Source organism: Coleofasciculus sp. G2-EDA-02 (assembly GCF_040226375.1).
GTDB lineage: Bacteria > Cyanobacteriota > Cyanobacteriia > Cyanobacteriales > Coleofasciculaceae > Coleofasciculus.
Genome location: NZ_JAVKEW010000128.1, coordinates 1 through 48411 on the forward strand (window position 1 = coordinate 1; position 48411 = coordinate 48411).

Sequence of the window (48411 nt, forward strand, 5' to 3'; positions counted from 1 at the left end):
CCTCTGGAGTTATCTAAATTAGGCTCAATACTTGGTAGTTTTCTACGGGTGTTTGGTTTAAGTATTGCCGCAAGGATAGATAATTGTAAGGTGTGTCGCGGAACTAAGAATCCCCGCACTTATAGGGCGGGGAGTGTCAACTCACCCAAGCTGATCCGGGATATCGGGGTCAGGGATACAGTCGTTGTTTTATCGCCACCTGTCAGTCACAAAGGGATGGGGAGATAGGCAGATGGGGAGAAAAGGATAAATTAAAAAATCAGACTGAATCGAATCATTACAGTCAGTTGGCGTCCATTCTATTATTAGGACTCGATTCCAAAAACCATCCCCCTAGCTGGGTGACGAACTATACCCTAACCGACTTAATTAATCAATTATCCCCTCCCCTGATTTTTGCTAACGCCGGGAAACCGATTCTGTTAATCCGTAATCGTAAAACCGATCTAGAATCTTTACCCGCTTTACCCCCCAGCGCACCTGAACGGTTTTGTCCCTATAAAGGTTTAGCCTATTTTGATTACAAAAACGAAGATACCCAGTATTTTTATGGACGAGAGACGTTAACAGATGAACTCCTCGAACATATACGCATAAACAATTTCCTGGCGGTAATTGGAACCTGTGGGAGTGGGAAATCTTCGCTGATTCGCGCCGGACTTTTGCATCAGCTTAAACGGGGACAACGGTTATCAGGGACTCAGGAATGGCTGACCTTGATTTTTCAACCCGGTGAACATCCCCTTGAGAATTTAGCCCGATCATTTGTCAATCCCCATAACCCCGAACGTGACTATCAGTTTACACAAACCATGAAACTGATCCAAATGGGGGGAGTAGGATTAGGGATTGTGCTGCGTACAGTGGCTGGAGAACGGCGGTTATTGTTGGTGGTGGATCAATTTGAGGAGGTATTTACCTGCTGTCGGGATGAAACAGAAAGACAACAGTTTTTTGATTGTTTGTTGGGTGGATTAGAAAGCACCGAGAATCAACTTTGTCTGGTTATAGGGATGCGAACAGATTTTTTAAGCCATTGTGCGAATTATCCCCAACTGGTGCAAAAAATTCAGGCGCTTATGGTAACTGTAACCCCAATGACCAAGGAAGGATTAGAAACCGCTATTATTAAACCAGCCCAGCAAGTGGGTGTGGATATTGAGTCAGATTTAGTCACTCAACTCCTCTGGGATTTAGAGGATACTGCCAGTTTACCGTTACTCCAGTTTATGTTAACTCAACTGTGGCAACGGCGTCCAGTGAATCGGTTAATGGTAGCAGAATATTATCGGTGGGGTAGGCTGCAAGGGGCAATCGAAAAACACGCCAACCGCGTTTATCAATCGTTTTCGACGCAGGAACAAAAAATTGCCAAAGACATTTTTTTAGCGTTAATCCAGTTGAGTGAAAACAGTCAAGTTACGGCGCGACAAGTAGACCCATCTGAGTTAATTCTGAGTTTCCAAGAAAAATCTGGAAACCAATTAGTAGAAACCTCTTCATCAACAAATGCGGTCAAAGATAGTGGCGATCGCCATTCAACAAAAGCAGTTACATCAGTGATGCAACAATTAATCGATGGGGGTTTAATCGTCACTCACTCCGGGAAATGGAATCAAACCGTCGTAACAATTGCCCACGAAGCCCTAATTCAGCATTGGTCAAAACTCCAGCAATGGGTCGAAGAAAAACGCCACAGGATGAGACTGCAGGAACAAATTGAAGCCGCAGCGATTGAGTGGCAAACTCAAGGAAAACCCTACCGAATCTTATCGGAATTAACCATAACTGAGGCAGAGTATTATCGAGATTATCTTAATTTATCCCCTTTAGGACAAGACCTGATTCAGCAGAGTATCCAGCACAAAGGAAGGCGACGGGGTTTTGCTAGGGGAGGATTAGTCATCGCGATCGCGCTATTGAGTCTAACCACGGGGATGGCGATGAGCCGATGGTATAAAACAGCACAAATCGCTGAACGGGAACAGTTATATAAAAATGCGGCTACCGTGCAAAACTTGCTCCCGGTGGAACCGATTAAGGGGTTGTTACTGGCAATTGAAACAACGGCTCAAAGTTATGCTAAATTGCAGCAAGTAGATAAACGAATTGCGTCAAGTCTTTGGCAAGCCATTGAAGTAGCCAGAGAACGCGATCGCTTAGACCATGAATCAGCGGTTAAGGCTGTGGATTTTCATCCCGATAATCAAATCATAGTCAGTGGAACCGAGGATGGTTTAGTTCATCTGTGGACGCGACAAAACCATTTAATTCGTCAATCCTTACCCGGACATAAAGATGAGGTGACAGGGGTGGCTTTTACTCCTCAAGGACAGGTGATTGCTAGTAGTAGCCAGGATGGTACAATTCGCTTGTGGACGATTCAAGGTCAACCCCAGGGTCAAGCATTTTTAGGACAGGATTGGATCACCTCAATAGCTTGGAGTCCAGACGGTCAATTCCTAGTTAGTGGTGGCAAAGATGGTACAGTTCAGGTGTGGAATCGCCAAGGTAATCCCATCGGTCAACCGTTTCTGGGACATCAGGGAGTCGTTTTTACGGTGGCGTTTAGTCCCGATGGAGAAACCATCGCCAGTGGTAGTGGGGATGGGACAATCCGCTTGTGGAATCGTCAGGGTCAACCCTTGGGTAAACCGTTCCGGGGACATGAGGGTGTGGTGTTTGACCTAGGGTTTAGTCCCAATGGTGAGAGGATTGTCAGTGGGGGACGAGATGGGACAGTACGCTTATGGAATCGTCAAGGTGAGTTAATGGGTGAACCTTGGCGAGGACATCAGGGAGTGGTTTTTGCGGTGGCGTTTAGTCCAGATGGGGAAACCATCGCCAGTGGTAGTGGCAATGGTACAATTCGCTTATGGAATGCTCAGGGTCAGTTACGGGGTGAACCGTTACGGGGACATCAAGGTGCTGTGCGATCGCTGAGGTTTAGTCCAGATGGTGAAAGACTTGCCAGTGGTAGTGAGGATAAAACGGTACGCTTGTGGGATGTGAGGATATTGCTAGAACCCCAGGATTGGCAAACGGGGTTGCAAGTGGCGTGCGATCGCCTAAAAAATCATCCCGTTTTTGAACGTTCCCAGCCAGAAATTACGGCTATTACTCTATCTCGTGATATTTGTCAAGCTAAAATGTCAAGAACGCGCCATTAAACATTTGTGAGACGTGGTTTGTATAGGGCGTCTGGTAATCAGTAGGGGCTCTCGCATTTGCGCTCTATAGTTATGCAACAAACCGCTCTAAACTCCGCCCGTACATTTGATTCCCCGGTTCTGACAACCGGACAATAAGGATGGATAATTGAGACGGATTAACCACCCGTGCGATCGCTTTCTCATCGAGGAGATCTCTCAAACGTCAGTAATGAGGTAACCGTGCAGCTAAAACAAGTGATTATCGTCCACAAAGCCAGAGACTCCCAAGGTCAAGCTTGGGCGGAAAAATGCGCTCGGCAATTAGAAAAACGCGGTTGTCATGTCCTAATTGGACCGAGTAGCGCCAAGGATAATCCCTATCCTGTGTTTTTGGCATCCGTGATGCAGAACATCGATCTGGCGGTGGTGCTGGGAGGGGATGGCGCCGCCTTAGCCGCCGCACGACACCTAGCCCCCGCAGGTATCCCGATTTTGGCGATCAATATTGGCGGACATCTGGGATTTCTGACAGAACCCTTTGAGGCGTTCAAGGAGAGCGAACAGATATGGGATCGGATTATCGAAGATCGCTATGCTGTGCAGCGACGCATGATGATCGAAGCCCTTCTGTTTGAAGGGGATTCCCGCCAGGATAGCTTTGCCACAGGTACCAATCTTGAACCCGTGAGCGATCGCTACTTAGCGCTGAATGAAATGTGCGTCAAACCCGCCTCAGCCGATCGCATGATTACCTCGATTCTAGAAATGGAAATTGACGGAGAAGTGGTTGATCAGTATCAAGGGGATGGATTGATTGTCGCCACACCAACCGGTTCGACTTGTTATACCTTATCCGCCAACGGTCCGATTCTCCATGATGGCATGGAAGCGATCGCGGTAACGCCAATTTGCCCCTTAAGTCTATCCAGTCGTCCCTTAGTCCTACCTGCGGGTTCTATTGTCAGCATTTGGCCCCTCGGCGATTATGAACTCAACACCAAGCTGTGGATGGATGGGGTAATGGCAACACCGATTTGGCCCGGACAACGGGTGGATGTGCGTAAGGCAGATTGCTATGCCAAGTTTATCATTCTACGCGAAAATAATTCCTACTACAAAACCTTACGGGAAAAACTACAGTGGGCTGGGGCGAGATTTCATTATAGTAATAATCACCGACATTAATTGATTTGAATGTGTAGGGGCGGGTTTTACTCCTATCGTTTCTCACCTAACGCAGATGTGACTAAACCCGCCCCGATCGAATTCAAGGAAATAGGGTAAAACCCTTTCATAACTAGAATGCCCCTAAAATGGTCGTCAAATTCCTGCGGTTCTCTGGTGCATTGCCGGAATTGACTAGAGTAAGGATAATAAAACTCTAACCATAAATATCAGTTCTGGGGTTAATTGTCTACCCAAAAGCTAGCAAAGCGTAATGATGATTTCACAAACCGAGTATCGCCAACGCCGCGAACAGTTGATGAGTCAGATTGGTAAGGGGACGGCTATCTTCCGCAGCGCCCCGGTTGCGGTGATGCATAATGATGTGGAATATAATTTTCGTCAGGATAGTGATTTCTTTTATCTGACGGGGTTTAATGAAGCGGAAGCTGTGGCGGTGTTAGCGCCGCACCATGCTGAACACCGCTTTGTTCTGTTTGTCCAACCCAAAGATCCAGAAAAGGAAGTTTGGACAGGGTATCGGACGGGGGTTGAGGGGGCGAAAGAACGCTATGGCGCAGATGAGGCGTATCCGATTACGGAACTGGATGAGAAGTTACCTCAGTATTTAGAGAAGGCAGATCGGATTTATTATCAGTTAGGGCGCGATCGCGAGTTTAATCAAACCGTTCTCAATCATTGGCAAACCTTGATGCGGACCTATCCCAAGCGGGGAACGGGTCCGATGGCGATTGAGTCCACTAATCCGCTTCTCCAGAAGATGCGCTTGGTGAAGAGTCCCACTGAGTTGGAGATGATGCGTCAAGCTGTGGCGATTTCTGTAGATGCTCATAATTATGCCCGAAAATTTGCCCAACCGGGATGTTATGAGTACCAAATTCAGGCGGAAATCGAACATATTTTTCGTCAACGGGGGGCGTTGGGTCCAGCCTATCCGTCGATTGTGGCGTCGGGGGTGAATAGCTGTATTCTGCATTACGTGGAAAATACCCGCCAGATGGAAGCTGGGGATTTGCTGTTGATTGATGCGGGCTGTGCATATCAGTATTACAATGCCGATATTACCCGCACGTTTCCGATTGGGGGTAAATTTAGCGAAGAACAGCGGATTATTTATGAGTTGGTATTGAAGGCGCAGCAAGACGCGATCGCACAGGTGCAACCGGGAAAGCCTTATAATCTATTTCACGATACCGCCGTGCGGGTGTTGGTGGAAGGATTAATGGATTTGGGTTTACTGGCGGGAGATATCGAGGAAATTATTAAGGAGGAGAAATATAAACCCTTCTATATGCATCGTACTGGACATTGGTTAGGGTTAGATGTTCATGATTCTGGGGTATATAAGAATGGGGAAGAAACCTGGCAAACCTTTGAACCGGGTCAAGTGGTGACGGTGGAACCGGGATTGTATATTGGCTTAGATATTAAACCGGTAGAAGGTCAACCTGAGATTCCTGAACGTTGGCGCGGGATTGGCGTCAGGATTGAGGATGATGTTTTGGTTACCGAGTCGGGGAATGAGGTGTTAACGGCTGGAGTGCCCAAGTTGGTGGATGAGATGGAAAGTTAGAAAGGTAATCATTTTCCCCCAAATCCGAAGGTGTAGGGGCGGGTTAACGACATCGTAGATACGATGAAGTAGAGACGTTCCGGTGGAACGTCTCCGCCCTTTCCGACAATCGAGGATAATTTAGTCAAATCAAACCTGTCATGAAAATAGAACTGGTTAACTTAGGCGTGATTCAAAAAGCCGAGATTGAATTAAAGCCACTGACTGTGTTTATTGGTGAAAATAATACGGGTAAAACTTGGACATCCTATACATTAGCATCTATCTTAGGAGGCTATGGATTGTCGCAGTATTTAAAAGCCTATATTAAAGGAGAAACAACCCAAGCTTATCCGCCAATCGATAACGCGATCGCCCAAATTTTGGCAGAAGGGAATGCTCAGGTTGATATAGTTCAGTTTGCCCGTGACTATGCTGAACTCTATATCAATGATGTTGCTCGTTTAGCACCCAATTGGATGCCAGAATTTATGGCGACGGAACGAGTCAATTTCCAGGACTTACAAATAAAAATTAGTCTAGCTGCAACCAAACATGAGGTTTTGCATAAACTGCAACACACCTTTATTGAAAAATATATTGCTCCCAATCCTCAAAGCGGAGCTGCCCTCCTCAACGCTTTAAAAGAAGAGGATGACTCTATCTTATATTTTTATACTCTATCTGAATCTAAAGGTAATATTTTACAAAAAATTCCTGAACGAGTTATTAAAGAGTTTGTAATTACAATAATTCTTGTGGAAGTCCATAGCGCTTTATACTCAGCAGGCATTTATTTATTTCCAACTGAAAGAACAACGTTTGTAGCGGTTCCTTTTTCGCACTCTGAATTCAATGAATTAAAAAAGAGCCGAGAAGAAGCCAGTGAAGAACTTGAGCAGACGAAAATCCAGAAAAAAAGTTCACCGATAATGGGAGGTGAATCATTAAAAAGTTTTATCCAAATGATTTTTTGGTCTTATTTCAGAGATTGGACTGATAGAGAGAAAGAAATTAAAGAAAATCCAGAGATTTCTACTTATATTGAACTTGCTAAATTATTAGAAAGGGATATCATACAAGGAAATGTAGATTTTGAAGATTCCGGCTTAGGGAAAGAACTGCTCTTTCAGGCTTCAGACTCTGTGAAATTGCAAATGCCAGTGGTTTCTTCGATGGTCAAAGAATTGACACCGTTAGTCCTTTGCTTGCGCTATTGGGTTGAACCTGATCACTGGTTGATTATCGATGAACCGGAAATGAATTTACATCCAGCAGCGCAAGTCGAAATGATTGAATTTTTAGCGATGTTGGTAGAGGCTAACCTGAATGTATTAATTACAACTCATAGTCCTTACATTGTCGATCATTTGGTCAATCTCATGCAAGCTGCAAAGCATGAAGATAAAGAGAGTATCAAGGATAAATTTTACTTAGAGCGGACAGAGGCATTTATTCCTCAAGAGAAAGTTTCTGTCTATTTATTTGAAGAGGGAACCGCTAAAAATATTTTGGATGAAGCAGGGCGAATTAATTGGCAGACTTTTGCTAATGTGTCTGATGACATTGCCCATATTTTTTGAGAATGTCTATCAATTCCAATTTCAGTAGCTCGATAAATAATGCCTTTTAATACCTTGCTCTTAACTGAGTGTTTTCTTCCCGGTCAAACGCATTATAAGGAAAGTGGCGTTGAGATCAGCTTGCAACCTGAAAGTGGCGAAACTGTTTTATTTTTCTCGATAGACAACCAATCTAATCCGAATTGTAAGTTTCGTCAGCTATTAGGGATTGATAAAGACAATCAAAATATTTGTGACTTGATTGTATTGTATGCTAAAGACAATCAAAGGGTGATTTGTTTTGTGGAATTGAAAGGGAGCGATTTAGGGAGAGCCGTTAAGCAAGTTTGTAATACCGATAAATTTTTAAGGCAATCTTTAAAGAAATCAACGTCTTTTTCCAATTTAACCGCCAAAGCATTTATTAAATTAAAAGGTTCGATCCCCCAAGAACATCGTAGATATCAAGAAGAATTAAGTAAGCATTTTGGCGATCAAAATTTTGATATTGGTAGGACTACAGATTTTGGTCAGTTTTTGCGAGGGATTGTCCGCCAATCTAAAGGTAAACGGAAAGGTAAACGGAACAAAACGAATCTGAAATAAGATAGGTTCGTAGTTGAAGACAACCCTGGTTATCAAGGTTTCAGTCCCCTTGCGGGGATTTAGTTGGTGGAAACTCCACCATCTGAAACATCGGCTGGATGAGGATTCTATCGAGGATTTTCGTAAATCCCATTGCGGTTACTCGCTCACGTTTTCTGGACGCACGTCGGTCATTGGTGTCAACTTAAGCTTAAAGTCTTTCCCCGATTGACTTTCGTTATGTATTTTAGCAGTACTTCACAGTTTAGATCCCCCTAAATCCCCCTTCAAAAGGGGAACTTTGATTCGTTTATTATTCCCCCCGTGCAACAAAAAGCGAAGCAACTTCTGGCTTCCCCCTTTTTAAGGGGGACGGGAGGGGGATCAAAAAGGGGGGCTAGGGGGGATCTCTTATTGAGTAACGGTTTAACCTTAAGTTGACACTAATGCACGTCGGTGCACCCCTACAATTTTAATCCCTTGAATAACCATTACTCATCCCCAAGGACTTTTGTAGTTCGACAACGGTTAGACAAAGTAAAGCGAATTGGGCGCTCGTTTCGTTTTTTGCCCGCCGTTCAGGTGTCATCCGTTGTCGCAATTCCCTAAAAGACTTGGTTTTCATTGTGGTTGGTGTGCATTTTGAGCCGATCTCGACATTGATCAATTCACGCCTTTAACCCTGAGCTTACCGTCTATCTTAAAATTAGACCAATTTCACTGATTATCAACCGGATTATTTCAACCGACGCATTTAACCTTTTTGAGACTTCCATCCTCCTTGAGAGCCACAACCTCAACCTTAACCGTTTGCCCTTCAAAGAGTGATTTCGCCTTTTTTGGCTCTTTTTCCGTTAATTTAATCGTTTCCAGAATCGTATATGTTACCTTATTCCCCTTAATAGCTGTAACCGTCGCGTCTAGGATTTGACCCACCCGAAAGTCATGAGTGCTAACCACCTCAGCAATTTCGGCTTGACGCGCTGACTCGCCAACGGGTTCAGCGTTTTGGTAATAGCGCATTAGCCGATAAGACCAGCCTAAAATATGTAACACCACCGAGGGATGATCTTGATAGGCTCTTAGGTATTGGTTACAGGTATTTTCAATCGCTTGGTAATAGTCAGACGTTCGCTTACTATGTCCAATTTGTCTGCCATTTCTGACCAAGGTTTTGAGATAATCAAACAATTTTGTTCCGTCTTGGTGGGCGTAATTGCGAAGATAGGCGATCGCTTTTCCTAGTTCATTGGCGTCTGTATCTGCTTGAACCAGGGTTTGCGCGATCGCGCGGGCAATTTTCCACTCATTTTCGGTTAAGTCTTCTGTTATTACCATAGAGATTTTATCCTTGGTTCTTCCAGGTTATTAGAGATGTTGCATGCAATGTAGAGACGTTGCATGCAACGTCTCTACAATGGTGCTAATACATTCCTTCCGGCGGTTCTCTATCAGTAGGATATCCCAACACCGTGACTAATTCCTGCAATAACTGAGATTGCACTAATTCTCGATGCGCCGCCTGAATCGCCTGTTGTATCAACTGTTGCAATGGTTTTCCGGTGAGGGGTTGGGATTGGTTTTGGTAGGATAAGTAGCGATCGCGTGGATTATCGACAGGTTCTAAACTCCTTACCTCAACCGTCATTGTCCCCATTCCAATCGGTTTACCGCCACCCACTTTAAGTGCGATCGCATTCGGTTTATCTTGTCCGAGTACAATAAGTAGGGTTCCCAGTTCCCCTTGGGTTAAGTTTCGATAGGGTAACGATGTGCTAAATACAAAAGTTTTCGCCGCTTGTTGTACTGATATTCCCTGCTGTTGCCCTTTATCTACAGCCCGAATTGTGTGATAATAAAACTTGCGCCCAGCGACCTTTCCCTGGTTAAAATAACCTGGGTATTCATCAGGATGAGGACGATAAAGAGACGGCATAAATCCGGGACGAAATTCGGTTGATTCGCATTCAGCATCATTAAACTGAATTAACCCTTGCCAATTAAGCGCCCCAAATACCCGACAAGCGGGACAGAGTTGGGTTTTGTTGCGACATTCCTGATAGCCTTCGGGAATTTGATTCGGTTTTGCCTTCGTTTTACACAAGCAGCTACGGGTAATCGCTTCATAGGTGGAACGTACCACACCTTTGAGAGAACTACCGGGAATCATTAACTGTCCCTCCCTTCCCTGAATCATGGTTTTAATCAAGGAAATCGACTTTTGTCCCACATCCGTTCCCAGGGCGATAACTCCCGTAGAAACATGTAATCCTGTCTGAACGGTTAATTTTAAATGTAACCTTCCATGGACGCGATCGCGATAATATTGATCTTGCCCTTTAGGATGTTGTAATTGCGGCTTTTCTTTGGGTAAAGGGATGAGGTGATAGGGTTTCGGGGCAATTATTTGGGATTGTTGAGGGCGGGGATGGGGTTTATTATAACTCATTTTGGCATATCCACAGTTAAGGCAACAAAATGCACCGTTGCGGTAGGTTTAGCGATAAAATAACGCTGGGCTAGTTTGGGCTGATTAGAGGAACTATTTCTCACATCCAGACTTTCAGGGTAAATTCGCGATCGCGGGAATCGGGTTTCATTTGGAGGATACCCATAAGCAGGGCGTTGTTCGGTTTTCCAATAGGATTTATTCTCAGAGTTTTCCTGATTTTCTGTGTCTTTTACAATTGATGTAAAGCCCGGAACTTCACCCGTATTCGATAATACAAGTACGCTATAACGGTTATTTTGGCGCTTCCAACGTAACTCGCGATCGCAATTAAACATCTGTCCTTCGGGAGAGGGAAAATTATCGGGTAATTGTTCCACAATTCCACTCACTTGATGACTCCAACGCAGAAAATAATAACTCGGCGAAATTGCTTGCTGTTGCAATAATTCTCTTAACTGGGTTTCGGTGAGCAAATCTTGACAAACACCAACAAAAGGATTCATGCTGCAACTCCTTCTACTGTGACTCTTCACGGGAAGTCTAAAAACTATTGTAGAGACGCGATGCAAGAAGCGTCTGGGCGGGTTTAGTTACATCTGGTTGCAACCGAAAAGATAGTGGTGAAAGTGAGCCCCTACACAATTCACACTCACGTTACGCCACATACCCTGAAAAGTCGGCTTCCACTCTCTCACACCAAGCCCGAACCGCCCGCATAAATAAATCCTCAACTTGTTCCTTTCCTTGCCATTTTAACTGTACTCCAAACCCCAGCGCCATTGATTCCGCCCGCACAGGAGTATCTTGCATATCATTAGCCGGAAAACCATAACGATTCCGTTCCTCTTCCTCCAAAAACATACCAGCCCCCAAAAGTTGATTATCTTGCCATTCACCGCCACCTCCTAAACGACGAATCCGTTGATTTTTAACAACACAACCCGGATATTGGACAACCGCCTCGTTTAATTTTACCTCGACAATTCCCAAACCGCGAGACTTAGCAAACCCCAAACCAAACCATCCCTCATCTAAATCCCGCAACACCAAGCCAATTAATCCTAATTGTGCTAACGAGAAGTTTTTCAAATGGACTTTAGTGCGAAACTCCCCAGCCGTACAAACTTGATAATTAAACGGTCCCACCGCCACCGAACCAAACACGCGGTCAATCGCCACGCCGTTGCGTTCTTCCAGTTTCACAGGTTGAGACTCAACCGGATAAGCATCCTCAATTCTCACCCGACTAGCAATTGACTTATTGCCAAACATTTGATCGGTAAAAGAGGATAATTTATAGATATCAGAAGCTGACTTATTTTTCAGATAGTGATATGTATCATTTAACGGATCATTTGCCCAAAGCATATTCGGATTATCAGAATTCCGATTATCGCGTCCCACCGTTCTCACAATTCGTTCAGCATGGGCGCGGATTGCCCCTTTTAGGGAACTTCCGGGTAAATAAACCGAACGCCCTCCCCCATGATAGGTTTCCACAAATTCCATATCCGGCTTAGTGGGATCAGCACCTTCCCGCCCTGATTTAATCAGAATCGGTCCACAGGGGATTAAACTAAAATCAATCGTGCATTGATTAACCAATCGTTTGTGCATAATCTAACTTTGTCTGGGAATATCGGTAGTTTAAGCCGCGACTAAGGTATCGAGTTGGGCTTCACAGTGTTGAAAAATAGAGTTAACGGCTGCAAATAGGGAATCGAGTTCTTGAATAATGTAAAACGTAATATTTTTAGTAAATACATTGCCTTCTAGTTTACCAAACTGCCAGAGTTCACCATTAGAAACAATCCCAAAGACAGTAATCTGAGGATGTTGATTCAGGTGTTGAGCCGCCACCATTTCGGCTGCACACTGACCCCACCCTTCTTTAAATTTATCTTGTTTTGCCTCAACCAGTAAGAAATAGGGTTGGTCAAAAACAACTTTTCCCAGTGGGGAGCGTTTGGCTAAAATATATTCCGGAAATCCAGAAAGCGTCTCATCGTAATTAAGCGATTCATGACTCCATAAAATAAACTTACTCGAATAACATTTCCAGACTTGTTTAAGCACCGGATAAATGAGATTCTCACAAATAGCAAACTCTGAATTATTCACCACCCCTTCCCGCATCACCATCTGGAGATCTTCCCGTAAATAGTCCGGAATATCAAAAGGAGATTCAACAATAAAATTCACTTCTGTATAAGTAATCTGAAACTCTTGGATAACATCCGCAATACTGGTGTACTTATTAAATGACATCATCACCTCACAACATTTCGTTCGTAGTTGCGCTTTAGCGCCATAATCCTAGGAGCATGTCACCTTTGTAGGTTGGGTTGATGATTCCCCTTCTTTTACCCCCCTTTATCCCCCCTTTATTCCCCCCTTTCAAAGGGGGGCTAGGGGGGATAGAGAAGAGGTTAGGGGATGAGGGTGAAAACCTTGCGCCCGATTCAATGGTAAGATGACTGATAAATCATTTACATCGCATTCACCTCAGCGTTTTGATTTTCCCGATTTTCCAGATGACCAATCAATGATTGTACCCACTGATCTTTATAGGTTTTGCCATCTTCATAAGCTGAACCATAATTATCAACCATTTTTTTGAGATAATCCAGCAACTTATCAGCATCAATCTTATCCGGGTCATTTTTATCTCTGGCGTCAAACCAGTGCATTTTATCAACCTCTAATTTAACCACACCCAAACCCCGTGAACGCCCTCCCCCCAGTGGAATTTGTTCCGTCTCAAACTGATGTAACCCAATCATTAACAACCCCAACTCCCAATCCTCAGCATTTTCCACCACCGCCTTAAACTCAAACGGAGTCCCTGCTGGAACCACTTGGAAATCATAAAGTTTTCCATCAGCAGCGGTTTCTGTATCCCTATCAATCGCCACCCCATCCCGTTCTTGATATTGACCAAACCAATAATTTGACATTACCATCAAGTCTCGAACTTGGAACTTACTCGCCAGCCAAGGCGAACCAAATAGGTGAGAAATTAAGTCAGTCTGGTTTAAAATAGCCTCAGTCAGCGCCGTATCCGTGGGATATTGCTCTTTGAGTTGCTTCATTTCCTGAGCCGTAATCGCCCACTCCTCCTTCACCGCCGGATTAGCCACCAAAGTCCGCTCCCCGCCCAGGATACCACGGAGGAAGCTTTCTAAGCGCGATCGCAACGCCCCCTTAAAACTAGCTCCCGGTATCAACGGTTTACCCAACGCATCTTTAATCACCGGTAAATCCGAACCAATCGGTTCCGTGGAACGCCCTGCACTAATTCGTAGTGCAGTTACTGTAGTTAAGGTTCCGCTAATCTCCAAACGATTTTTAAAACGATCAAACATAATAATACCTCCAAGAGCGCCATAAACACCCGCATCACCCACCATAAACCATTAAGTTACTAACATTCACTAAAATATTATAAGATTGGTGAGTGGATTGAGTAAAAGACATAAAATAAATAATTATTCGTCTACTATTTTGTAAATTCTTTTGCTAGATGTAGAGCAATAGTGTTTGTTTCAACAAGATTACGCCCAGTTGTTTCAATACATAAACCTAATCCTTGATCTGTCCAAGTTAAAACAAATTCAACAATACCATTAGGTTGAGTTTGCCGTATTGGGTTAGTACGTCCTGGATTCCAAGGCAAAGAATTGACAATTTTTTTCACATAAGGTGAACGACAAATTTTTTGAGCAAATACTTGAAGAACATCTTTCCCATGATCATCTCTGATGCTAATAGATTTCTTCTCAGGTTCAGTATCATCCATAGGAATTAGCGAGAGCAGTGTACTTTCTTGTTTAGCAAATTGTAAACGAGAACGCTCGTGAAATAGAACTCCCATTGCTGAAAGAGAAATATAGGAGGTACTATCTATCCACTCTTCATCAATAATTGATTCTATATAACCACCTTCTAGCCTTTCTCCAAATTCTGATTTTGCAATTGTTTGTCCAGATTCAAGCTGTTCAAAAAATGGATAGTTATTCAACCAAAAAACTAGGTCAAGGGCAACAGGTTGTGGGGGTAGCTCAATTACCTCGGAAAATTTTTCAAACAAGTAGTAAACTGGGATTTCCAAAGCTTGCCCAATCATACCAGCAAAAGAAATTTGTGCTTTATAACCCCCAGTAGCATTAATCGCTATAACTTCTGGTGAAAACTTCCTGACTTCTGTGCTAATTTCACGGACTAGGTTTTTAAGACCTTGTTGCTTAAATGCCTTGACATCATCATCTCTGAGTCCTTCGAGAACTCGGACTTCGACCTTCTCAAACTGCAATGGATTACTATCGTTATTGTAATACAGTTTCAGAATCTCTCCAATTACTTGACCATCTGCTGTATCAGAGACAAGGAAAATTAAACGTATTCTTTGGTTGAGAAATTCTTTATCACAAATGCTTGTGATTGAGTTAATTTCTGCTCCACATATACGTTCATTATTTTTTCGCTGTAGCAGGAATCGTGATAACTTATTCCAGTTCTTTCCTTCAAGGGCTTGTTTGATTGATTCTTCTTGTGAAAACTTTAGATTATTCAAAAGACTGGTGCCTACTGTGCAAATGAGTGTATTTCGCATGACTGTTAACTCCAACTATTTTTTTAGATTTTTATTTGGTTTGATTTTTAAGCTTTTTTGTTCCAACTCCTGAGCATTTGAAAATTTTATCTCACCAACTCTGGCAGTATGTTCTCGTGCAAGATATCCCAGGTAAAGTCGAGTTAACTTTAAATGAATATCCTGTTCGAGCAGAGTCTCTCTAGCCCCTAAATATTCTTTCAGTGCATCTTCCTCTCTAAGGCTATTTTTAACTCGGCTTAAAATATCCTTTGCATCCTTAATTAGTTCTTCTAGTTGATTGACTACTACTGAAGCAAAAATACCTCTGGGTTTTTGAATTTTCCAAACTCGGCTTGATTCGCTTCGCCCTATTTGATAGCGAATTTGTGTTTTAATTGCTTCTAACGAGAATGTTTCAGTAGAAAAAGATAAAATATTTCTGAAAGGCGACTTTTTATCTGCCTTCTCTATTTCAAATTCCTGAGCTATATCTTGCATACGTGGGATTATTGTATTTAGTTGAAATTCTATTTCTTTATCCAGTCTCAAGATTAACCTGGTTCCTAAATCTAATCCAGTACTAGCTATCATAACTATTTCGCATCCTCCCGAAATACTAGATGAAATTTATTACAAACTTGTACTTGACCAAACCCTTCGTAGGTGCGATCGCCTACTCCTTTCAACTCTAACCTTTCTAACGCCTCAATCCAATCTTTCTCCTTATCTTTGATTGTACTAAATAAATAAACCGCACCTTTATTCGTGATTAACTCCACATCCTTCATTAACCCCCAAGCTGAATTCCAGCCAGAAATATAGTCATAGCTACTATAAGCAACATGTAGTTCAACTGGGTAATCCGTTAACTGAGAAAACTGTCGCAGCATATCTGAAGAAATTACCATAGTGCGTTGCCAGTTCTCAGTTAAAATAGCATCCGATTGCAAATCTAATGTAAAATAAACCCGATTCTCTAGCGGACGATTGCCAAAAAGATTTCCCCACTCACGCCAACGCTGCTGGAGTGCAGCGTTAAACTTCTTGATCCGTGAAGCAACATCTGTATTCGGTTCAACCCGATTCGCTTCTATTTTAACCTTCCCTAATCCCCGCGAAGCCGCACCACCGAAACGAAATGTATGAGCGTTGATGAAATCAGTCATTAATTGAGCAAGATTGTCATCGTTTACCAAAATTGAACTACGATAGATAACAGGTAACCAGTCCTTAGATTTATGTTTAGATTCTACGGGAAATGATTCATTCAAAACCTCAAGGCTATAAAGTATCTCTGATTCCGATGTAGCCCTGCATCGATTAATCCCGACGCGAGTGAGTAGTCGTTTAGTGACTGAATGCTTTAAATACCCATATTGACTATGTGAATAAAAGCCACTATAGGGTTCTACTCGCTCCCCTTTCTCGGTTGGGCAACTTGGGTCATAAAGACTATCGTAACCTTCAGCACAAAATCGGTCAATCAAGGTGTCAAAAACACCATTTCCTTCACATTTTCCATTCCGTTCCCGCTTAAAACCGGGCTTGGTTTTAGAACTAACCGCCGTGGCAGGTAGAACCTGAACCTCATCGGCGACAATTGGCAACTCTCCATCCCCTTCATTTTTTACCTTGGCTGATGCTGGATAACCATTGTGAAAAATGGCAGCATTCTCACTCAGAAATAGGGCTTGGAAATCACCACCCACTTCACTCAAATCAGCATTCTGCCGACCGGATTGTTGTAACATTACAGCAGCCATCGCTCCCCGAATTACTGAACCCGGAATATAGTCTGCTGCTTCACTGACTGAACCCCCTGGTTTTTTTCGTCCAATTGCTAAAGGAGATAACACCTTAATTTCCAGTTGAATGCGCTTCATTTACTCCTCCTTTGGCTAAATAATTCCACACTGACTCATCCACCTGAATTGGGGGAAGTTCCCACTTCAACCATCCCAATCCTGTGGATTTAGAACCGCCCAAAGCATTAATATGGTGTAACCCAGCTAAAATTAAGGCTTTGGCATAGAAAGGAAAATTGGGCTGAAGATGAATGTCTCCAGTAAACTTAAGCTGAATATTAGCGGGTGAGGTTTCTAGGAAGTAGAGTTTTTTCTCTTCAGCAGTATGACGACGACGATTAATAGTCACACCAGGGCGGAGAACTTCTGGCGGGAGATTGTCTGGTTCTTCTTGGCAAATTAAGTCATCAAAAATGACTCGTGACGGTAAGGCGGGATTGCCAAAAATCTGACAAATTAGGCAATGATATCGGTGATCTCCAGATACTCGATAATCCTCAGATACTCGATAATCCTCGTCTCGTTGAAAACGCCTCACCTCCTCTGCGGGAAAATCTGCACGTTGGGGACACATAGTTTGAGGATTGGGTGCTTGACAAATTGCCCAGCCTAACCCCCGTGCTAATTTCTCACATTCATGGCGCAAACGCCCTTTAAGTTGAGATGCAGGAATTAGGAGTTTGTTGTCCGCAGTACGCACAATTGGCTTATCGGCAAGAGAACCGGAAGAACCTCCTGCACCCACACATAAAGCGGTATGAATGACAGCCGTTAGGGACATTCTTTCGACTGGATTGGATAATAATTCTTGTAGATAAATCATGGTAATCGCGCCTCCGTCTGGTTCGGTTGTTCAGTGGTTTCGACAATAAAAGGATAAAGTTCGACCAATTCCTGCCATATAGTTTCATAGGTAGTCGTACCATCCTTTTCCGGTAACGACATCCACGGTGCTAAATTACCATTATTAGTCTTGGCATTACACCAGGCTTTTTCAAAATAATCCGCCAATAGTTTTTGGTTTTCTGGTTTCAATCGAACGCGGAAATAGCGATAATTTAGCATAGCTGTCTGTTTGCCTTGTTCGAGTAAACGGCGGATTTGATAAAGTTGCGATCGCGGAAATTCTGACTGCTTTAATTTCTCCCCGGTTTCAATCAATCCGCCGAGTTCGTGTAAGGTATAAGGTGCGCCATAGAGTTTCAGGGTTGGTTTACTTTTTTCTTGTTCCTGCATAGTTAAACCCTCTTGGCGAAACTTTGCAATATCTGAGGAAATCATGGTTACCGATTTCAGGGTGAGAAAGTCAACTGTACCGCCGTGATAGTTATAATATTTTTTTAAGTCCTTTGCCTTCTTCTTTGCTGATTTGAGTAATTGCTCATAGAATCTTTTGGCATAGTAGATGGGGGTATTATAAGCCGTAATTAAAACACCGATAGACGTACTCAGTTCACAATGGCTTTGGGGTGGGACTTTACCTTTATATCGATGGGCTTCCTGTTGACTCGGCAATGACTTGTAACTCATTTCTAAAAGTATAGATTCAAACTCATCGCCAATGGTTTGAGCTATTTTCAGGGCTTTGTTAGCAGGGACAACGATTAACACATCATCTCCACCCAGCAGCAAAATCTCAAAAGGGTGAATCCACTCCCCATTTTTATGGGTTGATTCATCATCCGGGTCTAAGTTTTGCAATTGATGAGGTTCTAGGTGTTTGGCTAATGCAATATAAACGGATTTTTTCGTTGCCTCAAAAATATCTGCACTAAATTTTCTATATTGCTCAGGACTTTGAATTGATTTTTGGATGTACCCTCCCATATTATTGCCATCAGCATAAATGTAACCCACAAAGCCATCACTAGCATCCCCAATTTCTGTCAAGGTTTGGGCTGCTTCAACTGTTATAGACGATTTATTTCGGTAGTACTTTTCTCTATAGTGGTGATTTATTTCTAAGAATTCATCATTGAACTTCGTTACCCAGTCTTCAATAGATTCCGGTTTCCAGGTAAAGTGTTCGGTGTACCATTTGGGTAACTTGTCTGGCTTAACGGCACGCTTTGCTAATAATCCCACAATCCGCTTCCGGGCTAAAGGTTCAGATAACCAAGGTTGACTCGGAATCGTATTGGCTTGTACCGCAGCTAAAGCGCCAGTATTATCATCCCGGAGTAAATAAGGATGGGTTTCAAACATAGGCGGATAGCGACGGCTGGGACGTTGGACATCTGGTAAGTTATTACCGTTGCGTCGCTTCTGAAATAAAGCCGCCAGTTTCCCAGTTATTTCGTTAAAGTTCTTGCGATTTTCAAATAAGTATTTCCAGATTTGACCGTTTTTAAGTTGACCAAAGTAGGCGCTTGTGATCGGATTTGTTTGCCGTTTCTTATCCTGTAAATACCAGTCTAACCATTTGGTTTGTTCAATCGGATTGTCAAGTAATCCAAATCGCAGTTCCAGCAATCTGAAACTTTCTCCTACAGCACAAGAATTAGCGGTCAAGGTTTCTTCTGTATAGCGTTTTTCAATTAAATTGACCAAATCCGGGACAAACGCTGTAGGGCAAAAGGCTAAAATGTTACCCCCTGTTGAGTAAATAACTAACTCAGGAACAAGTGCTTCCCATAACTGTTGCAGTTTTTGATCTTGGTGTTGTAATTCTCGCCTAACCTTTTGGCAATATTTTCTCGCTCGGTAACATTCCGGAAAATCCTCTGGTAACTGTTCACACTTGAAAAAAGCGGGTAAATCGATTAAATTAATTCGGTCAAGCAAGGCTGACGCGCCCCGAATTTCTGGAAGTTTAGCGGATTCAAATACATAGCCTTTAATCTTTGTTGCACCGCCGTAGACTAAACCGATTCGGGTAGTTTGCTCCCACAAATTGGGATAATTATCCTTAAGATCAGTGATTTTATCTGGAAAATAGTCTTTGGAAATTCCTTGCAGTTGCTGGACAGCTTCAACCTGCGATCGCACTTCCTCTGGAACCTCTTTTCCTTGATACAACGCCTCTCGCATTTGCTGCAAGATACTTAGATTATCATGTTTCCGTCCCTCGCCCCAAGCGAGACACCAGGCGATTCCAATAGTTAGAGGGTGTAGAGAATGGGTCATAATTGAGCGTGCTTTTAAGTTATTGTATCCAAATACTAGAGAGAATAGATAGGGGAATATCTAGCTTGTGCGCTCCTTCCTTTCTCTGTGACTCCCAATCCAAACAGCATCTAGGTTTAGGGTTCCTCAGTCGGGTGATTTAGTAACTATTGTTACTGACAAAAAGGGGGACAAGGATAAGAATTGTCTTCGCTAATCATTGCCGAAAGCTATATCAACTGGAACCGGATTATCCCCCTAGCTGGATGTTGGATTACCGAGAAAGTGCGGCGGGTAATTCCACGGGAAATACTTCACCCACGGAGACATCGTGAGTGTGAGTCGCCACGACGACAACGCCTAAACGGGGGTCATAACATCCCACCCAGGCGGCGGGATGACATTCGTGAACCAGGTAACTGTACAGCCAAATCGGACCTTTTCCTTCGATGACGATACCTTGGTTGAAGGGTATTCCTTCTGGTAGTTTTAGTCCTTTAATATCTGGGGGGGAAATAATGCCGTCTTCTGTGGCAATCTGGAAATGCAGGTGTTGATAGGGTAAACCAGTTTGGGTTTGATGGGGAAGCAGTTGAAGTTGAATCGCGTTCATGGTTTTTGCTGTTCTGTGAGTACGAGGCTAATGTAGCACCCCCTGGGAAAGACCCTTTTCCAGCACAAGTAAGGGACTATAGAGACAAGGGGGTTGGCGTCGGGGAGGAGGGGATGAAAACTCTGGTATCAGTAAGGTGGGCAATGCCCACCCTACAACTTGAAAAATTTACCCGGTATGCTGGATAAGCGGAGGAATAGAGGAAGGCGATCGCACGGATTCGGTAAAAAGATGATAACCTTTTTATTTTCGGGGATTACGGGGAGAATAGGGGTGTAACCTTGTCAAATAGAGAGGGATTACTACCAGGAGAAGGTGCGGTTGGACGCTATGCTGACTTACTTAAAACTGGACGTAGAGGGGATAATCTAACACCTCACCACATTCCTTCTAATGCTTTTATGGCAGCAAAGGTTCCTGGCTACACTAGAGGAATGGGCATTGCTATGATGATGGAACATCCTTTGCCCGGTCAAGGAGGTCGTCATCGTCAAACTATCTCTTATGGACAATCTCCTGATTTAAGTCTTTCGCCTAGGCAGGCTCTGGCTAGAGAGATTAGAGATGCGCGATCAATTTATTGGCGTCAGGGACTTTATACGCCAGAAATTAGACGCAGCTTACAGGATATTATCCAGTTCAATAAGTTAGCTTGGCAGGGTATTTTTGAGCAGGGAGAAAATAGCTGATGTCACAAACCAATTGGATTCGTGTCTTAGAGGCTAATAAATTGATGCGATCGCGCCAAGAGGTGATCGCCTTTGAAACGGCGTTAGCTGAACTAGCAAAGCATCCTCAAACCGAGGATTTACCCACCTTACATCTCATTTTCGATGATCGCTGTGAACAGCCAGAGGTCATGTTTAGCCTGCTTCATTTTCTAGAATCCTTTGATTTACAGCAACAGCTTCAAGCATTTATTACTGTGGCGCCTCAATTAATCGGGTTGGCTCAAGATTGGGCGAGAATCATCCATACTCGGATTTTGAATGATGATTCGGCTTGTCAGTTGTATCGAGAGTTGTTACATTCGGTTAACTCACAACACCCAAATTTTATCCGTCAATTGCTTGAAGACAGCGCTACTCGTCATTTAACCGATCTGAATTCGCCAGGGGAGTTAATGAAACAGGTTTGAGACAACTCAGTCTACCCTAGATATAGGAGCAACCCCTTAAAAATCCGGCATTCACCCCATCATGGCACCCCGCAAACGCAGCCAAACCCAACCCCCTCCATCCCGCCATCCCTGGACACCGGATACAGAATTAGTCGGACTTGTCTTAGAATTAACTCCCAACGCCCCAGACTCCCTCTATACTCAATACACCGTCGGACTCCACGCCTGGTTCTTAGATCAAGTTCGCCAAACTAACCCCGAACTCTCCGCCTATCTCCATGATGGTCAATCCGAGAAACCTTTCACCCTCTCCCGCTTAGACGGAGACTTCCTCACCTCTGGAAAAACCCTCAAACTCAAACCCGATACAACCTACCGTTGGTACATCACCGCCCTTTACCCACCCCTAACCCAATGGCTCGCCGAATGGGTTCATCACCTGCCAGATATGATTAAGTTACGCGGTGCTGTCCTCAAGATTAGCCGTTGGCACATTGCTTTAGCACCAACCACTTATCATAACTTATTCACCCCAACCCCCACGCCATCCCAATCTCTAAGCCTCAGCTTCCTAACCCCCACCAGCTTTCGCCGCAAGGGGCACCATTTCCCTTTACCGGTTCCCAGGAATCTATTCCACAGCTATTTGCGGCGCTGGAATGATTTTTCTCTTCAACCCTTTGATCAAACCGCATTTTTAGACTGGGTAGACGAAAATGTGGTGATTCAGCGTCACCGTTTAGAATCGATGAAAGTCGCAGCCGGAAAGAAAGGAGTCGTCACCGGATTCACAGGTGCGATCGCGTTAGGACTCGACTCAGGTGCCACCCAACACCCAGAATTTAGCCAATTATTCCATACCTTAACCCAATTTGCCCCCTACTGCGGCACCGGACACAAAACCCCCTTTGGCTTAGGACAAACCCGCCTAGGCTGGTTATCCCCCGAAACCCCCGCCCTCCCCTCAATAGAAACCCTCTTAGCCGAACGCATCAGCGAATTAACCCAACAATTTCTCGCCCAACGCCAGCGCCAGGGGGGAAATCGGGCGCAAGACATCGCCGAAACCTGGGCAACCATCTTAGCACGACGAGAAATGGGGGAATCCTTAAACGCGATCGCAGATGATCTAGAGATGCGTTATCAAACCGTCAAAACTTACGCCAAGTTAGCCCGCCGTGCCATCTTGAACCCTGACAGATAACTCTACTTAATTAACAGTATTACAGTTGTTCCCTGTAACCGCTACTATTGCTATGTATAACATTGAGGCGGTTCAGGGGCAATGCATGAATTGAATTCATCCTCCTCCACACAAGCAGAACGGTTTCGGCGGCTTCAGAGCCAGTTGCGCGATCGCTGGTCTAGTATTGATCTATTTGACCAAGATGATCGCGACATATTGGTAGTGCCCTCTGTCTCCGTTGATCAGCGAGAACTAGCCAAGATTCCGGGTTTTCTGCACTATGAGGAACGGCTGTTATTTTCCCTGATTCGCTTACGCAATCCCCGCACCCGCCTGATTTACGTAACGGCGGTACCGCTATCGCCGATTGTGATTGATTATTATTTGCAACTTTTACCCGGAATTCCCTTTTCTCACGCTCGTGAGCGTTTGATGCTCCTCTCAACCTATGATGCCTCACTCAAACCCCTGAGCCAAAAAATATTAGAACGTCCCCGGCTAATGGCGCGAATTCGTCAGGCGCTGCGTCCGCACAAATCCTATATGGTTTGTTACAATTCCACCCAGCTTGAGCGAGAATTATCAGTAAAACTCGGTCTACCCCTTCTCGCACCTGACCCCGATTTACTCTACTGGGGAACCAAAAGTGGGAGTCGGGAAATTTTTAAACTCAGTGGTGTCTCCCATCCCGATGGCTGTGAAACAATGTGGACAGTGGACGAGTTGGTGGAAGCGGCGGCTGTATTGTGGGAACGTCATCCCGACTTAAAGCGGATGGTGATTAAACTCAATGAAGGCTTTTCTGGGGAAGGGAATGCCATCCTGGATTTGAGAAAAATCCCCAACGCGGCACCAGCAAAAGCGTCTCATGATCAACGGGTTGCAGCTATCCACGAAGACTTAGAACATTTAGGCTTTCAGGCACAGAATGAAACCTGGACTCAATTTTCCAGTCGCATCCCAGAGTTAGGCGCGATTGTCGAAATATTTATCGAAGGAGAGAAAAAGCGATCGCCCAGTGTGCAAGGGTATATTACCCCGCGTGGTGAGGTAAAGATACTATCCACCCATGATCAAATTTTAGGCGGTCCAGATGGTCAGATTTATCTGGGCTGTCGATTTCCCGCTGATGCAGCCTACCGCTTACCCCTGCAACAGATGGGAATTAAGGTGGGACAAGTTCTGGCACAAAAAGGTGCAATCGAGCGTTATGGCGTGGATTTTGTCGCCGTTCACCAGCCGGAGAAGGGGGAAAATGCCTGGGATTTACAGGCGATAGAAATTAACTTACGCAAAGGGGGAACCACCCATCCGTTTATGTCTCTGAGGTATTTAACCAATGGTCATTACGACGCCTCAACGGGTTTATTTTACAGCCAGCAAGGTCGCCAGAAATATTACATCGCTACTGATAATTTACAACGGGATCATTACCGAGGGTTAATGCCCAATGATCTCATGGATATTATCACCCATTATCGTCTACATTTTGATAGCAGTACCCGTACTGGCAATGTGTTTCATTTGATGGGCGCCCTTTCAGAGTTCGGCAAACTGGGATTAACCTGTATTGGCGACTCCCCTCCAGAAGCGGAGGCATTTTATAACCAGGTGATGCAAGTATTGGATCACGAAACCACCGGGACTGAGAATGACCAGTTTTCTTATCCCTGTGAGCCGATTTCCTGGTTCTCTAAGTGATATCGAATCCGCTTGATTGCATACAGATGCGGCTTTCCCGTAGTTAGGGCTTGCTGCACAACGGCAAAACCCTTATCTATCAAGGCTTTGAATAGCATAGACATTGGATCATCTTCAAGGAAATAGGGTAAAACCCTTTCATACCCTTGCACCGCTATCAGGGAAAATGTATCATTGCTCCCCCTGCTCCCCCTGCTCCCCCTGCTCCCCCTGCTCCCCCTGCTCCCTTCACCCACAACTTATGCAGCAAGCCCTAGTTAGGATGGTAATAAAAATGAGCTATCTCCTAGGGTTTGATTAATGACGACTACATCAGTTTCCAGATATGTCACTCGTAATCCAGACATTTTAAGCGGTGAACCGATTATCATCGGGACGCGCATATCGGTGCGAGTCATTGTCGGCTTATGGCGATTGGGTACTCCTCCTGAAGAAATTCCGGCTCAGTATCCCCAGCTTACCCTGGCTCAAGTCTTTGATGCCCTGAGCTTCTATTTAGATAACCAGACTGAAATCAATGAGTATATTGAGCGAAATCGAATCCCAGACGATCTGATTCATCCCGCAGTTCGCAAAGCCTTAGAAGCGGAATGAAAATCTTTGCGTCACTCTACACAGATGAGGATATTGCTAATTTGGTTGCCACTCTTCTCAGAGCTAGAGGTTTGGATGTCCTAACAACTCTTGATGCTGGGATTGCGGGTTGCTCTGATCAGCAACAATTGGCTTATGCTGCGGCACAAGAGCGATGTCTATTGACTCACAATCGAGTGGATTATGAAAGATTGCACCTGAGCTACATCGAAATCGGACAACAGCATTCAGGCATCATTGTCACACCTCAAAATAATGCTTATGAGATTGCTAAACGAGTCGGTATCATTCTGAATACTCTGACAGCCGATGAGGTTTTTAACCAGCTTTTGTATGTGTAACAATTACCAGAAATTTTGCACAGATGAAGCTGGATAGCCAATAGGATTGGATGCTGACCTTGATTAGGGTTAGTTTTGCGTGCCAATACAGCACGGTAGAGATCCCCCCAAACCCCCCTTTTTAAGGGGGGCTTACTTTGGGTTCATGTCAACGAGAGTAGGTTGGGTTGATGTCCTGTCCCCAACAAGCACGGGTTAGCTTTTGGATATTATCTGCTATCCCTAAAAACAGCAAAGGCTCAATCAGGATAAAACCAACCCCTCAACCAAAGGTTGTACCGTTCCACCCCCACATACTACCCTTGGCATCAGCGAACTCAATATAAATTCGCTTAATCGGGACACCCAGCTTTTCACTAATCACCTGGCAAAAGTCTTGACTCATTGCCTGGGTTTGGGCTGGACTCATCGTGCCAATACTTTTGACTTCTATGTAGCAGGTTGGTTCAACAGTACCGCCAAAGGTCATGGATACACCCTCTTCAAATGCCGTCATCACATAAGATTCAGGCTTGCCTACATGCTGGGCTAGCTTAGCGGAAAGGATTTTTAGCAACCCTTCCACTAGGGTAGGTTCTAGATTCGTGACAGATGATTGAACTTTAATCAGAGGCATTATGTTTAGTCTTGCAACTTCATCAAAACCATTTGGGATAGGGGGTCAGTCTCTAGCCACCATATTGCCAACCGGTGCTTTCGAGTGAAAGCGGCTCTCCTTCCCGGTGGACACCTGCGGCAATCACTTCACCCACATAAACACTGTGATCCCCCTTTTCCACCGCATCGATTACTTTACATTCGATGTAACCGAGGGAGTCAGAAATAATCGGACAGCCGGTGGCTTCTCCTTCATAAAATTCCACATCCTCGAACTTATTCCCAACCCGGCTTTGGGGTTTAAAGAATTTCGCCGCCATGTTTTTTTGTCCACTGTCTAGGAAGCTGATGCTGAACACCCCACTTTTTTTCAGCATTTCGTGAGATCCCGTCTCTTTCTTAATACAATTGACCACCAGTGGCGGTTCAAAGGAAGACTGCATCAGCCAACTTACGGTGAAACCGTTTAAGTTATCACCCTCTTTGACGCCGCAGATATATAAACCATGGGGAATCTTACGCAGCATCGTTTTTTTCGCTTGTTCGTCTAGCAAGGCATCCTCTCCCTAAATTGCACAGATCTGGCATTCAGTGTACCAAGAGGTCAGGGATTTTGGGTGCAGGGGAGAGTTTTGACCCTTCACTTTGTTCGACGGAACATGGTTTGTAGGGGCGGGTTTTACTACTATCGTTTCTTTTTGACCCCGATGTGACTAAACCCGCCCTGACCCCCCTCTTTCCAGACGTTCCGAGGACGCCAGGTTTTGCGAACTCGACCTAGAATCCCTTTGTGTGAGAAATTCTGCTTAAACTTCTTAAATTCACCCGCATCTAACCAGACGCCGTGACAGTGGGGGCATTTTTCATACCAGATACTATACCTGTCAATATCAATCATGCGAAACATCGTCGCGCCACAGCGAGGACAGTCCACATCGTCATCCACTTGATCAAATTGATGTCCCATTTCTGGATTTCCAATGTCCAAACTCTCGGAGTCTTTAATCCGCTTGAGTTTTTCAGCTTCCAGAGAATCAAACCAAATCCCTTTGCAGTTACAGCAGCGATCGACTTCTATGCCACCATGGGTGATAGACTCTAAGCTTTCACCACATTTAGGACAGACGGTTGGCTTCATAGTTGACTGGGGAACAGAGAAAAGGCAATACAATCACTATACTCGCAGGGAATTCTAATGGGAGCAGGTCAATCTAATCTCCTCTTCTCCTGCAAGGGCGGGTTTAGTCAAGTTAGGGTGTCTCCAGAACGTTATCGGTAAAACCCGCCCCTACAACCCTGCTCCCTGAATCCCCTGTGCAGCCTATCTCCCCTCACGGCGAAAGAGGTGGGAGTGCTCCGGGTGATAGAGACGGGAACGTGTCCCTGTCTTAGTATCTTGGCTAGATATTGCCTCTGGTAAAGACCAAGGTGTTCTCAAGGCGGGACTGATAATATAAAGTGTTGTCCGAATTAGATTTTCCTGGTGAGTCAGTGCTGCCATTTGTTCTAGAGGGACAAGCCAGATTTTTTCATCCGACCAACCAATGCGGAAACAGATAGCAACCGGGGTATTGGCTGGATAATGCTGGAGGAGTTTGGCTTGGGCGGCTTCTACATGACGAGCGCTTAGATAAAGACAGAGGCTGGCTTGATGCGCGGCTAGGGATGCTAATTCTTCCGGCTCGGGTACGGCTGATGCTCGACCACTAATGCGTGTCAGGATAATGGTTTGTACCACGTCCGGTACTGTGAGTTCAACCCCTAGTTTAGCCGCAGCCGCTTGGTAAGCACTAATCCCAGGAATCACTTCAAAGGGAATTTCCGCTTCGGTAAGGGCTTGCATTTGCTCGTGAATGGCGCTGTATAGACTCAGATCACCCGAATGCAGACGAACGACTGATTTTTGCGATCGCACTCGTTCGATCATCAGGGGTAAGATGTCTTCTAGGATTTTATTCCCAGTTCGGATAATTTCTGCATCAGGACGGGTTTCCTGCAAAATTTGTGATGGCACTAAGGAGTCGGCAAATAAAATAACATCTGCTTTTTGCAGAATTTTCACCGCTTTAACGGTTAATAACTCCGGATCTCCAGGACCGGCACCAATGATGTAGACGGTTGGGGCTAGGGAAGGGAGAGGGTTTTGAAGTTGAGTAGAGTCAGAGGTTTGATACATATAAATTTCCGGAGCAAGTTCATGGAGATAGGAAATAAGAAATGGTAGATGCACCCTGGTTTAGTCCTAGAGATTTTTTCTCTGGGACTTTTATTTTTAGGCAACCTTTCCGGAGCAAGTTCATGGGGATAGGAAATAAGAAGTGGTAGATGCACCCTGATTCAGTCCTAGAGATTTTTTCTCTGGGACTTTTATTTTTTTAGGCAATTAGTCCGGATTGGGTTCATGGGGATAGGAAGAAAGAAATGGTAGATGCACCCTGGTTCAGTCCTAGAGATTTTTTCTCTGGGGCTTTTGTTTTTTTAAGGGATTAGTCCGGATTGGGTTCATTAGGATAGGAAGAAAGAAATGGTAGATGCACCCTGGTTCAGTCCTAGAGATTTTTTTCTCTGGGGCTTTTTTTTAGGCAATTAGTCCGGATTGGGTTCATTAGAATAGGAAGAAAGAAATGGTAGATGCACCCTGGTTCAGTCCTAGAGATTTTTTCTCTGGGGCTTTTATTATGTGTCATTGGTCATTTGTCAAATTATAAAGTTTAAACTCAAATCTTACACCATCCTCTAAAAAATTTTTTAATAGATTTTGCATTTTTTCCGGGCGTAAGCATTCATCCGTGTCAACTTAAGCCACAACCCTTGCCAATTATTATTTCGAGCAGTTCGACACAAACTGGGGCGCGAAGCTTGCTCCCTCTGCTCCCCCTGCTTCCCCTGCTTCCCCTGCTCCCTCTGCTCCCTCTGCTTCCCCTGCTCCCTCTACTCCCCCTGCTCCCCCTGCTTTTAGCGTTAAGTTGACACCAATGACCCCTGTGTTAGTCAGAAACTGTATCCCACTGCTGATTTTCCGGTGGTACAACATCGGGTAGAGGACGACGGAACCAATAGAGCCATGCTAAACCTGCCAATCCTAAGAGAATTGACACTAAACTTACTATTTGGGCAATGCGTAAAGGTCCCACCATGAGGCTATCCGTTCGCAATCCTTCAATCCAAATGCGACCTGCACTATAACCCACCAGATAGATGAGCGCCAATGTTCCCACTTTCAGGTGCGGTTTCCGTTTCAAATCCCGAAAGAATAAGGTGATCATTATCACAAAAATCAATACATTCCACAACGACTCATAAAGAAACGTGGGATGGAAATACTCATAATTCATGTACCCTGGAGGGCGCTGTTGGGGAGGAATATAAAGTTTCCACGGCAAATTTGTGGGACTACCAAAGGCTTCTGAATTAAAGAAATTTCCCCAACGTCCAATAGATTGCCCCAAAATCAGCGAAGGAACAACCACATCGGCTAATAACCAAACCGATAGTTTCTGAACACGGGCAAAAATGATCGTGGCGACAAGTCCCCCCAAAATGGCACCGTGAATCGCGATACCGCCTTTCCAAATTGCAATAATATCTTCCGGGCGTTGGGCGTATTGTTCCCACTCAAACAAGACATAGTAAAGTCTGGCACAGGGAATTGCCGCAATCACTAGCCAGATTGCCAAATCAGCGATCGCGTTTGGGTCAATATTACGACGTTTGGCTAAATATTGGGACAAACTGACTCCAATTAATACGGCTGAAGCAATTAATAAACCGTACCACCTGATAGTCAGTGGTCCTAGCTTCACCAGAATCGGTCCTGGAGAGGCAAGTTGAAACCCCAGGATCACAGAAGGTATGGCTTGCAGCATTTGGGTATAGCGGAGAGTGAATTAAAAATAGTCAATGTATTCGCGTGAGTTCCCAGGCTCAACTCTACCATCCCATTGTTCCGGCTCCACCTTTGAATGGTCCGACAATATCCTTGGTGATCCATCCCCCGTAGAAGTCCCCGGGTTGGGATTGAACTAACTCATCATCGACATAGCAGGCGTCCATTTTACTGGCATAAAAGCTAAAATGGTCTTTGATTGAGGAAAACTCTGGGGTTGGTTCAGGATAATACCAGCCAGCATTAGCAGCCCGCTTGTCACCCACCACAACGTCGGCGTATCCAGCCATTCCCTTCCATTCGCAAAAACTTTTACGCTCTGTCTTAGGAAGGTGTTCTAGCTTGATGTCTTCCGGTGGGATGTAATAGCTAGGAGGATGGCTCGTTTCCAATACCCGTTTTGCCCGTCGGGTGTCTGCGATCGCAATCCCGTTAAAGATTACCCGAATATGCTTTGTTGTCTCCTCTAGGCGTGGAGGACGTGGGTAATCCCAGACAGATTCTTGACCAGGTTCTGGAGTAATACGATTGGGTTTCACGGTTTAGCTGTGTTCTCTAATCAGACGGTAGATTCGATTCTGTTGGCTTATGTGTTGCTAATGTTACCAGTTTTTCGGAAAATTTTCTAATCAATACTCAATCTTATCCATTTTGGGCAGTTTCATACTCTGGCAAGTAATCGACACAATGGCGTTGACCAATATTTCCATCACTCAAAGACTTAAACAAATCCTAACTTTTTCGATGTCTGTCATATCTCCAATTAATCGCTGTAAAGGAGGAGGCAGTTCTTTAATCAGAGTTGGCACAGCAAAAATCTGCTCTTTCTCTAAACGTTCTGGATTTTCATAGATGTCAATCACTTCCAGTTCATAACGTCCTTTCAAGTATTTTTCACAGATAATTTTTATGTTTTTAACAGCTTGGATGGACTTGAAATTATTCTGAGCAATATACAAACGTAAAACATAAGTTTCTACCTCCAGATTTTCCAGCGCCTCGAAACTTGATTGAGAGTTGTCAATGAACTCCAGCGGATTCTCGTTTTTTTCAAAATTATTCATTACGCTCTGTTTTACCTCCCGATAATACCAATCTAGTCATTGTACCGTGACTTCCTCAAAAGCTCGCTACAATACGCTCCATTTTTTTATTCCGGATTACGCATTACGTATATTCATTCATTCCTATTCTCAAGTCTCTCTAGAATCAGAATGACGTAGCTGTGCCCGTCTTTGGCGATCCTTTATCAGTGTATTCTCCCGCAACTTCTCTTGCTGAATCATTTGTTCGATTTCTTCTTTTTGAGTTTCAAATTCAGCTTGCAAGGCTTGAATCTGAACCTCCATAATCTGGCGTTTGCGTTCGATTTCATGCTGCTTACGTTCAATGGCTTGTCGGCGAATCAATGCTTCTGCCTTTTCTTGCGCTTCTTGTATGGTTCGTGCGGTTCCCGCCATGACACCACCGACTCCTAAATACACATCAACCAATTGCACTCCCGTATCTGTCAAACGGAATTCACGGACTTGATGAGAATGTTTCATCCCACGAGATTTCAGGACATAAAGTAAGCGATTGCGTTCGCCGCCACTTTCTTCATCCCGCAACAACAACCACGTATCCATTAACGAGGAAATGCCCAGATCTGTCTGTTCCTGGGGATTGCCGCCTAAATTAAGATGGGTCAAAACTGTGGTAATTTGGTGCGTTTTAAAGAAATCAATCAGACGCATCATAAATGATTTCACTTGCATAGAGTTGCCGATATCCGTCAGATTTGATATGGGATCGATGATGACAACAGTGGGTTTAAAATCATTGACAAAATGATGAATTTTGACTAAATGCGTCTCTAACCCATAAAAGGTGGGACGCATCGCTTTAATTTTCAATAAACCCTTATATACAGATGGCTCCAAATCAATGCCAATTGATCGCATATTGCGGATAATCTGACTAGCCGATTCCTCGAAGGCAAAGTAGAGACATTGTTCTCCTCGCAAGCAAGTTGCCTGAGCGAAATGGGCGCAAAGCGAACTCTTTCCTGTTCCCGCTGTACCGGAAATCAAAATACTGCTCCCACGAAAATATCCTGCACCTCCCAGCATGGTATCTAAGCGATCAACACCGGTGGATATCCGCTCATTGGATACCTGATAATCTAGCCCCACAGAGGTAAGGGGTAATACCGAAATGCCGTCTTCTTCAATTAAGAAGGGATATTCATTTGTCCCGTGTCTGGAACCGCGATATTTGACAACATGTAACCGTCGTGTTGCCAGTTCATTGATAATCCGTTGATTGAGGAAGATGACACAATCAGAAACGTATTCTTCTAAACTTTGACGGGTAAGGGTATTTTGACCACTTTCACCCGTAATAATCGCCGTCACTCCTTTTTCCTTAAGCCAAAGAAACAGTCGCCGCAATTCAGAACGCACGATCGCATTATTTTGCAATCCGGCAAACAAAGCCTCTAAGCTGTCTAAGGCAACTCGCTTGGCGTTAATTGAGTCTATGGCATAGCCGAGACGAATAAATAAGGCTTCGAGATCATATTCACCTGTTTCCTGAATCTGAGTGCGATCAATATGCACATAATGAATCGCTAGCTTCTTTTGATCGGCTAATGCTGGTAAATCCCAACCGAGGGAGGCGACATTCTGCGTCAGTTCCTCTGGCGACTCTTCAAAGGACATGAAAACACCCGGTTCCTCGTACTCCATGGCGCCGCGTACCAGAAATTCCATTGCCATGAGTGTCTTACCACAGCCTGCTTGACCGCAAACTAATGTGGGACGCCCTTGAGGTAATCCGCCATTGGTAATTTCATCAAGTCCTTGGATACCAGTTGGACATTTGATCAGTTTGGCTTTTTTTGTCATTCGTCTTCTGTCATTCGTCTTATGTCATAATCAAGGGAGTGAGAAGCAAGTTACGTCATTGGGAAGGGTTTAAGCAAGATTTACATCAATTAATATAGTAGGATTTATTTTCACCAACCTAACTTAGAGAGAATTTGGCTATCTTTTGATTAGAGCAATAATTGAGTCAATTTATGCTTTAGATTTATTCTTTATTGATTGTATCTCGACGGTTCCCCACTCCAACTCCTACTGAGGCGGTAGAATCAGATCTAAACCCGACTGCTTCACTCTCATTTCTATTCCCGCTAATGTTCTTGACAAAATAAACAATCTGTGGAATCAAAGAATCATCAGACTTATGATTTATCCCGTCACCCCGTCCCCCCATTCTCCCGTCTCCCCAGAAAATCTTCAGCAAGATGTAACCAATACACCCCTATTAGGGGCAAGTTTCGCTGAGTTAACCCAGTGGGTACAACAGCAAGGACAACCCGCCTATCGGGGGCGTCAGCTTCATAACTGGATTTATCAAAAAGGGGCGCGATCGCTAAGTGAGATTTCGGTCTTTTCCAAGTCATGGCGAGAGGCTTTAGTTGATGTCCCCATTGGTCGCTCTACTTTACATTATCGCTCTCAGGCTCCCGATCGCACGGTTAAATATTTGCTGAGGTTGGCAGATGGTAATATTATCGAAACAGTGGGGATTCCCACCGCTAATCGGTTAACGGTTTGTGTCTCCTCCCAAGTCGGTTGTCCCATGGCGTGTGACTTTTGTGCGACGGGGAAAGGCGGATTTACCCGGAATCTCCAACGTCATGAGATTGTTGATCAAGTTTTGACGGTTCAGGAAGATTTTGGGCAACGGGTGAGTAATGTTGTATTTATGGGTATGGGAGAACCCTTACTCAATTTAGAGGCGGTTCTCGCTGCGGTGCAATCCCTCAATCAGGATATTGGCATCGGCATGCGATCGCTAACTATCTCCACCGTAGGCATTCGCGATCGCATCCGTCAACTGGCAGAGCATAAACTGCAACTGACATTTGCCGTCAGTCTCCACGCTTCTAATCAGCAACTGCGCGAACAACTGATTCCCAGTGCTAAACACTATCCTTTAGCCGATTTACTACAGGAATGTCGGGATTATGTCAAGATAACCGGACGCCGAGTCACCTTTGAATATATCCTATTGGCAGGACTCAATGACCAGCCCGAACATGGAATAGAATTAGCTCAACACCTACGTGGGTTTCAGAGTCACGTTAATTTGATTCCCTACAATCCCATCAGCGAAGTGGATTATCAGCGTCCTAGTCCCCGCCGGATTCAAGCCCTCCTTGATACCTTAGAACAGCATAACATTGCCGTCAGCGTGCGTCGTCCTCGCGGTTTAGAAAAAGACGCCGCCTGTGGACAATTAAGGGCTTCGACGGTTTAACTCTCCCCTCTGGGTGAGTGTAAGTACCTGGACATAAATTAATTTTTTTAACTAGGATTCGTTGCCAATTTAAATCCCAGGGCTTTTTTCCTCATCGTCTGGAAAATATTGTAGAAGCCATTAGCACGAGAGGGGGTTAAGCTGACATTTAACCCCGTTTCTTGGATAAACTCTGGGGAAACGTTGATAATTTCATCTGGGGGAAGTCCATTCAACCCTTCAATCAACAGCGCGACTAGCCCTTTGACTAACTGGGCATCTGAATCCCCTTGATACCATACCTTTCCATCTTCTAGGTTGGCACTGATGTAAACCTGAGAGACGCAGCCTTGTACTTTATTTTCCGGCGTTTTGTCCGCTTCTGACATATCCTGAAGCTTCTTGGCATACAACAGAAGCTGTTCATACCGTTGTTTAGGATTCGTTCGTCGCTTAAATCGCTGCACAATTTTGGCGAGGGAATCGGGTAAAGGGGTTGAGGTTGATGACATACCCAGCATTCGGTGACCTACTGTTCACATTTATCCTAACAAGACTTATGTGATTATACTCAGGCAACACATACAACAGACACGCCATGGCACCTCTGTAACACTCACAACTCCGTCAGGGCGGGTTTAGTCCAGTTTCCGTTATTCTAGATGACTTAACCGCGAGTGGTATTCCAAAGCAAATTGTGGACAATCTCTACTGGCTGGATCAGATTCAACCATCACAACGTTCCCTTGTGGGAGAGAAAGCCTTCGGCTTGAGTCAACTGTGGCAACAAGGTTATCCGGTTATTCCTGGTTTTGTCATTCCAGCGATCGCGTTTTGGCAAGTAATCGCTTCTTTAAGTCAATCTGAACCGTTGTTAGCCGATTTACCTCAATCCTCGTTATACGTGAATGTTGATAATCCCCGTCAGTTGCAACAGGTTGCCCAACATATTCACCAAGTGATTACCTCTGCCACAGTACCAGAAGGTTGGCGATCGCAGATTCTCGATGGGGTTGAAACTCTAGACGCCCCAGCCCTGATTTTACAGCCATCTGTGTCATTTGCCGATGTGCGATCGCACCTTCAGATGTCCACCCATCAGGTTAACCGCGAGGATTGGGTAGAGTCTGCGCCAATTCCAGAACTTTTGGCATCTCATTATTGCCGCAAACACCCGGATGCTCTGCTCCATACCTTAAAGCAGGTGTGGGCAGAACTGTTTCGAGCCAAAAGCCTATTTTACTGCCAACGTGTTGGGATTGGACTCGATCAGATTAATTTAGCGGTTCTGGTACAACCGATCTATGAAACCGTTGCTTCTGGTGTCCTCCAAGCGCAATCCGATATCTGGCAAATCCAAGCCACCTGGGGACTGGGTATGGCGATTACTCAGGGCAAAGTATTACCAGATACCTATCAAATCGCAACTCCTACCCATCACGTTCTGCTCGCGTTACGGGGAAATAAAACCCTAGCTTATTATATTAACCCCAAACCGACAGGACATGCCGTGCAAGCTTATCCCCTCACTCAAGGAGAACAGCAGCAGTTTGTTTTGGACGATAACGCTTGGCAACAGATTATGGCGTTATCCGGAAAACTGCAAACGCAATTCAATCCCCCCTTTTCTTTTGACTGGACTCTTTGTAAAATTCCCAACACTCCAGAATCTCAACTGTACGTGACTCAATTTCGCCCTCAGTCTGTTTCTTCCTCTCAACCCTTCCTATCCCAACCTCAGCCACTGCGAGGATTACCGGCGGCGTCTGGACAAGTAACAGCCGTGGCACAAGTGATGGTTGGGGAGGAGCCAGATTGGCAGGCTATCCCCCCGGATCGGATTTTAGTGACTCAAACGATTGCTCCTGATTGGTTACCGATGTTAAAACAAGCCGCCGGTGTGGTAACGGAACAGGGGGGAATGACGAGTCATGGGGCAATTGTGGCTAGGGAATTGGGGATTCCGGCGGTGGTTAGTGTTCCTGGGATTACCCAATTGGTAAAAACTGGGGAGGTACTGTTGGTGGATGGCGATCGCGGCGAAATTCAACGTTTAGCCAGGGATGCCGCAGAACAGGTAGAAGCAGCCGATGTCACGTCTCAGCAGCGGAAAAATCTTGCTGATGCTCCATCACAGAGGGAGTATAACCGATTTCCCATTGCCACTCAATTGTTGGTGAATCTTAGCCAAACTCAATCTCTGGAAAGAATTCGGGATTTACCGATTGATGGGATTGGCTTATTGCGATCGGAATTGATGATTTTGGAGGTGTTGGATAATCAACCCCCTCAGGAATGGTTGCGACAAGGGCGGAAACAGGAGTTAGTTACCCGCCTTGCCCAATTGATCAGGGAGTTTGCGGCGGCGTTGATGCCACGATCTGTATTTTACCGCTCTCTGGATTGGGGTGAAGCGGAATTGATCCATGGGGATAAGTCGGATATGACGGGTTCGACGTTACCCGTGGTGAATGGGATGTTGGGGCGACGGGGGACTTATCGTTATTTACATGATCCGACGAGTTTTGATTTGGAACTGGCGGCGTTACATCAACTTTATGCTCAAGGGTATAGTAATGTTCAGTTAATGTTGCCTTTTGTGCGAACCGTTGAAGAGTTTACCTTTTGTCGCCGTCGGGTTGAACAAGCGGGATTAATGGATAATCCTCAGTTTCAACTTTGGATTATGGCAGAAGTGCCATCGGTACTGTTTTTACTTCCGGATTATGTTAAGGCGGGTGTGCAGGGAATCTCGATTGGTACGAATGATCTGACACAATTGTTATTAGCCGCCGATCGCAATTTGGGGGAGTTGGGTTCGAGTTTAGATGGACGTCATCCCGCTGTCATGGGAGCGATTAAGCAATTGATTGATATGGCAAAGGTGGCGGGTATTCCTTGTGCAATATGTGGTCAAGCCCCAGCCCAGTATCCGGAATTAGTTACATCTTTGGTGGAATGGGGAATTCAGTCTATTTCTGTGGATGTGAATGATGTCGAAGCGACTTATCACGCGATCGCTCGCGCAGAACAACGGTTACTTTTAGCCGCTGCACGGCGCTCTTTAAATGGGTAATGCGACCTTTCAAATAACTACAGGTCTGATAGACGAATTCTATAACTTCATACATTATATCCGAAAAAAATATATTCATCCCTTGACTTTTGTTGACTTTTCAGGTATTTTTATATCATGGGAAAATGTGCGCTCCTATAAACCCCTTAACGACGTTCAAGGTCAAGAAAAAACGCTCCTTAATCAGGCAGTATTCAAGACAGTGCCAATGCCCTTCTTAAAGCCAAACTCAAAGGTGGGTGTGAAAAAGCGATTGCCATTGCCTGGTATAGCAGTAGACACATCGATTAGGACTTTCCTTTCCTGTTGTAGAGACGTTGCATGCAACGTCTCTACTAAATGATGCGTCCTAACCGCTATGGCGATTGCTATAATTGATATTTAAGAATATGGTTATTAGTTATTCAATATCGATTTTACGAGGGGGTGTCACGGTTTCATCTTTGAGGGTTTTTTGACCCGTTTTGGCATAAAATTTATATTGTTCAAGAATAATTCTTGCCAGTTCAGATAGAGGAATTTCGTGTCCCGCCAGCTTACGTTTCAGGTAATATTTAAGAGACTCGATATAAGCTAAACCCAGTGCCAACGTTAGCGCGGCGGCGGTGGAGGCGGAGATTGCACCCCCCACAATTGTCCCAGCACCGGGTATCATTTTAAGTAAGTTCGCCGCGATCGCTCTGCCAACGGTTGCCACGCCGCCAACCCCGACAATCGTCGAGAGTACGGTGCTGGTAAAGGCGCGATCAAAGGGTAAGCCAAAGATAGCCGTGATATTCGCCAGCATCACAGTTTGCATGGCAACTAATATCGGTGCATCAGAAAAGGGAATCGGAGATGCACCGATTAATGCAGAACCCGCTACATATCCACTCACATATTTAAACGCCTCACTGGATTTTAAGGTAATATTGCGCGTCTGTTCTCTGAGGAAAGCCTTGCGGGCTTCGGTAGACAGAAGGTTAGCCGTTACCTCAACCAGATGATCTAAACCATGGACTTTAATCGTATAATCATCATCGATGGGTTTAGGCTCAGCGAGAACCGCAACAACCTGACAAACAGGTAAATTTTTACTATCCAAGAAGACTTGAAACTCACTGCGCTTTCGGGTTAAAGTTTGGGTTAAGACTAAAATAATTGGTACATCTTGTAGATTTAGCCTATTCAGCCATTCTTCCTCAACTTGATCAAACCGTCCCGCCTCATGTTCTAAACAGTACCAAATTACATGAATATGTTCTTTAGCAGCTTGTAGTCTTTGGGTTTCAATGAGTTCTGCTACATCTAAGCGCACCTGTTGAATCTGTTCAGGATTGAGTTCGAGTCCGGGTGTATCATAAACCGTAATCGGACAGCCTTTTTTCCGGTAGCGTCGGATGGTTTGGGTAACCGGGTAGCCAACCCCGGTTTCTGCTAAACGAGATTGGAAAATAGCATTAATCAGTGTACTTTTGCCCACACCCGTTTTGCCAATTACCAATACATTACACTCTCCCGTGTCCTTTCCGGCATCTTCGTAGGCTTCGCTCATTTTATCCAAAAGCTGATCAACTGAAAAATCCTCTGCCATTCCCAGTTATTCCTTGGTCGTTGTCTGGGATAGAACGACGCTATCCACTGCTTTATTAGTGTATCAAGTCCTGCGATCGCGCTTTATCTTTATCTACAATAGGGCTTACGGATAGGGAGAGGATACCTGATGACAACGGTAACAGCCAAAACTAAAATTACCTGGGAGAAGCTACCCGATGATTTCCCCTTACCGGATGAACCAGTGGATAATATTGATCAGCCTGCATTAGCCGCCGCGTTGAGCGACAGTTTAGAAGTGACGGGGCGATTGCGAGAAACTATGCTTGTCGCCACTAATTACGGTGTCTGCGCTCGGTTAGATGGCAAGATTGTGGTTAAAGCTCCCGATTGGATGTATATCCCTCGGATTGAAGTGTCGCAAGAATTTGTGCGTCGTAGTTATACGCCTCACCTGCAAGGGGATATTCCAGGGATTGTGATCGAGTTTCTCTCAGATACAGAAGGCGGTGAATATTCCATCAAACCTACCTATCCTCCAGGAAAATGGTATTTTTATGAGCAAGTGTTGCGAGTCCCCCAGTATGGGATTTTTGAACCCCAACAAGGGGTGCTAGAAGTTTATCAGCTCAACGATTCTGGGCGTTATATCTTGCAACAACCCCAAGAGAATCGCTACTGGATAGATACACTCGGTTTATTTTTAGGTGTGTGGGAAGGAACCAAGGGAAACCGCCAAGGGTATTGGTTGCGGTGGTGGGATGAATCTGGGCAACTTTTACCCTGGGGAGTAGAATTAGTGGAGCAGGAACGACAACGTGCACAACAGGAACGACAACGTGCTGAACAAGAACGACAACGTGCTGAACAAGAACGACAACGCGCACAACAGGAACAGCAACGAGTTCAATCTTTGATAGCCCAGTTAAGAGCGGCTGGAATTGAACCAGAGGCGTGAGCAGTTATAGCAATCGCCATAGCGGTTAGGACGCATCATTTGGTAGAGACGTTGCATGCAACGTCTCTACAACGGTTCGGAAAGTCCTAATCGATGTGTCTACTGTTATATTTAACCCTTTCCATCTCCTTCACCGCAGGTCCGTGGAGAATTTGTCCATCACAGCTAAAACGGGAACCGTGACAGGGACAATCCCAACTCTTCTCAGCGCTATTCCAGTTAACAATACAGCCTAAGTGAGGGCAAACGGCAGAAACTGCATGAATGGAACCCTTTTCATCCCGGTAAGCGGCGACTTTGTTCCCATCAAGGGTGAGCAGTTTCCCTTCCCCTTTAGTCACATCAGCGAAAGAGGAGTCATCTAATCCCTTAAAGCGATCGGCAATCCAATGCTTACCCACATCGAGGTTCTCTTTGATCGAGGTTTCCGAGATAAAGGGAGTGGCGCGAGTGGCGTCATAAAGATTTGCCCAGGGATTGGATTGTCCTAAAATCAGATCAGACAGGATCATCCCCGATAGGGTACTCTTAGTCATACCCCAGAGACTAAATCCCGTGGCGACGTAAATATGATTGTTTACCGGGGTCAATTTGCCAATGTAGGGTAATTTATCAAAAGATACCATATCCTGGGTTGACCAGCGATACTCGAAGGTATCAATACCAAAATAGGTGCGACCATAGTCTTCTAAACGCAAATATCGTTCCTCTGTCTGGCTGACTGTACCCGTTTTATGACTCTCACCACCAATCAGTAAGAGTACACCATTATTGTAGGGCGTCGTCCGCAGCGATCGATAATGCTCACCGACACCAATAAACATCCCATCGGGTGCTTTGGCTGGATCAATTGGCGCGGCGACAATATAAGAACGTTTCGGATAAGCTTTAGCAAAAAACAGTCCCTGATCCAGAATGGGTAAATTTGTCGTGACAATAACATCTTTGGCTTTAAGTACCCCCCGAGTCGTTTTAACTTGACAAGGGCTATCTTCATCAACGCCTTCAACTCGCGTATCATCAAATAAATAGCTACCATTACCCGGAATCGTTCTAGCCAGATGGAGCAAATATTTCCGGGCGTGAAACTGAGCTTGATTTTCAAATTTAACCGCTCCCGCAATCGGAAAGGGGAGTGAGGTATCTTTCACAAAAGAAGCAGGAAGTCCCAATTTTACCGCCGCTTCCACTTCGGCTTCAATTTTACTCAAATTTTCTGGAGAATCGGCAAAAGTGTAGGCACTTTGACGGCTAAAATCACAATCAATCTGTTCCTCTTGAACCAGTTGAGCCACCTGCTCAATCGCCGCCTGGTTAGACTCTCCATAAAGGCGAGCTTTGTCTTCCCCGAATTGCTGAATTAGATCGGCATAGATTAACTGGTGCAGCGATGTTATCTTTGCCGTTGTATGACCACTCACCCCCATTGCCACTCGTTGAGATTCAATCACGGCAACGGTTTTACCCGCGCGTTTTAAGAGTGTTGCAGCGGTTAATCCAGCCATTCCCCCACCAACAATCGCCACATCGACGACTAGATTATTGATAAAGGGAGAAAATGTAGAGGTTGGGGTTGAATCAATCCAAAATGAAGTGGGTTTTCCAGCAATTAAAGTCATGGGTTTATAAAATTATGCGGTATTGTCCTACTGTAATTGAGGACTAGGATTAGCCTTCATCTATCTGCGGGTGGAAGAAAAGACAATTGATGTTTTTCTCCTGTAATAGCTTAGAGAGCAAGCAACACGCGCCAGTTTGTGTCGAACTGCTCAAAACAATAATTAGCAATGGTTGTGGCATAATAATTCATGGCTTATCGACCATTCAACTGACCAACCTACTCCACTAAATCATGGAAATTTTGAGCATTCTCCTATCAGGGTTACTCACGCTGGTTTCCCCTCCGGGTTTAATTATCGATCGCGTGGTGGAAAATGTCCTGAGTTCTCAATTTGAGAAAGTCGAACAGCTCGATGTTCGGATTGACAATACACCGAATTACCGAGCTTTGCAAGGGAAACTCGAACAAGTCCGTATCGCCGGTCGAGGGTTATGGTTGACGCCAGAAATTCGGATTGATGCTCTGGAGGTAGAAACTGATCCGATTAATCTGGATATAAAACGTTTAAGACAGGAGGGTCAATCCTCTCCCTTAGCATCATTGCGTCAACCGTTACAAGCAGGGGTGCGTTTGGTTTTCACCGAATCAGATCTCAACCAGATGCTTCAGTCTGCGCCAGTGGCGGCAAAATTGCAACAACTGGGTAGTCGTCTATCGGGAGATACCGCACAGCGTTACCAGTTTCTCAATCCTCAATTAGAGTTGCTGGGAAATAATCGCCTGCGTTTCCAAGTGGATGCGGTGGAAGGGAATCGTCAATCCCTAGCCATCGTTGTGGAATCCGGATTGGGGATTGAAGCCGGAAATCGTTTGCAACTGATTGAACCAAAGGTTAGTGTAGATGGTCAAGCGCTTCCGTCTCGTTTGGTTGAAGGGTTCGCCAGGAGATTAAGCGAAAGCGTCAATCTCCGTAGCTTGGAAGATGCTGGTATTACCGTCAGACTCTTACAATTAGAAATAGATAATCAGGATCTACAGGTAGCAGCATTTGTGCGAGCTGATGTACCACCAGGGGACTAGTGCAGCGCGGCGGAAGTCCTTGAGCAGCTTTGTCTATGCTGTTAAAGCAGGGGGAGCAATGTAGAGACGTAGCATGCTACGTCTGGGAGCAGGGGGAGCAGTTAACTGTTCAGTTATTTCTGCCTTCTTGCACTAGACCTTCACCTCAGATATTTCCCACACGTTCTGTAGGGGCGGGTTTTAGGGATAACGTTTTGGAGATAAGCCCTAACTGAACTAAACCCGCCCTTGTTAAGGAAACAGAGGGAACATTGTCAGTGAAACAATATCAGATGTTTTCTTAATCCTACACAATGTTACACGATTAGAAAGGTAATAAGTATGCAAAATCCACAAGACACAGGTCGTATTCCCACAAGTTTGGTTGCTGGTGTTTCCGTCGTCATGTTAGCCGCCGCTGCTGGAGGCGCTTGGTGGGCGCGGAACACGATTACCGGCTCACCCCCCCAATCCGAAGTTCCTACCCTCTCCCAATCGCCCCAAGACACACCGCCAGCGACAGAACAAAAGGTTCAAGTGTATTGGGTTGATGATGTCAATAATCAAATTGAACTGGTTCCCAGTTCCATCACTGTCGAAAATGTGGATAACCCCTCTGAAGCGTTAGAGATGGCATTCGAGCAATTATTGGCAGGACCTGAGGAGGAAGCGATCGCATCAGCAATTCCCGAAGAAACTCAGCTACGGAATCTGTCTGTCAAATCTGACGGAGTGCATCTGGATCTATCTGTTGACTTTACCACAGGGGGTGGCAGTGCTTCCATGCAAAGCCGCCTCGGACAAATTATCTACACAGCCACCAGTTTAGATCCGGATGCTCAGGTCTGGATTGATGTGGGAGGAAAACCGCTAGAAGTCTTAGGAGGTGAAGGGTTGATCGTCGATCAACCGATGACTCGCCAAGACTTTGAGACAAACTTTCCACTCTAAATAGTCGGAGAGAATTGAAGTTGACGGCGGGGTTCGTCATTTATTGGTTAAGCTGAAGTTCCGAAAATGCTATACCAGGGAGAAGTCAACCTTTATTGGTTAAGCTGAAGTTCCGAAAATGGCGAGCTTGCTGTTCGATGCGGGTAGCGAGGCGATCGCATACTAAATTACATAGCTCAAAAATCAGCTCATCTTCCACCTTATAGTAGGCAGATGTGCCTTCAGTGCGGCGGCTGAGTATTCCCGCCTGAAGCATCACTTTTAGGTGCTTAGAGACATTTGCCTGACTCGTTTCTGTAGCTTCTACCAATTCTTGGACACATTTTTCACCTTCGCGGAGTAAATTCAGCAGGCGCAGGCGCATGGGCTCGCTTAAAATACTAAAATACTCAGAAACTTGTTGGACGACCTCTTGGGGGACAGTTTTTAGTCTTGGCATCGGTCTAACCCGAAATTAGGTGATCATCAAATTTTAGCCTATTTTTTGTCAATTTATAACAATATAGTAATCATCACTCCTCCTCATTTACCCTGGATTAATCCTCATTAACGGTTGACCATATTCAATCGGATCGCCATTTTCGACCAAAATTTCCATCACTTGTCCTGATATCTCGGCTTCGAGTTCATTCATCAGCTTCATCGCTTCAATTATACAGATCGTTTGACCGACGCGAACCCGATCGCCAACTTCGACATAAGGAGCATCATCTGGCGATGGTGCCCGATAAAATGTGCCAACCATGGGCGACTTCACCTCTTCCCATTGTGACTCTACTTTTGGAGACGGTGTAGCTGAAGCTGTTGCTGGGAACCCAGACGGTGCTGCCTCGGGTATAGGAGCGGGGGGCGTTGGGGGAGCGACTCCAGCCACAGCCGTTCCCAAGCTGGAAGCCACGGCGGGATCTGTTCGACTCACCGTCGAGTCGATAGGAGGGCTGACGGACGAGCCTTTGCGTACCGTCAGTTCAAAATCAGCACTTTTTAACGTTACTTCCGCAATATCAGTTTGAGCGATCGCGGTTAGCAGTTCACGGATTTGGTTGAAGTCTAGTGGCACAACTAAATTTAGAGAGTAGGAATTCTAAAAAAGATTCACGCTTGTTTGTTTTACATGATCAAAAAAGCAGGATTGACAGGATTTGAGCGGGGCTTTCATGGGTGTTTGGTATCCGCCTTATATTGCGGTTCAACCAGCCAAAACCCCACCCATTGAAACCCAACACCCGATAATACTGTTGATTGATTGGTTGCGATCCATTTACTCACGACCGAGATACGAATCGTTACGAGTATCGATTTTAATCCGCTCGCCTACGGAAATAAATAGCGGTACCATCACTTGCGCTCCTGTAGAAACCGTAGCCGGTTTAGTGCCACCTGTCGCGGTATCACCTTTGACACCCGGATCAGTCTCCACAACTTCGAGCACCACGGAGTTTGGCAACTCCACTTCTAGCACTTGGTCATTCCAAGTCACCACATTGACTTCCATCCCTTCGGTGAGATACTTGACGCGATCGCCAATTTGGTCTTCATTGAGACGATTTTCCTCAAAGGTTTCCATATCCATGAAGACAAATTGGTCAGCCTCTTTGTAGGTATACTGCATGGTGCGTTTTTCCAGGGTAGCCTGGGGCACTGTTTCCGCCGCCCTAAAAGTTTTTTCCATCACATTCCCGGTTTGGACATTTTTCAGCTTGGTGCGGACAAACGCCGAACCTTTTCCGGGCTTAACGTGGAGAAACTCCACCACCCGCCACACCGCTCCTTCCAACTCAATCGTGACACCCGTGCGAAAGTCATTACTTGAAATCATTAGTCCTCTTTCCCGCTCGATACTCCTGCTTACGCCTTTGATGGTTTCGCCGGAGAGGAAAGCGGGGCGGGGTATGCCGCTTTCCTATCAATAAACTAATCTACAGCTTCTAATTTCCCGAAAAAATACGGAAATTAGTTAGTCAGTGTAACGCAAGACCTCAGTGAACTACTACACCCATAACAATCGGCACTTCATTTTACCCTAGGCGTGTACAGGAGATATCGCAGTCGTGCAGTTTTGGCACGGACACCGCTTATGGCAATATGAAGAATGTCTGTTTCCATACTGTAAGTTAGCCTCAACCCTAATGGTATTCAGCCTTAGGCAATATGTTTATGCGACCTTTAAAAATTCTCAAGCTCGATTGGTGCCAACGCCTGATCAAAACCAGTTTTGTGGCGCTGCTACTGGTGACACTCTCCGTAGGTTTAAGCGGCGCCTGGTGGAGTTTTGGCAATGATCAACCTGTCCGAGAAAGTCGCTTGGCGCAAGGGAATGCGATTACAGATGGCAAAGCCCTGTTGCGGTATGCTCTGCCCATTGATAACCAAACGGTGCGGGATGTGCAAGCGAGTCTAGAAGATATTGCCACTCAGTTACGCGGAAAACGCTGGAGTCCGATTAATCGGGATATTACTCAAGCGGATGTCATTTTGAGCAATCGCCCAGAAAAAGTGCTGGCTGACATCCCAGAGGAGCAAAAACCGCAAGCTGAAGCGATCATTACTGCCATGAGAGATGATATCGTTTCACTCCGAGAAGCGGTTGAAGCCAAGGATAAAGAAGCCATCTGGATTGAGCGAGGCAAAATCCTTGACAAAGTGGGCGAACTCGAACAAATGATGGTCAAGGGATTTCCCTTTGAGGTTCCCTCAGAGTATAGTAATTTGCCTCAACTCAAAGGTCGCGCCACGGTAGAGATAGCGACGAATAAAGGTGATATAACCCTCGTCGTCGATGGTTATAGCGCCCCGGTTACGGCGGGTAACTTTGTTGATTTGGTGCAACGGGGTTTCTATGATGGTCTGGCAATTACTCGCACAGACGAGCTCTACGTCCAAACCGGTGATCCACCCGGACCTGAAGCTGGGTTTATTGAACCCAAAACAGGGGAATATCGGGCTATTCCCTTGGAGGTGTTAGTTAGGGGAGATGAGGAACCTATCTATGGTATGACCTTAGAACAGGCGGGGATCTACTTAGATGAACCCGTGCTTCCTTTCTCCGCTTACGGTGCTGTCGCCATGGCGCGTCCAGGAGATGACCCCAATGGCGGTTCTTCTCAGTTCTTTTTCTTTAAGTTTGATACTGAGTTAACCCCTCCCGGCTTTAATCTCATGGATGGGCGTTATGCTGTCTTTGGTTATGTTGTCGAGGGGAAAGATGTATTAGATAAGCTGGAACTTGGCGATATCATTGAGTCAGCTAAAGTCGTTCAGGGTGCTGATAATTTAGCTTAAATAGCAATTGATCCCACGCTCACCTTTCGAGTTGAGACGTGGGATTAATTGCAGGTTATCGGAGGTACTCCAGTTGTTCTGTGTTCCCCATTCCCTGTTCCTTGAATATGCCAATTATTGATTTGCTATTGGTCATCACTTTAGGTGTCTTAGGTATCTTGTTCCTGCAAAGAGCCACCCGCAGCCAACAAAATCAGCTAGAGGAAAGCTTTTATCAGTTATTAGAAGCTGAAAATAGCTGTATTTCTCTGATTCAGTTAGCTGCGGCGGCTAGAGTTGAACCCGAAATCGCACAGCAGTATTTGGAACACCAAGTTCAGGTGTTTAATGCTGTCCCAGAAGTTGATGCGGATGGAGATACCTACTATCGCTTTCCTAAATTGCATCGGCGCAATGAATGAATGATGAAACCAATAAATTGACAAATGACTAATGATGTGATTAGAGATATTGGAGAACAGGGTGTTTTAAAACGATTACAGCGCTTTTGTCCCTCAGATATTGTGGGTGATGATGCGGCGGTTATGCCAAGTCCAGAACCTGGGCAGTTATTAGTGGTGACAACGGATGTGTTGGTGGATGGAGTACATTTTAGCGATCGCACGACTTCGGCGGAAGATGTAGGTTGGCGTGGGGCGGCGGCGAATTTATCGGATTTAGCCGCAATGGGTTCATCGCCTCTGGGGATTACTGTTGGTTTGAGTCTTCCGGGTGATGTGGCGGTGAGTTGGGTTGAACGACTCTACCAAGGCATGTCTGAGTGTTTACAGTTGTATAATACGCCCATTGTCGGGGGTGATGTTTGTCATTCCCCGGTGATTACGGTGTCAATTACCGCATTCGGTCAAGTCTTACAAGAGCGCGTCATGCGTCGTTCTCAGGCTCAAGTCGGAGATGCAATCGTGGTGACGGGAGTGCATGGTGCAGCACGAGTCGGGTTGGAATTATTACTGAATCCAGAATTCGGTAAAGACTTGAGTGAAAAAGAGCGATCGCGTCTCATCCAAGCCCACCAACGCCCTCAGCCGAGGTTCGATATCTTACCCCAACTCTGGGAAATTTTAGCCTCCCAATCCCAAATCCCCCTAACAGCAATGGATAGCAGCGATGGACTTGCCGATGCGATCGCCCAAATCTGTCGCGCGAGTGGAGTGGGGGCTCTGGTGGAACGGGATGCTATTCCCATCCCCTCAGTATTGCCTGAGCTGGCTTCTCCTGAACAAGTCTGGGATTGGGTTTTGTATGGGGGTGAAGACTTTGAACTGGTTTTATGTCTACCTCAACCCTTGGCGCAGGAATTGGTCAAGAAATTGCCAGCCGGATCAGCAATTATTGGTTACATTACATCCGGTACGGAGGTTTGTCTCACAGATAGCACGGGAATTTATGCGGATGAATTATTAACCCTGAGTCGGGGATTTCAGCATTTTTGAAAGAAATCTAGACAATTCACTTAGTTTTTGATAGTATTATTTTATAATGGGAAACTGTGCGCTCATATAGACTCTTTGAGAAGGTTTTTGTAGAGAAAGTATTCACAAATTGACAATGGATAATGAACAATGGATAATGACCTCTCCTTAAAAGAAGAGGATTGAAATTAAGGAAAATCTTTTTTAATTTCTTCGTAAACGAAGAGGTCTTAGACCCAATTAATCAATTGTCAATTATCAA

The 48411-nt window shown here is 45.1% G+C and carries 49 protein-coding genes; 20 read left to right on the forward strand and 29 right to left on the reverse strand.

Annotation, left to right across the window (positions count from 1 at the left end):
- The coding region (locus RLO19_RS14495; RefSeq protein ID WP_446357433.1) for a hypothetical protein at positions 1-228 on the forward strand (228 nt) is incomplete at its 5' end.
- 59 nt (positions 229-287) lie between these two features.
- Entirely contained in the window at positions 288-3170 is a 2883-nt protein-coding gene (locus RLO19_RS14500; protein ID WP_446357435.1) for an nSTAND1 domain-containing NTPase, read from the forward strand.
- A 70-nt stretch (positions 3171-3240) separates the two neighbouring features.
- On the opposite strand, the gene RLO19_RS14505 is transcribed toward RLO19_RS14500, so the two are convergent.
- Entirely contained in the window at positions 3241-3372 is a 132-nt protein-coding gene (locus tag RLO19_RS14505; RefSeq protein ID WP_446357436.1) for a hypothetical protein, read from the reverse strand.
- A 20-nt stretch (positions 3373-3392) separates the two neighbouring features.
- Between RLO19_RS14505 and RLO19_RS14510 the strand changes: the two genes are divergently transcribed.
- From RLO19_RS14510 to RLO19_RS14525, 4 genes are all read left to right on the forward strand, one after another.
- Positions 3393-4337, forward strand: a complete 945-nt coding sequence (locus tag RLO19_RS14510; protein WP_446357438.1) for an NAD(+) kinase — start codon at positions 3393-3395, stop codon at positions 4335-4337.
- A gap of 256 nt (positions 4338-4593) precedes the next feature.
- Complete coding sequence (locus RLO19_RS14515) at positions 4594-5910, forward strand: aminopeptidase P N-terminal domain-containing protein (RefSeq protein WP_446357511.1); 1317 nt, start codon at positions 4594-4596, stop codon at positions 5908-5910.
- A gap of 140 nt (positions 5911-6050) precedes the next feature.
- On the forward strand, positions 6051-7472 hold the full coding sequence (locus RLO19_RS14520) for an AAA family ATPase (RefSeq protein ID WP_446357440.1): 1422 nt from the start codon (positions 6051-6053) through the stop codon (positions 7470-7472).
- A gap of 39 nt (positions 7473-7511) precedes the next feature.
- Complete coding sequence (locus RLO19_RS14525; RefSeq protein WP_446357442.1) at positions 7512-8057, forward strand: hypothetical protein; 546 nt, start codon at positions 7512-7514, stop codon at positions 8055-8057.
- Between the two features lie 451 nt (positions 8058-8508).
- On the opposite strand, the gene RLO19_RS14530 is transcribed toward RLO19_RS14525, so the two are convergent.
- From RLO19_RS14530 to crn3, 13 genes are all read right to left on the reverse strand, one after another.
- The gene (locus RLO19_RS14530; RefSeq protein ID WP_446357444.1) at positions 8509-8661 is read right to left on the reverse strand and encodes a hypothetical protein; all 153 of its coding nucleotides are present in this window, start codon (positions 8659-8661) and stop codon (positions 8509-8511) included.
- Between the two features lie 116 nt (positions 8662-8777).
- Positions 8778-9374: a hypothetical protein gene (locus RLO19_RS14535; RefSeq protein WP_446357446.1), complete on the reverse strand. Its 597-nt coding sequence runs from the start codon at positions 9372-9374 to the stop codon at positions 8778-8780.
- A gap of 85 nt (positions 9375-9459) precedes the next feature.
- Entirely contained in the window at positions 9460-10485 is a 1026-nt protein-coding gene (locus tag RLO19_RS14540; protein WP_446357448.1) for an RAMP superfamily CRISPR-associated protein, read from the reverse strand.
- Complete coding sequence (locus RLO19_RS14545) at positions 10482-10991, reverse strand: hypothetical protein (protein ID WP_446357450.1); 510 nt, start codon at positions 10989-10991, stop codon at positions 10482-10484. Before RLO19_RS14545 ends, RLO19_RS14540 begins: the two co-directional genes overlap by 4 nt.
- Before the next feature lie 151 nt (positions 10992-11142).
- On the reverse strand, positions 11143-12105 hold the full coding sequence (locus tag RLO19_RS14550) for an RAMP superfamily CRISPR-associated protein (protein ID WP_446357452.1): 963 nt from the start codon (positions 12103-12105) through the stop codon (positions 11143-11145).
- Positions 12106-12135: 30 nt separating this feature from the next.
- Positions 12136-12756, reverse strand: coding sequence for a hypothetical protein (locus RLO19_RS14555; RefSeq protein WP_446357513.1), 621 nt, complete (start codon positions 12754-12756; stop codon positions 12136-12138).
- Positions 12757-12977: 221 nt separating this feature from the next.
- Complete coding sequence (csx7, locus tag RLO19_RS14560; RefSeq protein WP_446357453.1) at positions 12978-13853, reverse strand: type III CRISPR-associated RAMP protein Csx7; 876 nt, start codon at positions 13851-13853, stop codon at positions 12978-12980.
- Between the two features lie 134 nt (positions 13854-13987).
- Entirely contained in the window at positions 13988-15100 is a 1113-nt protein-coding gene (locus RLO19_RS14565; protein ID WP_446357454.1) for a putative CRISPR-associated protein, read from the reverse strand.
- A gap of 15 nt (positions 15101-15115) precedes the next feature.
- Positions 15116-15673 carry a hypothetical protein gene (locus RLO19_RS14570; protein ID WP_446357456.1) on the reverse strand — a complete coding sequence of 186 codons (558 nt, stop codon included), beginning with the start codon at positions 15671-15673 and terminating at the stop codon, positions 15116-15118.
- 2 nt (positions 15674-15675) lie between these two features.
- On the reverse strand, positions 15676-16965 hold the full coding sequence (csx10, locus tag RLO19_RS14575) for a type III-D CRISPR-associated RAMP protein Csx10 (RefSeq protein WP_446357458.1): 1290 nt from the start codon (positions 16963-16965) through the stop codon (positions 15676-15678).
- A complete protein-coding gene (locus tag RLO19_RS14580; protein WP_446357460.1) occupies positions 16940-17710 on the reverse strand; it encodes an RAMP superfamily CRISPR-associated protein in 771 nt (256 codons plus the stop codon). The genes csx10 and RLO19_RS14580 overlap by 26 nt, the downstream gene beginning before the upstream one ends.
- Positions 17707-20013, reverse strand: coding sequence for a type III-B CRISPR-associated protein Cas10/Cmr2 (gene cas10 / locus RLO19_RS14585; protein ID WP_446357462.1), 2307 nt, complete (start codon positions 20011-20013; stop codon positions 17707-17709). Before cas10 ends, RLO19_RS14580 begins: the two co-directional genes overlap by 4 nt.
- A gap of 253 nt (positions 20014-20266) precedes the next feature.
- Entirely contained in the window at positions 20267-20605 is a 339-nt protein-coding gene (crn3, locus tag RLO19_RS14590) for a CRISPR-associated ring nuclease Crn3/Csx3 (RefSeq protein WP_446350775.1), read from the reverse strand.
- 281 nt (positions 20606-20886) lie between these two features.
- Here crn3 and RLO19_RS14595 point away from each other — a divergent pair, with 281 nt between their 5' ends.
- The 6 genes from RLO19_RS14595 (at position 20887) to RLO19_RS14620 (ending at position 25547) form a co-directional block, all read left to right on the forward strand.
- The gene (locus tag RLO19_RS14595) at positions 20887-21294 is read left to right on the forward strand and encodes a hypothetical protein (protein ID WP_446357464.1); all 408 of its coding nucleotides are present in this window, start codon (positions 20887-20889) and stop codon (positions 21292-21294) included.
- Positions 21294-21743, forward strand: a complete 450-nt coding sequence (locus RLO19_RS14600) for an Imm30 family immunity protein (protein WP_446357466.1) — start codon at positions 21294-21296, stop codon at positions 21741-21743. Before RLO19_RS14595 ends, RLO19_RS14600 begins: the two co-directional genes overlap by 1 nt.
- Before the next feature lie 61 nt (positions 21744-21804).
- A complete protein-coding gene (gene cas6, locus RLO19_RS14605) occupies positions 21805-22929 on the forward strand; it encodes a CRISPR-associated endoribonuclease Cas6 (RefSeq protein ID WP_446357468.1) in 1125 nt (374 codons plus the stop codon).
- An 81-nt stretch (positions 22930-23010) separates the two neighbouring features.
- On the forward strand, positions 23011-24612 hold the full coding sequence (locus RLO19_RS14610; protein WP_446357469.1) for a peptide ligase PGM1-related protein: 1602 nt from the start codon (positions 23011-23013) through the stop codon (positions 24610-24612).
- Positions 24613-24912: 300 nt separating this feature from the next.
- On the forward strand, positions 24913-25206 hold the full coding sequence (locus RLO19_RS14615; protein ID WP_446338772.1) for a DUF433 domain-containing protein: 294 nt from the start codon (positions 24913-24915) through the stop codon (positions 25204-25206).
- Positions 25203-25547, forward strand: a complete 345-nt coding sequence (locus RLO19_RS14620) for a DUF5615 family PIN-like protein (protein WP_446357471.1) — start codon at positions 25203-25205, stop codon at positions 25545-25547. The genes RLO19_RS14615 and RLO19_RS14620 overlap by 4 nt, the downstream gene beginning before the upstream one ends.
- Before the next feature lie 262 nt (positions 25548-25809).
- Here RLO19_RS14620 and RLO19_RS14625 read toward each other — a convergent pair whose 3' ends face one another.
- From RLO19_RS14625 to kaiC, 8 genes are all read right to left on the reverse strand, one after another.
- Positions 25810-26163 (reverse strand): phenylpyruvate tautomerase MIF-related protein, encoded by a 354-nt coding sequence (locus tag RLO19_RS14625; protein ID WP_446339031.1) that lies wholly within the window; start codon positions 26161-26163, stop codon positions 25810-25812.
- Between the two features lie 52 nt (positions 26164-26215).
- The gene (locus tag RLO19_RS14630; protein WP_446339030.1) at positions 26216-26698 is read right to left on the reverse strand and encodes a flavin reductase family protein; all 483 of its coding nucleotides are present in this window, start codon (positions 26696-26698) and stop codon (positions 26216-26218) included.
- 131 nt (positions 26699-26829) lie between these two features.
- The gene (locus RLO19_RS14635; protein WP_446357473.1) at positions 26830-27282 is read right to left on the reverse strand and encodes a zf-TFIIB domain-containing protein; all 453 of its coding nucleotides are present in this window, start codon (positions 27280-27282) and stop codon (positions 26830-26832) included.
- Positions 27283-27465: 183 nt separating this feature from the next.
- Positions 27466-28320 carry a precorrin-4 C(11)-methyltransferase gene (gene cobM / locus RLO19_RS14640; protein ID WP_446357515.1) on the reverse strand — a complete coding sequence of 285 codons (855 nt, stop codon included), beginning with the start codon at positions 28318-28320 and terminating at the stop codon, positions 27466-27468.
- An 811-nt stretch (positions 28321-29131) separates the two neighbouring features.
- Positions 29132-30010 carry a prolipoprotein diacylglyceryl transferase gene (gene lgt, locus RLO19_RS14645; protein WP_446357475.1) on the reverse strand — a complete coding sequence of 293 codons (879 nt, stop codon included), beginning with the start codon at positions 30008-30010 and terminating at the stop codon, positions 29132-29134.
- A gap of 64 nt (positions 30011-30074) precedes the next feature.
- Complete coding sequence (locus RLO19_RS14650; RefSeq protein WP_446357477.1) at positions 30075-30569, reverse strand: DUF427 domain-containing protein; 495 nt, start codon at positions 30567-30569, stop codon at positions 30075-30077.
- Positions 30570-30743: 174 nt separating this feature from the next.
- Positions 30744-31094: a circadian clock KaiB family protein gene (locus RLO19_RS14655; protein WP_446357479.1), complete on the reverse strand. Its 351-nt coding sequence runs from the start codon at positions 31092-31094 to the stop codon at positions 30744-30746.
- Positions 31095-31223: 129 nt separating this feature from the next.
- A complete protein-coding gene (kaiC, locus tag RLO19_RS14660) occupies positions 31224-32918 on the reverse strand; it encodes a circadian clock protein KaiC (RefSeq protein ID WP_446357481.1) in 1695 nt (564 codons plus the stop codon).
- Positions 32919-33258: 340 nt separating this feature from the next.
- Here kaiC and rlmN point away from each other — a divergent pair, with 340 nt between their 5' ends.
- A complete protein-coding gene (gene rlmN, locus RLO19_RS14665) occupies positions 33259-34338 on the forward strand; it encodes a 23S rRNA (adenine(2503)-C(2))-methyltransferase RlmN (protein ID WP_446357483.1) in 1080 nt (359 codons plus the stop codon).
- 47 nt (positions 34339-34385) lie between these two features.
- Here the strand turns inward: rlmN and RLO19_RS14670 are convergent, their stop codons facing one another.
- On the reverse strand, positions 34386-34829 hold the full coding sequence (locus tag RLO19_RS14670; RefSeq protein ID WP_446357485.1) for a SufE family protein: 444 nt from the start codon (positions 34827-34829) through the stop codon (positions 34386-34388).
- Positions 34830-35014: 185 nt separating this feature from the next.
- Between RLO19_RS14670 and RLO19_RS14675 the strand changes: the two genes are divergently transcribed.
- Positions 35015-37393 (forward strand): putative PEP-binding protein, encoded by a 2379-nt coding sequence (locus tag RLO19_RS14675; protein ID WP_446357487.1) that lies wholly within the window; start codon positions 35015-35017, stop codon positions 37391-37393.
- A 183-nt stretch (positions 37394-37576) separates the two neighbouring features.
- Here the strand turns inward: RLO19_RS14675 and RLO19_RS14680 are convergent, their stop codons facing one another.
- Both RLO19_RS14680 and RLO19_RS14685 read right to left on the reverse strand, forming a co-directional pair.
- The gene (locus RLO19_RS14680) at positions 37577-37720 is read right to left on the reverse strand and encodes a hypothetical protein (protein WP_446357489.1); all 144 of its coding nucleotides are present in this window, start codon (positions 37718-37720) and stop codon (positions 37577-37579) included.
- Between the two features lie 73 nt (positions 37721-37793).
- Positions 37794-38966 (reverse strand): GTPase, encoded by a 1173-nt coding sequence (locus RLO19_RS14685; protein WP_446357491.1) that lies wholly within the window; start codon positions 38964-38966, stop codon positions 37794-37796.
- Between the two features lie 129 nt (positions 38967-39095).
- Between RLO19_RS14685 and RLO19_RS14690 the strand changes: the two genes are divergently transcribed.
- A complete protein-coding gene (locus tag RLO19_RS14690) occupies positions 39096-39884 on the forward strand; it encodes a Uma2 family endonuclease (protein ID WP_446357493.1) in 789 nt (262 codons plus the stop codon).
- Positions 39885-39970: 86 nt separating this feature from the next.
- Here RLO19_RS14690 and RLO19_RS14695 read toward each other — a convergent pair whose 3' ends face one another.
- The gene (locus RLO19_RS14695) at positions 39971-41503 is read right to left on the reverse strand and encodes an FAD-dependent oxidoreductase (RefSeq protein ID WP_446357495.1); all 1533 of its coding nucleotides are present in this window, start codon (positions 41501-41503) and stop codon (positions 39971-39973) included.
- 233 nt (positions 41504-41736) lie between these two features.
- On the opposite strand from RLO19_RS14695, the gene RLO19_RS14700 reads away from it, so the two are divergent.
- Together RLO19_RS14700 and RLO19_RS14705 are read left to right on the forward strand one after the other, a co-directional pair.
- Positions 41737-42525: an LmeA family phospholipid-binding protein gene (locus RLO19_RS14700; RefSeq protein WP_446357496.1), complete on the forward strand. Its 789-nt coding sequence runs from the start codon at positions 41737-41739 to the stop codon at positions 42523-42525.
- Between the two features lie 321 nt (positions 42526-42846).
- On the forward strand, positions 42847-43455 hold the full coding sequence (locus tag RLO19_RS14705; RefSeq protein ID WP_446357498.1) for a GerMN domain-containing protein: 609 nt from the start codon (positions 42847-42849) through the stop codon (positions 43453-43455).
- 85 nt (positions 43456-43540) lie between these two features.
- On the opposite strand, the gene RLO19_RS14710 is transcribed toward RLO19_RS14705, so the two are convergent.
- From RLO19_RS14710 to efp, 3 genes are all read right to left on the reverse strand, one after another.
- Positions 43541-43894 carry an ArsR/SmtB family transcription factor gene (locus RLO19_RS14710; RefSeq protein ID WP_446357500.1) on the reverse strand — a complete coding sequence of 118 codons (354 nt, stop codon included), beginning with the start codon at positions 43892-43894 and terminating at the stop codon, positions 43541-43543.
- Positions 43895-43981: 87 nt separating this feature from the next.
- Positions 43982-44515 carry an acetyl-CoA carboxylase biotin carboxyl carrier protein gene (gene accB / locus RLO19_RS14715; protein WP_446357502.1) on the reverse strand — a complete coding sequence of 178 codons (534 nt, stop codon included), beginning with the start codon at positions 44513-44515 and terminating at the stop codon, positions 43982-43984.
- Between the two features lie 201 nt (positions 44516-44716).
- Positions 44717-45274: an elongation factor P gene (gene efp / locus RLO19_RS14720; protein WP_446357504.1), complete on the reverse strand. Its 558-nt coding sequence runs from the start codon at positions 45272-45274 to the stop codon at positions 44717-44719.
- Positions 45275-45612: 338 nt separating this feature from the next.
- Between efp and RLO19_RS14725 the strand changes: the two genes are divergently transcribed.
- The 3 genes from RLO19_RS14725 (at position 45613) to thiL (ending at position 48170) form a co-directional block, all read left to right on the forward strand.
- Positions 45613-46737, forward strand: a complete 1125-nt coding sequence (locus RLO19_RS14725) for a peptidylprolyl isomerase (protein ID WP_446357506.1) — start codon at positions 45613-45615, stop codon at positions 46735-46737.
- Positions 46738-46844: 107 nt separating this feature from the next.
- Positions 46845-47138: a hypothetical protein gene (locus RLO19_RS14730; RefSeq protein ID WP_446357507.1), complete on the forward strand. Its 294-nt coding sequence runs from the start codon at positions 46845-46847 to the stop codon at positions 47136-47138.
- A 24-nt stretch (positions 47139-47162) separates the two neighbouring features.
- Complete coding sequence (gene thiL / locus RLO19_RS14735) at positions 47163-48170, forward strand: thiamine-phosphate kinase (RefSeq protein WP_446357509.1); 1008 nt, start codon at positions 47163-47165, stop codon at positions 48168-48170.
- The last annotated feature ends 241 nt before the right edge of the window (positions 48171-48411 follow it).

What these genes read in the sequence shown, in the direction of transcription:
- RLO19_RS14565 (WP_446357454.1), bottom strand. Translation starts at nt 15,100, where the DNA reads ATGCGAAATACACTCATTTGCACAGTAGGCACCAGTCTTTTGAATAAT.
- RLO19_RS14710 (WP_446357500.1), bottom strand. Translation starts at nt 43,894, where the DNA reads ATGCCAAGACTAAAAACTGTCCCCCAAGAGGTCGTCCAACAAGTTTCT.
- RLO19_RS14545 (WP_446357450.1), bottom strand. Translation starts at nt 10,991, where the DNA reads ATGAATCCTTTTGTTGGTGTTTGTCAAGATTTGCTCACCGAAACCCAG.
- RLO19_RS14580 (WP_446357460.1), bottom strand. Translation starts at nt 17,710, where the DNA reads ATGATTTATCTACAAGAATTATTATCCAATCCAGTCGAAAGAATGTCC.
- RLO19_RS14600 (WP_446357466.1), top strand. Translation starts at nt 21,294, where the DNA reads ATGTCACAAACCAATTGGATTCGTGTCTTAGAGGCTAATAAATTGATG.
- RLO19_RS14700 (WP_446357496.1), top strand. Translation starts at nt 41,737, where the DNA reads ATGGAAATTTTGAGCATTCTCCTATCAGGGTTACTCACGCTGGTTTCC.
- RLO19_RS14705 (WP_446357498.1), top strand. Translation starts at nt 42,847, where the DNA reads ATGCAAAATCCACAAGACACAGGTCGTATTCCCACAAGTTTGGTTGCT.
- RLO19_RS14625 (WP_446339031.1), bottom strand. Translation starts at nt 26,163, where the DNA reads ATGCCTCTGATTAAAGTTCAATCATCTGTCACGAATCTAGAACCTACC.
- csx7 (WP_446357453.1), bottom strand. Translation starts at nt 13,853, where the DNA reads ATGTTTGATCGTTTTAAAAATCGTTTGGAGATTAGCGGAACCTTAACT.
- RLO19_RS14730 (WP_446357507.1), top strand. Translation starts at nt 46,845, where the DNA reads ATGCCAATTATTGATTTGCTATTGGTCATCACTTTAGGTGTCTTAGGT.
- RLO19_RS14670 (WP_446357485.1), bottom strand. Translation starts at nt 34,829, where the DNA reads ATGTCATCAACCTCAACCCCTTTACCCGATTCCCTCGCCAAAATTGTG.
- RLO19_RS14535 (WP_446357446.1), bottom strand. Translation starts at nt 9,374, where the DNA reads ATGGTAATAACAGAAGACTTAACCGAAAATGAGTGGAAAATTGCCCGC.
- RLO19_RS14530 (WP_446357444.1), bottom strand. Translation starts at nt 8,661, where the DNA reads ATGAAAACCAAGTCTTTTAGGGAATTGCGACAACGGATGACACCTGAA.
- RLO19_RS14615 (WP_446338772.1), top strand. Translation starts at nt 24,913, where the DNA reads ATGACGACTACATCAGTTTCCAGATATGTCACTCGTAATCCAGACATT.
- RLO19_RS14725 (WP_446357506.1), top strand. Translation starts at nt 45,613, where the DNA reads ATGCGACCTTTAAAAATTCTCAAGCTCGATTGGTGCCAACGCCTGATC.
- RLO19_RS14520 (WP_446357440.1), top strand. Translation starts at nt 6,051, where the DNA reads ATGAAAATAGAACTGGTTAACTTAGGCGTGATTCAAAAAGCCGAGATT.
- RLO19_RS14655 (WP_446357479.1), bottom strand. Translation starts at nt 31,094, where the DNA reads ATGAATAATTTTGAAAAAAACGAGAATCCGCTGGAGTTCATTGACAAC.
- efp (WP_446357504.1), bottom strand. Translation starts at nt 45,274, where the DNA reads ATGATTTCAAGTAATGACTTTCGCACGGGTGTCACGATTGAGTTGGAA.
- RLO19_RS14610 (WP_446357469.1), top strand. Translation starts at nt 23,011, where the DNA reads ATGCATGAATTGAATTCATCCTCCTCCACACAAGCAGAACGGTTTCGG.
- RLO19_RS14635 (WP_446357473.1), bottom strand. Translation starts at nt 27,282, where the DNA reads ATGAAGCCAACCGTCTGTCCTAAATGTGGTGAAAGCTTAGAGTCTATC.
- rlmN (WP_446357483.1), top strand. Translation starts at nt 33,259, where the DNA reads ATGATTTATCCCGTCACCCCGTCCCCCCATTCTCCCGTCTCCCCAGAA.
- cobM (WP_446357515.1), bottom strand. Translation starts at nt 28,320, where the DNA reads ATGTATCAAACCTCTGACTCTACTCAACTTCAAAACCCTCTCCCTTCC.
- lgt (WP_446357475.1), bottom strand. Translation starts at nt 30,010, where the DNA reads ATGCTGCAAGCCATACCTTCTGTGATCCTGGGGTTTCAACTTGCCTCT.
- thiL (WP_446357509.1), top strand. Translation starts at nt 47,163, where the DNA reads ATGACTAATGATGTGATTAGAGATATTGGAGAACAGGGTGTTTTAAAA.
- crn3 (WP_446350775.1), bottom strand. Translation starts at nt 20,605, where the DNA reads ATGAACGCGATTCAACTTCAACTGCTTCCCCATCAAACCCAAACTGGT.
- RLO19_RS14515 (WP_446357511.1), top strand. Translation starts at nt 4,594, where the DNA reads ATGATTTCACAAACCGAGTATCGCCAACGCCGCGAACAGTTGATGAGT.
- RLO19_RS14555 (WP_446357513.1), bottom strand. Translation starts at nt 12,756, where the DNA reads ATGTCATTTAATAAGTACACCAGTATTGCGGATGTTATCCAAGAGTTT.
- cas10 (WP_446357462.1), bottom strand. Translation starts at nt 20,013, where the DNA reads ATGACCCATTCTCTACACCCTCTAACTATTGGAATCGCCTGGTGTCTC.
- csx10 (WP_446357458.1), bottom strand. Translation starts at nt 16,965, where the DNA reads ATGAAGCGCATTCAACTGGAAATTAAGGTGTTATCTCCTTTAGCAATT.
- RLO19_RS14525 (WP_446357442.1), top strand. Translation starts at nt 7,512, where the DNA reads ATGCCTTTTAATACCTTGCTCTTAACTGAGTGTTTTCTTCCCGGTCAA.
- RLO19_RS14685 (WP_446357491.1), bottom strand. Translation starts at nt 38,966, where the DNA reads ATGGCAGAGGATTTTTCAGTTGATCAGCTTTTGGATAAAATGAGCGAA.
- cas6 (WP_446357468.1), top strand. Translation starts at nt 21,805, where the DNA reads ATGGCACCCCGCAAACGCAGCCAAACCCAACCCCCTCCATCCCGCCAT.
- kaiC (WP_446357481.1), bottom strand. Translation starts at nt 32,918, where the DNA reads ATGACAAAAAAAGCCAAACTGATCAAATGTCCAACTGGTATCCAAGGA.
- RLO19_RS14570 (WP_446357456.1), bottom strand. Translation starts at nt 15,673, where the DNA reads ATGATAGCTAGTACTGGATTAGATTTAGGAACCAGGTTAATCTTGAGA.
- RLO19_RS14540 (WP_446357448.1), bottom strand. Translation starts at nt 10,485, where the DNA reads ATGAGTTATAATAAACCCCATCCCCGCCCTCAACAATCCCAAATAATT.
- RLO19_RS14690 (WP_446357493.1), top strand. Translation starts at nt 39,096, where the DNA reads ATGACAACGGTAACAGCCAAAACTAAAATTACCTGGGAGAAGCTACCC.
- RLO19_RS14550 (WP_446357452.1), bottom strand. Translation starts at nt 12,105, where the DNA reads ATGCACAAACGATTGGTTAATCAATGCACGATTGATTTTAGTTTAATC.
- RLO19_RS14695 (WP_446357495.1), bottom strand. Translation starts at nt 41,503, where the DNA reads ATGACTTTAATTGCTGGAAAACCCACTTCATTTTGGATTGATTCAACC.
- RLO19_RS14620 (WP_446357471.1), top strand. Translation starts at nt 25,203, where the DNA reads ATGAAAATCTTTGCGTCACTCTACACAGATGAGGATATTGCTAATTTG.